Genomic DNA, 48,873 nt, shown 5'->3' on the forward strand with positions numbered 1-48,873 from the left:
CACGACATGTATTTACAGCGTTTTTTTGATGCAAGTGTTGATATGTCATCTTTACAAGAACCTGTGGAGAGTCTGGAATGTTAGTCTCTCTTGCGTGGAGTAGTTTAGGCAACCGCCGCAAATCGGTTGTTTTGACGTTTTTTTCTCTACTGATCAGCATCAGCGTATTACTCAGCGTTGAACACATTCGCCAAAATGCCAAAGAAAGTTTTAATAGAACAATATCTGCTGTAGATATTATTGTAGGCGCCCCTAGCGGCCAGTTAAATTTGCTGTTGTACTCAGTATTTAGAATGGGAAACCCTACTAATAATATTGCCTACGAGAGCTATGAAGCGCTCAGTAAAAATCAACATGTCGCTTGGACAATCCCAATTTTATTAGGTGACTCTCATCGTGGATTCCGAGTGATGGGGACCAATGAAAATTACTTTGTACGTTACAAATATGCGAACAAACAAACACTTGAGTTTGCTGCTGGCGCGCCGTTTTCCAAGCTGTTTCAGACGGTTATAGGTGCGGATGTTGCCAAACAATTAAAGTATCAGGTCGGCGATGAAATAGTCATTGCCCATGGAATAGGGAATACCAGCTTTACCAATCATGACAAAACTCCTTTTGTTATTAGTGGTATTCTCAAAGCAACAGGCACACCGGTTGATAAAACAATTCACGTAAGCCTAAATGCAATAGAAGCCATTCACTTGTCACCATCTCAGCAAAACAAGCTGTTAAATGACGCCAATGCAGTGGACTTAACCCCCAACGGCATGACAGCGGTAATGTTAGGTTTGAAGTCTCGAATGGCGACGTTCAAATTGCAACGGGAAATTAACAATAATAAAAAAGATCAGTTAATGGCTATTCTGCCTGGTGTTGCTATGGCTGAGTTATGGCAAATGATGGCAACAGTTGAAAACTTGTTACTGGTGATCAGCATCTTGGTGTTGATCTCTTCATTATTTGGCCTGTCTACTATGTTGCTGGCGTCCATGGGGCAACGCAAAAATGAAATCGCTGTGTTGCGAGTGTTAGGTGCAAGCCCAAGTGTTATTTTTGCTTTGGTACTGATCGAAGCGTTGCTGTTAGTTGTCTTAGTCATAGTGGCTGCCCTTGGACTTATCAGTTTCTTGTTAACGCTATCGAGTGATTGGTTGGCGACGGAATATGGCTTGTTTTTGAGTGGCAATCTGCTGTCAGCAGACTCTCTCAAGGTAGTAGCGGTTATTGTGGTTACGTCTGTTATCACGTCGTTGCTACCGGCTATTGAAGCTTATAGAAACGCCTTAGATGTAGGTTTGTCAAAAAAGCACTAATGATCAACAGATTATAAACAATGGTGCCAGTGTTATAGCGGTGTAAAACTTTAAACATTAGAAAGAGGAAAACTATGATTACTCGTCGGAATTTTAATTTAGGTGTGGTTTCCCTCGCTTTTTCAGGACTAGCGAAAAGTGCCTTGGGTAACAATCTGAGCGTCGAAAAAACAACCTTGGGCTATGGACCTTTGGTTGTTGACCCTAAAGGTTTATTGGATCTACCTTCAGGTTTTAGCTATAGGGTTATTTCGACCTTAGGTGAAAAAATGTCGGATGGGTTGAACGTGCCAGACAGGGCAGATGGCATGGGTTGCTTGCCGCTCGATGAGCAGCGTGTGGCATTGATCCGTAATCATGAATTACACCCAGGCCATATTACAAAGTTGCCGCAATCTCTGCAAAACCATAAAAGCAAGTTTTCCTATGATACTTATGCCAATGGGGTCGCTTTACCTGGGGGAACCAGCACTATTGTTTACAATCTTGTTACGGGTAAAAAAGAACAAGAATTTCTCAGCCTGATTGGCACAATTCGTAATTGTGCTGGTGGTGTCACGCCTTGGGGGACTTGGCTAAGCTGTGAAGAATCGGTCGACAAACCCAATGATATTATTAGTCAGGAACACGGATATATTTTTGAAGTACCGGCAACAGCCAAAGGACCGGTTGAACCTATCCCACTTAAAAAAATGGGTCGCTTTAATCATGAAGCCGCTGCTGTGGATCCAGCCTCTGGTATTGTTTATTTAACTGAAGATCGCGGAGACAGTCTTTTTTATCGTTTTATTCCCAATGTTTATGGAGAGCTGGCGAAAGGGGGGAAATTACAAGCTTTAGTAATAAAAAACAAAGCCCAATACGATACTCGCAATTGGACCGGCACCACCATGAACAAAGGTCAATGGTTAGATACCGAGTGGATTACCCTCACCAATCCTGAAAGCCCCGAAGATGATTTGCGTTTGCAGGGTTATTCTAAAGGGGCGGCGTTGTTTGCACGTGGTGAAGGGATCCATTGGGGAGAAAAGGAGTTGTATTTTTGTTGTACTAATGGTGGTGCAGGGCAATTAGGTCAAATCATGCAATATCGTCCATCACCCTTCGAAGGAACAAATAAAGAGGAGCTTGAGCCTGGAAAAATACAGTTATTTGTAGAGAGTGAAGATAAATCTTTATATAACTTCGGTGACAATTTGACAGTGATGCCAAATGGGCATTTATTAGTTTGCGAAGACCAATACACAGATGTGGTAGACAACCACCTTCGTGGTGTAAGCGAAAAGGGCGAATTATATACCTTTGCCAAATTACATGAACAAACCGAACTCGCTGGCGCGTGTTTTTCACCAGATGGTAAAACCTTGTTCGTTAATGTCTATTCCCCAACTAAAACCCTTGCAATACAAGGTGCTTGGTTGGGGTAATTCAGTATTCGAACACTTAGCGTTTTTGTATAGGGCTCTGAGTTACATTGTTACATCAACCTGCCGCTGCCGACCGTCGTGTTGCCTGCGGCGGGAATGCCAGGGGCAACCATAACCAAACTTGCCATCTGTTCGAGGGCAAAAAACAACACTTTGAATACAAGTTGGGTGAAATCAGATGGTAATTCGCTGACCGATGACACCACAGGCGCTCCTGGGATCTTCATCTGTGTCTGCATTGCGAATTGAGCTTTTATTGGTTGCAGCGGCACGAGCAATTTGGCGGGACTCACAGTCACACCATTGGCAATAGTAGTGCCGGGCAAGACTTGGGCATTTTGCATAAAACTTGCTAGCCCCATTGCAGTTTGCTTGGAAATTGTTTCCGCAAACATGTTCTGGCTGGGTCTCGACAGCCCACTTCCAGCTATAGCAGACATGGCTTTCATTTTAATTTCTATCTCGGTAGGGGGCACGCCAATCAGCTTTCCTATGCCAATTACATTACCCACCATTGCTGGTGGTGGCATGATGCTGCAGGGTACACCTGGACTCATGGATACCCGAGTCAGAAAATCCGCACAGGCATCTGCAATTACATTGCTTATCGCTTTGGCTAACTTCTGAACGGCTTGAGGGTTTTGGTTCATCATTTCAGATGAATGGGCAATACTAAACAGCATTGCTGCGTTGGGTGCTGGCATGGTTTTCTCCTTATTAGTTTATATGCCTATTGCTGTGCTTGTGTCCTCACGTCCTCACAAGCTGCTGTGTACAGTGTTTACAATTATTGGCAAGCATTTCGCACAAAAACTGAAGCTGATTCTATTCAGAGGATGTTCAAATAGAATTCTTACCAATTACAATGAAATATACGCTAATTCATCTTTACTGCAATTAATACATTGTGGATACAAATTAACCAAATTTGTATCGGTAATAATTAATAATTCCACAGATTGCACCCTAATGAAATGAAAGATTTTACGCTATGAATTCAAGCGGCTGTACCCAGAAGAGCAAGTCGGCTGGGGCAACAAAATCCTTAAGGGCCAAAATCAAGTCACAGTGTTGATCAAGGCTAGCGCCGCCATAAAAAGACGTGCTAAGTAACTTCCACACATAGCCGAAGTTGTTATGGTAATGCTTTTCAGTTACCCCTAGTTGGGTAATACAACTAGGGGTGAGTTTTTTGTTAGTCGCGGTTTCGCCCTAACTTATCGTGGCTACTTACCCAGTGGCCACCAATTACAGCGCAGCCCAAGGAAATATCGCCAGCTAACACTGTGGCCGCAACAATTTCGGCCAGTTTGTTCGCTTTGCCTTGTCCATAACATCCCAGTAATTCTAGACATTCTTTTTGAGTGGGAAGGCCGGTACCGCCTCCGTAGGTTGCTACTATCAAAGAGGGTAGAGTGACAGACATATAGATGTCGCCGTTATCTAATAATTCATGGGCTAAAATGCCGGCATGAGATTCCACTACGTTTGCTTCGTCTTGGCCTGTGGCAATAAACAATGAGGCAATGCCATTTGCAGAATGCGGGCCATTATAAGCCGCGCCCGCCATCATGGCTCCAGTATTGGCTAATACAGTGGCTCGCGCCAGTGTTTTAGTATCCACCTTCATTATTTTTTTAAGTACCGCTTTTTTAAGCACCACTTCTGCGATCACGCGCTTACCGCGAGAGTGCAGCATGTTCAGGTGAGAATGTTTTTTGTCGGTGTCCATATTACCCGACAGTAAATATTCGCAGTCATGGGGATAGTTCGCGGTGATCCACTCACACGCCGCCAGAGTCGCTTTCCCTACCATGTTCTGCCCTGCAGCATCGCCGGTGGTATAGTTGAATCTTAGGTATTTAGTTTTTGATACTGACCACTGCTGAATATGTTCTAACTGACCTATGCTGGTAGTGGTTTCGGCAGCGGTTTTGATTTCGTCGAAGTGTGCAGTGATCCAATGACCAAACTCTCTGGCCTCTCGGGCGTCAGCAAATATGAAAGCAGGGGCCCTTTGCATAAATTGCTCAACAACTGTGGTTTTTACGCCGCCACACTCGTTAATCACTCGCATTCCTCGGCTGTAACTGGCAACCAAAGTCCCTTCGGTTGTCGCAAGTGGCACATAAAATAATCCCTGTGCAAACTCGCCGTTTATTTGAATTGGCCCAGCTATGCCCACTGGCAACTGGACTACGCCAATGAAGTTCTCTACATTACCAGGTAGTTGACTTGGATCTACCGAATAATGACCTGTGTTATCGAGAGTAGCGCCGGTTTTTTCAGTTAAAAACTGCCTCCTTTTTTCGGCCCATTCATGGCTATGGTCATTCATAGTGTTACGCGGAATACGGGTAGGGTCGCTCATTGTTTTATTTCCTTAAGTAAATAACGCTTCCTTCATACAGGTATAAGCTCCTTAGGTTTGTTTGTCAGTCGTAAAGCTAGGCTGACAAACAATCTAACTACGCATTTGAGTATGTAAGGCATGGGGATATATGCAGGAGTGAGGCCAAGCTGTAAGCCTATATTATTACTGATTTTTCTTTGCACAGCTGGCTGAAATGTTAATCAATAGCTGCACCAGAAAACATCCTCCTTGCACTATCATGGAACCTATCTCAACTTGTATTAATAGTCGCTTGTTATAAATTATGAGACAACCATATTAAACTAAAATGACAGGATATACGGAAAAATATTATCCGAAATTTTATACCAATCAGTATGGAAAATAATTCCTCTCAGTCAGCCCAAAGTGGTTTTGAGCAAAGTAATGTTATCTCTTTTTATTTAATAAACATCACTGATTGACGTTGGTCTATTTTGAAGTCAAATTCTCGTAAAAAATTCATGCCCAGCAGACCATCGGCGTTTTCAATGCCTTGCATGGGCAATACCACTACAGGCAGGTTTTCCACTGTGACATGATTAATGGTTAATTCTCGAAATTGATACATACGCGCCATTATGCTGCCACCGGCTGTGCCAATGTTAAAGCTGCCAAGGTAATTGATTTTGTATCTGTTGCTTAAATTATCAAAATATTGTTTTGAAATTGCGGTGACCGAAGCCCCCGTATCTATTAATAATGCCACTTGATTGTTACTCAGTTGTGCGTCAACCACATACTGATCACCAAATTGTTTCAGAGGGATGGGGCGACCCAAATTTATAGCTTGGCTGTCGGTATCGAAATTGGTCGTTTCGTCATTGCTTTGAGCCAATTGCTGCGCCGTTAGGATTTGCCTTACTCTTTGAGCGTCAGGATCGTCAAAGTCTAATGACGCCAGCGCGTTTTCCATTAATCCTTCTTGAAAAAGTTCAGCGTAGGCGATAGCCAGGCTTAGAATGTATTGTCTGTTGTCAGGCTCTAGTTGCAATAGCGGCTCTACAAACATCGCCAAAATATCCCAAGAGTAGTTGCGTGTTAACTGTTCTATGGTGTGAGTGCTTAAGTGTTGTATTTGATTTTCAATTTCATTTCTCTGAGCTTCTGTCATCGGCTGTCTTAATAAGTCGTAATAGTGGGCAATAGCGTCACTTAACAGAGTGGTTTCAACATTCACTTTTGCTTCTAACAATAAAAAGTCCATGTCTTGTGGAGACTGTTTTAAATAGTCTTGTAAAAATGGCACCAGCTTTAAGAAGTTTCTGTCTTTTAACCATTGCTCCCCTTGAGCCAATAATTCGAGACGATTAGGACTGGCTGAATTTAGCTGTGTCTTATCACTAAGCACATCTGAATATTGCTTTGTTTGAACTAAAGGTGGTTCACTAATATCACCAGTTTTGACTAACTCAGTTGCGGCGTTTTGTGGTTGCTGATTGGTAGTATCTTTAGCAATGTCGAAAAGAGTAGGAGTGGCATGTTTAGATAACAAATAGAGGTTTAGCGTTAACGAAACACCGAGTAATACCAGTAATAAAGCTATCCACTTGTTCATATTTATTCAGGTTTGAATAGTGGGCTGAATGTTAGCGCCATAAACGTTTGCAAACTCTTTTGGCATACGTTTAGGTTTACCTGAAGATAACGCTATACATACAAACTCTGTTCGTGCGGTCAATAAGGTCAGTTGATCGCTTCGGCGAATAAACTGAAATTGCCGGGTTAACTTGAGCCTGTTGTCACATTCTACTATCCAAGTGGCACAATCAATCAGGTCATTTACGTGGGCGGCGGCTAAATAATTGATCTCATGGCGACTAATGGCCATTCCTCTGTCTAACGCCATATATTGTTCGATAGTTAAGCCTAAATGATTGGAGTGTTTCCATGAAGTCACTTCTAACTGACTAACATAAGCCACATTATTGGCATGTTGATAATGATCAATTTGCTCAGGCATTACCTGCCATTGGCATAAAAACGGATTAGGAAGTAGCCAAGACATTTAAAATTTACACATCTGGTAAGGGGTTAGGCATGTTGGGATTAATTAATTGCTGCATAATCTGATGTTCTTTGTCCATAACAGGTGAAATAAAGTCTTCTACATTGCCAATATTTTTAAAGGATTTGAAACCCTTTTCAAGAAACTCATGCAAGGCCAAAACCCCTGCCATTTTTGCCGGTTTTCGAGAAATAAATAATAAACTAGAAATGCCTTTCATTTTGACTACATCAGCCAAATCGTTTCCTAAGGTACGGATATAGTCTATTTGTTGTTGTCTGGTTGCACTGTTGTTGCAACTTACATAAGCCGTAGCATAGGTATCACGATTAATCTCAGTATCCACTAACTTTTTAGCAAGTTCGAAATCTAACTCAAAAGATAAGGTATTTAAGTGTAATGCTGAGGCTAAGGATTGCAGCGCACTTTCAGGGAGAAATTTCGACATTTTAGGTACAATTCGAGCAATGTCTTGATCTCGCTGACTAAAATCATTGGGTCCGTAAAGCTCATTAATAAAAAACTCCACGGCCGGTTTAAAACGTTTTTGTTGATACATTTGTTGATGACTGGCCAATAAACGTTTGCATTGCCAAGCCTGTACGGCTCTTATTGTCGGCATCAATCCTGCTTTTTCAGCAATTTCTTGCATAGTGCTTATGCCATGTAAATGGCGAATAATTTGTTTGGTGCTGTCGGTCATTTTTTTAGCTTATTGTGCCAATATACTTTGGCATTGATCCATCCAGGGGTAATGTTTCCATTTTTGAGCTGTGACACATACATTTGTTCGCAAAATAGAAACCTTCGAAACAAAAGACTCACATCCAACTATAGGCAAAGTGAGCTTTTGCTAGCTTGGCGTAATTTGTGAGCGAAAACAATAGGTAATACTCCATAGACAAAATATTGGGCTATTTTAGGACGAAAGCTGCACCTGAAGCAGTTTTATGTATAAAATGCGCCCCAATATGAATGTATACCCTGTGTTATCTCCTGAGCAATCATTTTCGTCGCTATCTTTAGCAGAGAAAAGTGTGCACCACTATCAAGATCTTATTACATTGTTCAACGCTACTTTTAGCGAAACTGAAAATACAGTTTTGGTAAAAGGAGGCCATGAACCTATCTATATTCCCGCTAACAATAACCATACGAATCATCGGATTATTTTTGCCCATGGCTACTTTGCTAGTGCGTTACATGAAATTGCTCATTGGTGTATTGCAGGGAAACAAAGACGCTTATTAGAAGATTATGGTTATTGGTATAGCCCTGATGGCAGAGATGTGAAACAACAAGCTGAATTTGAAAAGGTAGAGGTTAAACCTCAAGCTATCGAATGGGCTTTTTCATGTGCCGCAGGCAAATCCTTCAGGGTAAGTACTGATAATTTAAATGGTGCACCAGTGAATGTTCAAGGGTTTCAAGAGGCAGTGAAGCAACAAGTATTATTGTACCTTGAACAGGGCTTTCCACCTCGCGCCGCTGAGTTTATTTATGTGTTACAAGGGTTTTATCAAACCAGCAAGTTAAATAAGAGAATGTTCGATTATGAATCAGCCTAAGACTGGCCGTTTGTTTAAGTTAGGTTTATTAGTTAATCCCTATGCGGGCATTGGCGGCGCCTTGGCATTAAAGGGCAGTGATGGCGCTGAAATTCGAGAAAAAGCCTTAGCCATGGGAGCCGAACAAAAAGCCATAGAGAAAACTCGCTTAGCGCTTGAACATATTGTGTCCATAAAAGACCAAGTGCAGCTGTATGTTGCCACAGGGGATATGGGCGAAACCTTGGCTAAGGCGCTGGGGTTTAATTATCATCTGGTGTATCAACCAGAAAATAAACAAACGGAAAGCCAAGACTCAGAAGCCACGGCTCAAGCGCTACTTGAGCAGCAAGTCGATCTTATACTTTTTGCTGGTGGCGATGGCACGGCCCGTAACCTGTGTCATATCATAGGCAGCTCAGTGCCTGTATTAGGTGTGCCTGCTGGCTGTAAAATTCATTCTGCCGTATACGCTATTACCCCTGCCGCGGCCGGTAGGGTGTTAAAACAAGTTATAAAGGGTGAAATAGTCAGTGTCAGTGACGCAGAGGTTATGGACATTGATGAGGCTCTGTTTAGGCAAGGCAAAGTCAATGCAAGGCAATTTGGCGAAATGCAGGTACCTACAGAGCTGAGGTATATTCAAGCCGTTAAAATGGGCGGCAAAGAGTCCGATGAATTAGTCTTGGCAGACATAGCTGCGCATATTATTGAAATCATTGAAGACAATCCTGAACAACTATTTGTAATGGGGTCAGGCTCTACTGTTGATTTTATCATGCAAGAGATGGGCATCAAAAATACCTTGTTAGGTGTAGATGTGATTAAAAATAAACAACTGATTGCCAGCGATCTGACTGCAACAGAGTTGTTGGATCTGACAGCAACACAAAGCCACAAACTGGTACTGACTTTAATTGGTGGTCAGGGGCACATTATAGGCCGTGGAAACCAGCAGTTAAGTGCCCCTTTTCTAAAGAAATTAGGCAAAGACAATATATTATTGGTCGCCACTAAAGGTAAAATAAATAGCTTGTGTGGCCGTGCTTTAGTCGTTGATTCTGGTGATCTTGCTGTAGACCAGCAGTTGTCAGGATTAATCAGCATCATCACCGGCTACCATGATCAAGTTTTATACCCCATAGACAATTTACATTCCGAGGAACCAGTTTGACATTATCTAAGCAAGCAGCAAATGAACTCACACTTTTTATCCAAAAAACCGAGAATTATTTAGATCAAGTGGTTGAAAATGGAAATGATCAAGAGTTATTTATCGCCAGTTATTTGCAGGGGCATTTTGCTGTTGCTGCTGGACAAAGCCAAGTTAGAAATATGACCCAAATAACACAGTTAAATGAGTTAATGGAAACTAGCCTAGATACGGCGTTTGATAATAATGAGTTAGCGGCTGATGATCAGCAGCAAGTGCTAAATTTATGGCAGGTTCTACTCGCAAACTAACCGTTAGACTAAGGTCTTATTCACAAAGTACAAAAAAAACACTACTATTTTGAGCACTTGATGCACCTTAGTATCATCAAAAATAGGAGCCTTGGAAATTGAATATTGGTGCCATAATAATTAAACACGGCAATGAGATCTTTAAAGTTGATGCAGAAGATGATCTAGGCGTGTTTATGCATGTAGAGGGATTTAAAATCCATGTGCGTCAAGATGATGTCAATCTGGCTAGGGGCATGCCTCTTAAAGAATTTCATCCTCTTATCGATAGTTTGCAAGAAGCCTAAAACAAGTATTAGTCAGTACATCTATCTAGGTGGTTTTATTGTCTATATAAAGTAATCAGTACTGTATTACCCTCAGCATACATATTTCCGCTTAACATCTTGCCTTGCGCGCTAATTGTTAATTCGGCTTCAACTTCTAAACTCATGACAAATAAATAGGGTTCTACCCAATTTAGCAATACATCGTTGCCTTGTATAATACCTGTGCCACTGCCAACATTGTTACCATAGCTGTCGTATTCTTGTAAAAAGATCTCATTGCCGTTTTGTTCTAGCACAAACACAAATGTACCCATGGCATTCGTATAATTCCACCGACCAGCAATATTACTAACGGCATTAAACTGTGAATAGTTTTCTGGCAGTCTGGTTTCGGAAAAATTGTCAGGTTGATTAGTGACACCTTGATTTAGTTCAGCGTTTTTAGCTCGAAGGGCTGCTAATTCTTGTTCGGCTATCAGTTTTTGTTTTTCTTGATAAATACGTAAATCATCCAGCTCTTTTTGCCTTTTTAAAGCCTGAAGTTTGTTTAAGTGCTGTTGATCGGTCTCATTAACCACCGACTTTAGGTCAGGGGTAGAGCCAGAATTAAAGCTGAAACCTCCCGTTGCCGCATATAAACCGGTAATGGCAATGATCAATGAGGTAATGGCCGTAACTACGCCAGTAAAGGTTTGAAAAAACGACTTTTTGGGTTCGCTCATAACAATTCAGTCCATTATCAGAGGTGGCTTTTCTGTAACTGTTGGTTAAAAAGTATACACCCAAGTTAGAAAACTGAAAATATCTTCATGTCTGGCGGCGGATAAGTCCTCTCACTAAAAATCGATTGGGGTTTAAGGCGTCTAACAAGTGATTGGGTAACGGCAAAGGTTCGTCTACTATCTGACTCGCTAAAATTTCGGCACAAAGTGGCGCAGTGGTTAATCCCCTTGAACCTAAACCACAAAGCATAAACAAGTTGCTGTGATTAATAGGTTGCGGGTAATTTGGGGCACGTAAGGCTTTATACAAATCATGATACTGCTGGGTTTGTGCACTGATATTAGGTACTGCCCCCACCATAGGCAAGTGGTCAGGGGTACTGCATCTTATAGATGCTCGGCCATTTGTGGTGGGCTCAATAGCCTCTAACCAGTCACATTTGCTAAGCGCTTGTTGATGCATTGCCAGATTAACTTGTTGTTCTGAACCTCGATAATCGCAGTTTTTATCATCCTTAATATAAGTTGATCCCAACGCATGAGACCCTTGCCACGCTGGGGTTAAATAGCCTTTATGGCACAATACTGTGGATAGTTTTGCTAGCTCATTTTGACTGCGTATGGCTTCTACTTGGCCTCTAATTAATCGGAAGGGTAACTGCGACATTTGCTGACAATCGGCGCTATCGCTGCCGGTTGCCATGATCACAATATCAGCACGCGTTTGGCTGCCATCTTGCCAGCTCAATTGCCAAGTATCATTGCTCTGCACTAGGGACTTGAGATGTTTATTGGGGACCACTGTAGCGTCAGCTGCTTTGGCCAGTTGCGCAACTAACTCAGGTAAATTAATCCATCCGCCTTGAGGAATAAATAAACCCGGATAGGGTAAATCTAGGTTGGCTAGTTGTGTGGCTTGTTGAGGATCAACCCAATGTAACATAGCCTCTGGCCATGTTTGGTTTTCCACTAATTTACGATAACGACTGACTACCTTATCGTTAAAACCCAGTTGTAAGGTACCGCACCACTGATGGCTGTAGTCAAAGCCTTGGCTTATTAATTGTTGATACAGGGTGCTCGCAAAATTAAAAGCCAAGGCCTGAATTTGACTACCATGCCCTGCTTGTGCGTTTAATAACGGATAAAAACCACCTTGGGCATTACCCGATGCCCCTTGGGCCAAAGTATTTTCTTTACAATAAAGTGTGGCTGACAATCCTCTTTTACTCAGGGCGTACGCGCAGTTTGCCCCAGCCAAACCACCACCAATAATCGCAATTTTTGGTATTGCGCTTATCGTTGCGGGTAGTCGAGTGAAATAGGGGAGGCGACTTAGGTTGTCTGCAGACTTATCTATTAAGCCCGCCAACATATCTCGCTTGCGGCCATGTCCCGGTTGTTTTGTTACGGTAAACCCCGCTTCTCGTAAACCTCGTTTAACATGGCCTGCGGCGGTAAAAGTCGCGAAGTGGCAGTTGTTTTTGGCTAATAACGCCATGTTTTCAAACAATCCTTGGGTCCACATATCTGGATTTTTACTAGGCGCAAATCCATCTAAAAACCAGCTGTCTACTAGCCCCAGAGGTTTGTTTTCAATTTGTGGTAACACGTCATGCACATCGCCTAACCACAAGTCCAAAGTCACTTTGCCTCCGAGAAAGCATAGGCGATGGCATCCGGCTACAGGTATAGGGTATTGTGCAAGTAAAGCATCGGCATATTGTTTTAGCTGAGGATAGAGAGCGAGGGCTTGAGTTAAGTCAGCATGACTGATAGGAAATTTTTCGATAGAAATAAAATGTAATCTAAAGGCCGGACTATCGACTTGTTGAACAAATTTATGGAAGTATAAGATAGTCACCAAAACATTAAGACCTGTACCAAAACCTGTTTCTGCAATGGTAAATAGTGGTGCTGAGTAATCTTTCCAGCGCTCTAATAATTTATTATTCTTAACAAACACGTGGGTAGTTTCATCAATGCCTTGGGCATCAGAAAAATAGAGATCTTCAAATTCAGTGGCATAAGGGGTGCCATTTTCATTAAAACGAATGTTTGCATTAGTAATAGTCAAATTAATTACACTCTATAATTGTCACAAGTAAAAAACACAGGGTATTATACATGTGCTTTTTCACAACAATCGCAGTTATAATTTGCAAGGATAAGATTTTATATTTAAGCTAACACGTGTACGCTGAAAGCAGACCAGTTGGCTGAGTAAATTCATTAGAATATGGCAAATTTTTCCTGAAGGGTTAAACATGAGAAGAGCGGTAATTACTGGGCTAGGTATAGTATCCAGTATTGGAAACAATAAAGATGAAGTCACAACCTCTCTAAGAGAAGGTCGTTCGGGTATTACTTTTTCCGAAGAATTTGCGGAATCGGGTATGCGTAGCCAAATTTGGGGTAAAGTTGATTTAGATATCAAAGACCATATTGACCGTAAAATATTACGTTTTATGGGCGAAGCGGCAGGGTATGCTTATATTGCTATGGAGCAAGCTATTGCAGATTCTGGCTTAACCGAAGATATGGTCTCTAACGTAAGAACTGGAATTATTGCCGGTTCTGGCGGTGCATCTTCAAAAAACCAAGTTGAAGCCATAGATATTTTGCGCGAGAAAGGCGTAAAACGTATTGGGCCATACATGGTGACCCGTTGTATGGGCAGCACTGTATCAGCTTGTTTAGCCACTCCCTTTAAAATCAAAGGTGTGAATTACTCTATTAGTTCAGCCTGTTCAACCAGTGCCCACTGTATTGGCAATGCGTTAGAGCAAATCCAATTAGGCAAACAAGACATTATTTTTGCCGGTGGCGGTGAAGAATTACATTACACCTTATCTGCTGAGTTTGATGCTATGGGTGCCATGTCTACTAAGTACAACGACGATCCAACTAAAGCATCTCGTACCTATGATACAGAGCGTGATGGATTTGTTGGTGCTGGCGGTGGCGGTATGGTGGTAGTTGAAGAGCTTGAACATGCCTTAGCGCGCGGTGCCAAAATTTATGCTGAAGTTATTGGTTATGGCGCTACCTCAGACGGCGCAGATATGGTGGCGCCTTCTGGTGAAGGTGCAGTACGTTGTATGCAACAAGCCATGCAGGGTTTAGATAAACCTATCGATTATATCAATACTCACGGTACGTCTACGCCAGTAGGTGATGTGAAGGAGTTATGGGCTATTCGTGAAGTGTTTGGTGATACCACGCCACCACTAAGTGCCACTAAAGCCATGACAGGTCATGCGCTTGGAGCCGCTGGAGTTAATGAAGCGATTTACAGTATTTTGATGATGGAAAACGACTTTATTGCTCCGTCTATTAATATTGAGAATCTAGACGAACAAGCTAAAGGCATGGATGTAGTGACTGAAACTCGTGAGAGTAAATTAACCACTGTCATGTCAAACAGTTTTGGTTTTGGTGGCACCAACGCCACTTTGGTGATGCAGAAGTATCAAGGGTAAAAACTCACCCTTACCTTCGTATTGACGAAACCACTGTTTTATAAAAATGCCGCTCACTAAAATGAGCGGCATTTTTGATTAATTGAACAAATAAAAAACAACCGTGCTGGTTTTATAAGCAGTCAGATAAGTTTTAGCAAACTTAGCTTGCGTACTGGCGTTATTGTCGCTATCTTGCGGCTCGAATCGGACGCGGGATGGAGCAGTCTGGTAGCTCGTCGGGCTCATAACCCGAAGGTCGTAGGTTCAAATCCTGCTCCCGCAACCAAATTCCGATTTTTCAAAAACTCTTAAATACAATCGCCCTCGGGCTCCTTTTTATAGCCACGAAAGGTCGTAGGTTCAAATCCTGCTCCCGCAACCAGCCGATTTTTCTAAAGTATTTTATCAAAAGCATAGTTGCCCACGGGCTCGCTCGTATTATCCACGTAAGGTCGAAGGTTCAAATCCTGTTCCCGCAACCAGCCGATTATTCTGAAATATCAATCATAAAGTCGCCCTCGGGCTCGCTCTTATTATCCACGAAAGGTCGTAGGTTCAAATCCTGCTCCCGCAACCAGCCGATTTTTCTGAAATATCAATCATAAAGTCGCCCTCGGGCTCGCTCTTATTACCCGAAAAGGTCGTAGGTTCAAATCTTGTTTTTGCAAGCAATCGATTTATCTCCAGTTTCACAAGCTAAATCTTAATCGTCATCAGACACTCTTTTGATACCTCGCAAAGATCCTAGTGTCATATCCAGCACTTGCATTCAAATTAAATTCAATTCAAGCATTTTGTTCCTGGGCACTTCATCAATTATGGCTTAAAAATTGCCCTAAGGGGTCGACCTTAATGTCTCTGCTCTGAATAAATACATGTCTATTGGTCTTTGTTTATTAATGGACTTAACAGCAAGGCTGCCCTTTGAAACGAGTGATAGTGGCCAAGACTTTTGTCTGCTTTTTAGAACTTAGGGCTGTGTCTTTCCGTGGAGTAGGGTAAAGCGGCAACAAAGTGCCACCATTTATTCGAGGACCAATGATGATCAACAGCATTCAATTTAGCGAAAAGTCACTTAATTTACTCAGCCTTAGGCAACTTAATAACGATGAGATCCAACAGTTCTCTAACATCCTAAACCAAGCTAAAGATTCTCAAGGCTCAGCAAAAGACAGGTTACTTGCTATGTCTGCAAGTGAACTCGCACTAGTACAAAAAGCGAATTCATTAGCCGCGCCTATCAATGTCTCGAGTTTGTCTGAAGAAGGTGCCATAAACTTATTAAGTCAACCCGACCACTCAGACAAAGTTGATTTAAATAATGATGGTATTGTTGAAGTTGGCGCGGCAAACAATCTTATTTTCCCTCCTGTTAATGCCCCTGCCTTTGTTAAAACCGCTTGGGAAAGTGCCACCGCTGACATGAGTGAATCAGATAAAATGATGCTTGAGTTAAGAATGCATATTGCGGTGTTTGGGGTCAAGATCGAAGGTGTGCAACCTAAACAAGCCCTCAACCCAGAGCAGCAGTGGAGCCAACAAGGTATAGATGCATTATTTACAGATCTCAGAAGTAACCTTGAATTTAGAGTTAACCTAGAAGGATGGACCGACCACAATCTAATGTTGAAAGGATTTTATGAAGATTTTGAATCTGCTCTGAATGAAACGTCAGCCTTTGTTATGCCTAACGCTCAAACCGTGGCTAACACCGCAAATAACATCACTGAAGAAAAACAGCCTACCGTAGATGAAACCGATTCAAACTATTCCAATATGATGCAACTTTTACTCGACGCCCGTATGGGCATTGATCGAGAAAAGCTCCAGGAAATCGAAGAGAAAATCCAAAACATTGAAAATAACCCAGACCTTAGTGGCAAACAAAAAAAGCAACTGATTAAGGCATTACAACAGCAAAAAGAAGTCATATTTGAAGAGGCCCAAAGGCGCACAGTAGAAAACGAGAAACGCAAGTCGTTGTTGCCTAACAATGTTAATTTGCTTGAACGTTTAGAAGAGCAGCAACTGAAAGAGGTGGGTTAGCTACTTTTTGAACGTAAAATTAAGGGCTTTCTGAGCAACATTGTGCCGCGCTCACTAAAATAATGAACAGGCAAACAATATTAATTTTGCGTTCAATCGGGTAAGGGAATCGTCTAAGTGTCAGAGCCGTTGTATTCAACTAAATTGATTACAACCCTTTTTATCCCACTTTTACTCGCAATAGTTTTTATTGCAATTGTAGTGGGTGACTCGATAAGCATCTTAATCCCCAGGATACTAATAAACTGGTTGTAAGACTTTTCTTCATTGGTTCGTCCATAAATTTTCTTATGATGAGTTCAACTCATCACTGATTAAATAGTGAGAGAGTGATTTTTGAACAATTTATTTATAATTATCAGTCTCTTGGGTGATGCTTGATAATTATATGAGAAATTTAATGAGGACAGGACGGGGTTTATACCTAGGTATGTGTACTGATACTTTTATACCCTGCAAGTCAGTTATAAGGTGCTGCTTGATAAAAGCAAGGGGCACAGGATATTGAAGTACACAGGCGTTTTATTTAGCACATTATTAAGTACCGCTGCGGTAGCAGAGAATTTAAGCAAGTTCGAGATAACCTACATAGATGAACCAGGCAAAGGGGCATTTAGCACAGAGCCTTTTACTACTAGTGATGGCACAGAAACCACCTTAGGCGAGCATCGCCAAGCGCTACTTGCGCATGTTACTCGGGCTGTTTCGCTACAATTTAACCACGGCCCTATTGCACATAAATTACATGTGGAATTTGATGTGTGGGAAGGGTATGCAGCGACTACTTTAGGGCCCGCATACTCGGAAGTCATGGAAGGTACTATGACTGATGAATTTGGTGTAATGCAAATAGGTAGTTCTTACCCAGGTACCTTAGTCAGTGCGTTACTTTCACAAGACTACCAGTCAGATGAAGACGCCTTAGTATCCTTTATGCCAAACATTGCAACATTCACGGCATCGGGTGATGACAAACATCCTAGTTTTGTTTACGCCGCATACCATGAAATGATGCATGTATTAGGATTTGGCAGAACAGATTGTTTGGGCAATTGTCTTCCCGAGCCTGTTAGCCGCGATGGTCATTTGTCACCCTATTTATTCTATAACGATGATGGGATCATCAAAGAGTTTGAGTCTTTAAGCATGGAAAAAAAGACCGATGCTTACCTTTCTACAGACAATTTTTGGTTTGGTGGTTCGCCAGCTTCACGTGATGCAGCCAGAGCTGAACTGACTTCTGGCCATCAAGATGGTTACGTTTATATGTACGCCACGCCTAATCCAGACACTGGTAGTGTGGACGGACAAGCGGGCAGTCATTTTTCTTTCGACGTGCAGCCTGCACAATTAATGTATTCTACTAACGCCAGAACCGAAGACATCAGTATGGCAGCGTATTTGTTATGTGATGTGGGCTGGTGTCGCAATCAGGGCAAGGTCATCGAACAGTCGGTTGTCGCGAGCTTAAATGAAAACGCCAGTAGTGATACCGAAACCGTCATCGACATAGTGGTGCAAGAAAACCTCAACATTGGGGTTGATGAATTTGTACTTAATATACGCCCCGATGCAGCTATCCAAGTGTTATCTCTAGAGGATCCCGATAGCCTTTGTGTGGCAGTGTCAGAAGGCTATCAATGTAAAGGCCAATTGTTACCTTTGGCCCAAATCGATCTTAGGTTGATTGTCACGCCGGCCGAGCAGTATGTAATAGATGGTGAAATTTACTCAACGGGCTTTGACGTAGACAGAAACGGCTTTAACAATATCCTGGATACAAAATTGGTGAAGGCAAAAGAGGCCGAACCCAATCAGCCTGAAACACCAACGTCTACTGCACCCACACCTGCAGTTCAAAGCAATGAATCAGGGGGCGGCGCGTTTACCTTTTTGTTAATGCCATTGTTATTCATTGCATTTTTACGTAGAGCGAAACTGAAATTTTACTAGATTCAACTAAATTCAAATAACACCAAAGTCAATTTTGATGCGGTTGGCTCATTCAAAGTGAGTCGACTGCTTTATCCGCAACTATGGTGGATAATTGAAATTATCCCAGCGCGGTGACGAGTTCACCATCAAACTACCACAATCACTATCAATGGCCTGACTGTCCTGTTAAAAGCTCACCAAAGATCAACAACTCTTGATCGCGTAACGGGTTATAAGTAAATTCTGTCCAATTTGGATATTGCCAGATATACATACATCAACCTTTATGTGTCCGCTTTTTGATTTTTCAAAGAATGAGCCGAATACCATTTATTATTCGGCTCAAATGCGAGGTGTTAGTTGTGCTTTGCACTTAGGGCAAGTGCTGCGGACGCTAAAGTATTCGCTGCGTGAACAATCCATGGCTTTGCCGCCAAAGGAAGTTTGTTGTGCTACTTCTTTAATTCTAAGAGCCACTTTCAAGGTGTCCTGATAAAACTCGGCGTCGAAGTTTTTTATTGTTAAAGTTTGTGTGTATAGTTTAGTGTGTATATAACGTAAGTATGAGAAGTGTCTAATGCAAGCTACCCAAGATAAATCCAGAGTGAATTTGTACATTTCCAAATCATTGTCTGATGATGCTAAAAAGCTCGGTATTAATATGAGTCAGACCCTTGAACGGACGTTGCGCGCCGATATTGCTAAAAAGTGGCAAGAGGTCAACAAAAGTAAAATAGAGCGTTATAACCAGCATATTGCCGATAACGGCTTACCTTTTGATGATGAAGATATGGCAATTTAATCTGTTATGAAACAGTTCGATGTTTATCTCAACCCAATTGTCAAAGGGCGAGCGCTATATCCTTATGTATGCTGTCTACAAAGTGAATTGTTGGATGGGTTATTTACTCGTGTTGTGTGCTTTGTTACTGACGATGCAACTGTTGCTTTTGATAAAGTCAGTGTGCCTATATCCATAAATGACACTGAGTTTCACCTTTGCATGAATGTTATGGCGACCATTGAAAGTAATAGACTAAGTGATCTTGTTGGTAACGTTATGGATTCACGAGATGCTATTGTCAATGCTTATGACGCGTTGTTGATGGGGATCTAGAAGTACGTTAGTAACAAACAGCGGCTTTGCCGCCAAAGCATGAGCTGTGCTCACTAAGATAGTTTGAGGGCAAAAAATATTTACTTTACTTTAGCAGGTAAAAACAGTCTTCTCGGTTGCATGAAATAAATAATAAAAACAACAGTTTACGTTCGATGGATATGAATATTCTTGCGTCAATGGAATTCCACGTGTAATTTCAATGTAAGTACAAAACTTACATGAGGTTTTTATGGCTCGTACTATTACATTTCAGCCCAGCAGTGAGCTTGGCACTTTTATCGAGGACTTGGTTGCGGCGGGTGAATATAACAACCAAAGTGAAGTTGTGCGTGAAGCTTTGCGCTTGCTTCAAGAGCAGAAAGCACAATCTAGCCTAGCGGTTTTACGTGGGTTGTTAGATGAGGGGTTTAACAGCGGTATAAGCCCCCGAAGTGCTGAGGATATTATGCAAGACGTTTTGAGCAAGAAAAACATACAGTAATGTACGTTTTTACAGAAAAAGCAGATGAAGATCTTAGCGCAATATCAGGGCCTGTTGAGCTTTCATATGTCAATCGAGACTGAGGTCATTTATTTGGATAACGAGGCGTTCGTCTTGAAGTTTAGTCACTCTAAACGATAGATGAACAACGAAGGTAGCCGGATAAATGGCCCAGCCCTTTAGGGTTTTCCTCAAAACGCACTTACTCGGCGTTGAAGCCTGTTTATTTGGATGGCCAAACTTCACATGCTTCGCCTTGATTAAGAACATTTTGAGGAAAATCTCGGTGATATATGAAAGCTCAACAGGCCCTACTCTGGAATTGAAGAATATGGCCTTAACGCGGCCATAATTTATTATGAATCTATCATTGAAAAGTGCCAAAAGGCGGCTGAAAATCCTTTTCAGTATGCCGCCATTGATGGCATTTACCCCAATTGCCGCCGTGTGATTTCTGGCGCTCATTCCATTTATTATCGAATCGAAACATCCGACATTGTTATAGGCCGCGTGCTTCGTACTGAAATGGATTTCACCAGACATATCTAATTTAATGTTTGATGGTTGTTTTGTTTATTGTCCTACGATGTGTGTCCTAGTAATTCAATTGAGTGGCTTTTTTTACTGTCGTTAAGTGCCTTGTGGCTGAAGTTTTGGTAGTGTTGTTTTGTTTTTGGTAACTACAAAGCACGCTTGGCGCCATCGTCCCGCGCGGCGCCCGCTGATGGTTTTTGACTTGAGAGTAACGGCTTTGCCGCCAAAGCATGCGCTGCGCTTACCGCAATCCATTGCGTTTTTGACTTGAATCCCTTCAAGCCAGTCACTTTTTCTTCTGCAGCTAAGAATAAAGTAACCAAAAAGAAGCCGCTCGAGGGCAAAACTCTTCATCCACTTTTCTACTCATTTTTGCAGGTCGTAATAATTCGTTCCAGACGAGCTATTACTCAATCGCCTATCCATGGCGATTGCCCTACAAAAAAGAGTAGAAAAATGGCGAGCTTTGAGTCGAGGGTAAGTCAAAAGCAGCGGCCGCGCGGCGACCGCTTTGCCGCCAAGGCATGAGCTGCGCTCACTAAGATAGTTTGAGGGCTAAAAATATTTACTTTGCTTTAACAGGTAAAAATAGTAGTCTCGGTAGTTCAATAAAAATACTAAAAACAACAGTTTACGTTCGATGGATATGAATTTTTATGGCAACTAAATTGGCTATGTCTTCTTTTATTCGAATTTACAAAGGCTTCGCATCATCTAAATGAAATCATTTTAAATGGTATCAGTTTTTACTTAACAGCGTTCAAATGGCATTTCTTGCAGGGTGATATTTTTACCATGTAGGGCTCAAATCTTCGTACAGTTCTAAGTTACCTTGAATCTCACCCCAATGGGAAATCTCTGGTAAACGTTCAGCCTTTATTAGTTTGAAGTTGAAATGTTCTTCATAGGGCTTTTTAATTACATTACTTAAAAGAACAGGCGCTCCGGAAAACTCAAACACCCAGTATTTTTCAGTCGCGTCGCTCTCTTTTCCTGTTATTTCTTTATCAATATCGCGCCTCGGTAAAAGCTTCACACTAGCGACTGAATACAAGTATTTTCCTAATTGTTCCCTATCTTGATCACTGTCACGGACTGTGAGTACAAGATAACGTATTTCACGTACAATGTTTCTGTGTACATTTTGACGATTAGTCGCGATAAGTCTTGTATGGTACCCCTTTAAACTACCTCTTTTAGCTTTTTCCAAATACTCTTGGTCACGATCAAGTTCATTCACTGGCGCCACGAATGTTAAACCGTAGTGCCTAGACACATTGACGCCATAAGGAGCAATCCGGGCAGAATCTTCAACAAAATGATAATCATATGACGAAGATTTGTTGTATCCCAAAGCCTCTCGAGTTTTACCAAGCTTCTGAGCTAAATATTCTTTTATCCAATAATTATTAGACTCTTGATTACACTCACTTGGCAATAGTGGAAATGCACCAATACCAATCTCCTTGATAGCTTCAGCGTAAGGGTTTGGTTCAGATTTTTGAATTGGAAAAAAGCCTGGATATAAAGCAAACGCGCCAAGAACAGGTCGACTTTTCATTGGTGACTCGTACTCAAAAAGTCGTTGGTGAATAATCGCATCGCGGTATCTATGCATCTGGTTAATCGCATCTTCAGGCACGGCATCTTTATCACCCAACTGCGTAGTGTCTATACGATATTTTGCATCAAACAAAATAAAGAATGCTTCGCCATTTTTCAGTGTGACACGAAGCACAATATCAGGTCGATGGTTTGCAAGCCAAGTTCGATTGGCAGTGCCCTTAGGCGTAAATGAAGGTTCATGAGCAAGCTCTATCAGCATTTGATCACTTTCATGGTGATATATAAAAGCAGCAGCCATTTCGTCTTTTGAAAATTGTTTCTCAAACTGCACTTGTTTAAGATTGCTAAGGGTTTTAGTTTGTTCTTTAAAGCCCAAAGACTCAATAATTGACTTTACTTCTAAGAAACACCAAATCTCATAAATATCCGCAACAGACTTCATGGATAAACGGCTTTCTCCAAGACTCTCATTTAAGTAGTATTTCAATTGTTGCCAAACTTTATAAACCTTTGAATAACCAGCAGCTTCTTGTAGCACTTTAGATTCGGTATATTGGCCTTTAAAATCACCAACCTCTTGCCATAACGGGTGCTTTGCATACCGCCCAACTTGATCACGCCATGCTTCTAAAGAAGCAAGAAAGGAACTGGATACTTTTGAATCTTTCTCTGTACGAATAGCCAAAAGTATTTGAGATAAGTTCATTTTGGTTTTCACAAGAACCATTTTAATAAAGCGATTTTCTGGGGTATCTAGGTTCAAGCGCTGTTTTTTGATAACAAGCCGAGATGAGCGTTTTGACGCTATCAACTCTTTTGCTTTCTGCTCCAGTTTCGCTCCTAGTCTTTTGTTTACTCTCTCTAGTTTTTGCTGAAAACTATAAGACTGTAAGCGATTATGAGGAGCATTTAATACTCTTTTAACACCTTGATTAAACTCGGCAACTAAACGCTCAAATTGCGCTAACCAAAAGAGTTCAAATTTCTCGGGTTGTTTAGTTGATCTGCCTTGAGTATGCGTTGTTTTACCGCTAATGGCATATCGCCACAGCGGATAAACACGATCTATTTCTTGGTTCATAATGCTCAGATCTTGAGCTTGTATCATTTTCGTTGCAAAAACGGTAAAAGCTACAGGTACAGATTGCTGAATCCCATCAATACTGTATTGGATTTCAAAACGACATAACCCAACATCGTTACCAAAATTAATCGCTGCATTTAATGACTTACGTTTTGGGTGAGCAGAAAAGCTTTGATCAAGCAAAGCATACTTATGATTGACGGAAAAAGAGTCTTTATCAACATGGTCATTAAACTCAATTTCAAACCAATACTGGCGGTTTTCGAAAAAGAACGGTTGAATATGTGGTGGCCCCACAATATTAAGGCTAGGTAGCATTGGCTGAGAACCAACCAACACAAGCATTTCTTTATATTTTGGTAGCTCAACAGGCCGTGACAAATAAGTCCTTTTTAGTTTGTTACGAGGGGAATCTAAGCTATCTGTAGATACATGAATATCAAAGTCATCATGTTCATAGCTCAACAATTCAGTATTTTTAGCCATGTTCCATTACCGCCAAAGTATAAAAATCCGTTGATTTAAGGCCAAAAAGATGTAAAACCACAAACAAGTTGGTCATTCATCCAACTTAATTTTTTCTTAGAACGACACTCGACTGTAATGGTTTCACCTTCTGATTCTACTTTTTCACGGTACAAATCCGGTCGCCCGTTTTCCCAAGCCCCTGCCAACTGCTCTTCTAAAACGTTTAGCAACGCTTCTAAAATATTCTTATCGCTATGCCCAACTAATTTATCTTCATCACCTTCAATACGCGGCAGCACTTTACACATCATAAAGTCATCCCAAACAGCTTTTAGGGTAAGGTCATCTTGTGGTTGGGTGCTAGCAACGGCAAGTAGTAATTCATTGAGGGCGCGGAACGCCAATTCAAATGGTGTGTTTTTTAGCACTGCGTTTACCGCCGTTAAAAACTTAACGGTTTCTTTACCATCGGGATCCATGGTATTAGCTAACTCCGCTTTGCTGGCGTGCGACCTAACTGGGTAACTGAGGCGTTTGTTACAACTTTTTTGGGTTCCAAAATCGGAAAACTCATCAAAGTGATTAGGGAAAAATTCACCAAAATCAAAGCTCAGCGCACGGTCAATTACCTTGCGAGAAAAGCCGTGGGTGGTTTCATCCATATTTACCGTACCCGCGACCAGCAGGTTAAACGGAATACCTAAACCATATTGGCAAATCAGATCCCAAAGTTCGTTATACTTACCATCGTCAGCGCTACCAAAACCTAACGCCTCGCGTAGTGTTGCTTTATCAGCCACGGCTTTAATGGTGGCAGATTTCAATAAAGCATCACAGCTATAGGTAAAACTACTGTCTTCTTTCCAATCCCATTCACGGGTTTCGAGCACTGACAAATAATCGGCAAAATACTGCTCAACGGGTGCAAGGTTCATTTCATCCAAACACAACCAATAAGGCAATACCTGATCTAGCGCATCACGTTCACCTGTTACAACTAATCGCTCACCTTGGTCGTCATTATCTTCAACTTCAACGGTTAAGCCGCTATCAGCAATAGCACGCCAAGCTTTAGCGATAAACTGCAATACATCCGTGGTGATGTATTCAGCTGCGCCGTTTAAACGGGAGATATAACCAAGCAAATCACTCGGCTCATGCCAGTCGGGTCTTACTGAGGTTAAACAATAAGTTTCAGTAAACTGCTTTGATGTTTTTGCTTGCTCACGCACAAAACGGGTTTTACCTGTGCCTGAGATACCCGCGAGAAGGAGGAAGGGTTTGGGTAATTCGATGCAAGAGCCTGTAACGATTGCAGGGGGAGTGGTACTAGTCATTTTGTCAAAGTAAATGCGTATTTCATCGAACAAATCTTTGTTCTGGACTAATGAATAAACCAAGTCACCAAAAATACTAGATGATGAATTTGGTAGATTAACCATTGTTAATACGATTGACCCAAAACAATCCTCATTCGAACGAACAGTTATCTTGCCAGTGTCACTTTTGTTGAAAATTGATTTAGCACCAAGTCTAAATTCATTTTTCTCACCTTTTTTCTTTGGAAAAGATATAAACTGAGCGAGCAATTCAGCATCCACTTTTTCCAGTATGCCTACCTCTAGTATTTGGGCCTCTATTTCTTCTACATTTTCAGAAAATAACTCTATTATATTTATTTCTTTTTTTAGATTATCTAAAGCTTCAAAGTATGCAAATACTTCGAATGCAGCATCATAAATTTCACATGCAAATCTAAAAATCTGATTGGGCATGACAGCGTAGTTTGTCGCGCTAGTATTAGAAAATGCTGTATAAGGGTTAACAGAAAGCTTACCTGTTAAAACATTCCCTTCAATTTTTTCCCTAAGACTAAGTGGCAACTTAATTTCTTTTAGTGTGTTAGTATTAACTACAGCATCGGAATTTTTCGCACCGTATTTCCTTAAATCTACTAGCATTATTAATCCTTAAAAGTACTTTGAAATCTGATTTGAAATTGCGTTAATTACATTAACAGTAACGCTATTACCAAATTGTTTATAAGCCTGCACTTTTGAAGCGCTTGGTTCAAATTGATCTGGAAAACCTTGCAAGCGAGCAGCCTCTCTTGGACTAATTTTCCGAGGGTTCTTTCCAACCTGATCGATCAAAACTTCACTACCATCTTTGTAATATCTTGCTGAGATGGTGTTTGTATAAGGCGAATCTTCTGTAACTAAACCAAAACCAAAACCTTTACCATTCTTTTTGTTTTCAATTTTTCTTCGTTGATGCCCCGCCCATAATCTATCCGAAATTGTTAATTTAGGGTCTGGGGTTTTCTCTAATTTGTCACCAACTTTAACTTCAACATCTAGTGGTTTTGGATATTCAAACTTATCAACTTCGCCATCACGCCATAAAACTATATATATGCGCTGTCTATTCTGTGGTATTCCAAAGTCCACTGATTTCAGAACCATTTCCTTAGCTAAGGTTTGAATCTCTTTTGTAGACCCATGCTCAATAACACTTTTCGGAATATTACAGCTATATCCTATTTTGGTTAACGTTTTTAGGATAACCCTCAATGTATAGCCCTTGTCATGACTAATCAGACCTTTAACATTTTCTAGTAACGCAAACTTAGGTTTCTTCGTCTCTAATATGTAGGCTATGTCGTGAAACAGTGTGCCTCTGGTATCTTCAATCCCTAGTTTAAGACCTGCATGCGAAAACGGCTGACAAGGGAAACCAGCTAAAAGAACGTCGTGCTCAGGGATTTCGTTCGCTGGGATCTTTGTTATATCTCCAAATGGTATTTCACCATGGTTATTTTTGTAGGTTTGTTGAGCGTGTTTATCAAATTCAGAAGAAAATACACAAACACCGCCATTTTGTTGAAAACCGAGTCGAACTCCGCCGATTCCCGCAAATAAATCAATAAAGCGAAATTTACTGTCAAAATCTGGTTTTAACTTTAAAGCACCAAAGACATCATTAAAGAACGCTTCTCGTGTTGAATATAAACCATTGTGTTCTAACAGGCTTATTACACTTTTTTTGAGCTGTTCAGGCTTACTAATATCTGGATTACAGTAAAACTGGTTATCGGTTGCAATGGCGTGTAACCATTGATCAATTGTCGCTTTAACGTCACTGTCTTGTGGTACATGAGCAAGTGCTAAGGGCTTAATAAGTTCTTCTGCTTGTAGCAGGACCTTGTTTTTATTTTTCATTATTGACTACTACTAAAAATTCTTGATGAATGACTTTAGGGCGAAGCATAGTTTTTGTACTTTGCATTTCAACTAAATTGTACTTGCCCAATGTCTTAAGTGTTCTCGACACATTACTGACAGCACGCCCCGTAAGTGAGGCTAGTTCAGTGACCGATTGCGGCTGTTGTTTGGCGATTATTTTTAACAATTGCTGGTTTTCTTTCGACAGCACATTAGCCACGGATTTAAGCGAGTCGAACCAAATATCAACAGGGTAATCTGGGTCGGGCGTTTGTCCTTTAATCCCTATTACACAGCGCGATTGTTTTACGTTTTTCATTGTTTACTCGAATCGTTTGTTCGCGACTGGGTAGAAAGCCAGCGAGTGCATAAAGCAACGTTTGGTCAATTAAAAGGCTGTATGCTTATACATAAGTAACGTATCTTATCAACTGCTGATAATAGCACAAGCTATTTTCTCGTTTGAAGTTCTATGAATAAGTAAAAGGGGCAGAGTCAAATTAAGTGACTTCGACCTAAAATCATCAATATTAAATAATAGTTAATCCGTTAAAAAACTGAATCGGCCCAGCCGATGCTCTTATCTTTTGATTTCTCCTCGCATGTATGTTCGCCGATTATTTTTGATATTTTGTAGGGCAATTTATATGGATATAAATTGAGTCGTAGAGTGCTGGGAGCACATTACGACGACCTGCTAAATATCAAAAATAATTGGATGAAGAACATATTTTGGCGAGCGGCTTTCTTTGCTTACTTTCTTGAGCTGTAGCAAGAAAGTAAGTCAGACTGCAGGGATGCTGTTTGAAGTCTGGAAAGGATTCCAGTGTGCACAGCACATGCTTTTAGTTAACAAAAGTAAAAGGAACAGAGTCAAATTAAGTGACTTCGACTTAAAATCATCAATATTAAATAATGGCGAAGCCCTTAAAACTCAGAGTCGGCCTCGCCGATGCTCTTATTTTTACTCTACTCTCGGATGTAAGTACGCAGTCCAATTAATGGCATTAGAGTGATTAACAACTAAACTTAAGTTGTAAAGTACAAAATTTTGTACATAATTAAGTCTAATGTTGTGTTTTTTTTAGGAGAGTATATGCCAGTACAATCGATTTTGGCCGAAAAAACGGTTTCAGTTTCTGAGTTAAGAAAAAAGCCAATGGATTATTTTATAGATGAACCAGTAGCTGTTTTATCTAATAACAAGACAGCTGGGTATATGGTTAGCGCTGCTCTGTATGAACAGATGGTTAGGCTGATAGAGTCTAAGTCTCAAAGCTCTCAATTTCGTCCATCAAGTGCTCGTCTGGCATCGATTGCGTTATTAGGAGCCGAACAATTGCTAAGCGCTTCTGATAAAGAATTAGCTGACTTTGAATAATGATACGGGTATTTAAAAGTCGGCTAATACGAAACTTATTATCAACTGATGAGTTGCAGCACTAACATGACAGGCATGATAGTTGTTAGTTACCAACATTACTTATCGATTATCTATTAGTGGTTTTTCATATATTGGCTTTTACTGTAAACTGAAAAATAGAAGTATTACTTTTAAGGTATTTCCTATGAGTGCACTAACACAACCTATTGATATATTTATTGATGAACAGGTCAAAACGGGTAAAGTTTCATCTGTTATAGAAGCAGAAGAAATGATCTTGTCTGCTGTAACTGAACGAGCTTTAGAGAGAAAACTAGCTCGTGCTCAAGAGCAAGTTAAAAATGGGCAATTTTATGAAGCAAATGATGATTTCATAAACAATCTTTTATTCGATGCAAGAAGCCGTATAACATCAGTTGATTAATGAGAAATTACCAACTCATTTTTTCTCTTGAATCAAGAGAAGACTTAATCAATATTCAAAATTACATTTTTGAAGATAGCCTAAATTTTGCCATTGCCGATCAATTTGTAATTGATCTTTACCAAACACTAACATCATCATTGCCTAGTTTTCCCCACAAACACCCAGTACATAATGTCGATGTACGTAAATTCATTTTCCCAAAGCATACCCATTACACTGCATACTTTAAAATTGATGAAGAAAAAGAGCGTGTTGTTGTGCTTGCCATTACTGACAACAAGCAATTTACAAGGTATATGAAGCTTTAGAGCTGAGAATTAACAGGACCAATAAACAGAACGCCATCATAATTTTCATCCAAGAAAGTCGTTTTTCTCATTCCTTAATTCTAATCTTTGGTGGCTCCGGAACTGCCTTCCCGCATTTAAAGTTTCAGCTAAAAATGGCTTATTCTTGGGGCAAATGGCATGGGTGAAACTGGTTTTTTTAGAAGCACGGCTTCGCCCAGTTGAACAGCTCGACAAGGAAGTCGAGATTGGGTGCTAAACTATCGGGGTCAGAACAAAGTTAAATCCATATTCAGGATAGCAATCATAGTGGTTGTTTATAAAAGAATGGATTCCGGCTAAAAAGCATACCGGAATGACGCTGAATTATCGGGGTCAGAACAAAGTTAAATCCATATTCAGGATAGCCATCATTTTGGTTGTTCATAAAAGAATAGATTCCGGCTAAAAAGCATACCGGAATGACGCTTGAAGAAAAGGAACTATCGGGGGCAGAACAAAGTTAAATCCATATTCAGGATAGCAATCATAGTGGTTGTTTATAAAAGAATGGATTCCGGCTAAAAAGCATACCGGAATGACGGGCTAGAAAGCATACCGGAATGACGCTGAATTATCGGGGTCAGAACAAAGTTAAATCCATATTCAGGATAGCCATCATTTTGGTTGTTCATAAAAGAATAGATTCCGGCTAAAAAGCATACCGGAATGACGCTTGAAGAAAAGTAATTAACAGGACATATATGGTCACTCCCGTTTGAACAACTAAATTGTCTACGATCCCTTTTATTTACGTTCAATAAGGCGAAAAAGAGGTGAAATTTAAGATATAAGTTAAAGTAAAAGTTGAATTTTATAAACAATGACGTTTATTCGACTAATAGTATTGTTGTTTTGTATAAGCGTTTGATGTTGCCTGCTGGTAAAAGCATGGAGTGCCCGTTTTAGGTTTAACGCGCCGATGGCAAAATGCTTATCAAGCAAACATCTTTCATTTACTGATGAAATATAAAGGGAGCAATACGTTGGCGAAATCTGCAGAGGAAACTGAGGCTATTCTGGCCCAAATTAAGGCAAATCGCGACAATTCACTGGGCACTTTTAACGACGACTGCGATTTTCCCTTGAGCCAAGGGTACAGCCTAATAGGAACACCTAACTCAGTTAACAAAGGGGTTTGCTGGGCCATGTCCTACGACTGGGCTAGATTCCAGATCTACGACTACCCTGTTCAAGGCAGTCGCTTTTACAATATCAGGAGAGAAACCAGGCTACTGCAATTGTCGCTCAACAAAGCGCAGCAGAAACAACGAGTGCTCGAGCTGTTTGCAAGGCGGGAGGGATTCACGCTGCAGTTGGTCGGAGAGGGCAATAAGCCTCAGTATTCTGCCCACCAGACTCTGCCGGCTGAGTACTCCGTTGCAAAAAATTTAATCGAATGCTGCTTCGAACCAGTGCTGGGTGATAAGACTGGGGTAAGGATGATCGGTATGCTGAGTAAAGATGGGGGGCATGAAATTGCGATACGAGTAAATGAACCGTATCGCGTGTTTGATCCCAATTTTGGTCAGTACACCTTGGCATCTCGCGAACGAATGGAGTCCTTTTTGCGTACACTTCTGCTGCGCGAATATTCGGATTTAATGGTGTCTTGGGATATTTACGCGGTAATGAGGACATTTCCGGGCCGACAGGGTGCTACAGTGCCAGCTCATGTCGCTGGTCCCCCCGCAGCGGTATATGTACCTGTTGATGCTGAGGCAACGGCCGAATCGATGATCGAGGACATTTTTGGCGCTGATTTCGACATCTAGCTTCTAGTATTTGCTTGAACTATCGGGGTCAGAACAAAGTTAACTCCATATGCAGGACAGCAATCATAGTGGTTGATTATAAAAGAATGGATTCCGGCTAAAAAGCATACCGGAATGACGGGCTAAACAGCACATCGGAATGACGCTTAAGCCCGTATCCTTGGCGCTTAACTATCGGGGTAAGAATACCTAGAATACCTATCGAGGTCAGAACAAAGTTAACTCCATATTCAGGACAGCCATCATAGTGGTTGATTATAAAAGAATGGTTCCGGCTAAAAAGCATACCGGAATGACGCTTGAAGAAAAGTAATTATCAGGACAGTCATCGTCGCTACGATTATCTTCTACTCCCCAGATTCAATGCCAAAGTGCACTACTTTTTATGTTCTTTTTAAAGTCAGACAATCACGATGAGCAACTAAGATGCGACACCCCTCCTACCTCAAAGTACTCCGCTGGCTTTAACCGATAGTATTTGTCTTCAACAAGCTTGGATTGCTCTTCGTAGGGTTGTGTCATCACTGCTTGCAGTTCTTGAACTAGCGTATAGTCCCCCGAACTTGCTTGCTGATAAGCTGGTGCAACAAACCACTCGCGCAAGATGTATTTTGGGTTAACCTTCTTCATCTGCTTTGAAATTTCATCACTTGAACGGGGCAAAGTGGCATTGTTGTTACTCGCGCTAAAGAGCAGTGTTTTCCAGTTTTCTAGCCATTGTGTCCAGTGTTTGTCCCACAGTGCAGGGTCTGCATCATTGGCAGTATTTTGAGGGATGTTTTGGTAGAAGCTTTTCTGCAACGGGCTAATGTCCTTGGGTATTGACGAGAGTTCTCGGAAAAAAATTGTGTAATCAACAGGCGTTTGTTGCATCAGCGTGAGTAATTCGCTGAGCAGTGTGTTGAAAGCTGCTTCGTCGGCTTCGGTATTGTCAACATCCTCAGCCAAGATGCTAAGACCTAGCTTGGCAGCCCAGATTGTTTTCATTTGTTTGTTCATGACCTTAGGAAATTCATTTTGAACTTGGTCGAGCGCTCGTAAATGGTCTTGATGGGCGGCCAGTAAAGGCCGTAACGCTGAACAAAACATCTCGAAGTTTTTTTGCGCTGCATTGGGTTGGTTCATGAACGAGAAGTGACGGCCGCCGCCTGTCCAAGGCTGATAATAGGGTTGAAACATATCGCAAAAACCAAAAGGGCCATAATCAAGGGTAAAGCCGCCAACAGCGCAGTTGTCGCTGTTGAAGTTACCTTGGCAGAAACCCACACGGATCCAATTGGCCACCAGTGAGGCAAGGCGGCCTTGAAACTCACGTGCCAGCAATACCACTTTATCAGGGGTAGGCAGCAGGGTGTCGATAACGTCAGGGTACTCACGGTCAATCGCGTGGAGCACTATTTTTTCGAGCTCTTCTAGTGCTTTAGGATGTTGGTTTACGCGGGCACGACGGGCAAACAGTTCAAGTTGGCCAACGCGCAAAAACGATGGCGCAACACGTGTGGATATGGCTGTTGGTTCATATATATACCTATCGGGGTTGTGCGAAAGCGAACCAGGCGAATACCACGGACGTTGCACTGTTTCGGTTTTTGAAACATACAAACTTAAAGACCGTGATGTGGGTACGCCTAGGGCGTGCATGTGTTCTTGTGCCAAAAACTCGCGAATACTGGAGCGCAACACCGCGCGACCGTCTGCGCCGCGACAATAGGGCGTTTGGCCGCCCCCTTTGAGCTGCATTTCCCAGCGCTTGCCGTTGATCACCGCTTCAAGTACAGAAATGGCGCGCCCGTCGCCATAGCCGTTGCCCGTTTGAAACGGACACTGCTGAATGTATTCGGTACCATAAATTGATAGTGCATAGCCCGTTGCCCAACCCGTCTTGCGCATTGGTGGTGGCACTTGTGAGGTGTCGCCAGAGAACAGTCGCATAAAGTCGGCTGATTGTGCCATATTGTCACTAAAGCCAAGTTCACTGAAGAAAGTTTGGCTGTGTGCTACATATTCTGGATCTTGAATTGGCGTAGGATTAACAGGCACGTAATGACCCGAGAAAACTTGTCGAGGCCCATGGTCAACGCCGTTTTGGGTGGCATCAGGATCACAGTTGAGGGTGTCCACTAGTGAATAATTAGCCAAGGGTGCAAGGTCGTTAAGCGTGGATATAGTAGCTGCGTTTTGTTGAGGCAGTGTGTATGTCATAGTTGTGTATACCAAGGCGCGTAAAGCTAAATGTAAGTATCTTACCCCATTAATAATGCAGATATTTGTGCTTTTAAAGTAGTAGATACAACTCATATAGGTGACTTGTCTTTAATCAATGAGGTGATTACCCGTATAAGCAACAAGAGGGTTTATTAACTTCCCTTCCACGATCGTTAAAATTCACAAAAAATAAAGCCCATGGCAATGAGTATAATTGGACATAATCGCAACTAATGCTTATTCTATAAAAACTAGTTTAACCAAATAAACTCGCTATTTTGTTATAAGAATGTTAACGGCGTTGGGGCTGATACGGCAATTATGGATTCTATTCTTCTTATTATTTTTATCTCTCTGGCTATTGCCTGCGTGCTTAATTTGGTCTTAAAAAAATTCTCAATTTCGCACATTATTGGTTACATCATTACCGGTACTATTATTAGTAACATCTTTGATTTTAATGGCAGCGAAAACTTAAGCTCGTTAGACCTAATTGGTGAATTTGGCATAGTGTTTTTGATGTTTACTATAGGTTTGGAGATGTCCTTTGCTAAGCTTAAAAAAATGCGTGAAGTGGTGTTTATTAACGGTACTTTGCAAGTGGTACTCAGTGCTTTAGTGATATATCCCGTTGCCCATTATATTTTTGCCTTGGATTCAACTTCTTCTATTGTTATTGCGTTGTCTTTTAGCTTGTCGTCTACCGCCATAGTGCTGACATACCTGAAAAAGTCTAAGGATATCATTACGCCTTATGGCGAAAAGTCAGTGGCTATCCTGATATTTCAAGACTTGGCGGTGATCCCCATTTTGTTATTGATTAGCTTTTTAGCCAATAACGAATTGTCTATGCAAGAAATCCTGATTAAAACCCTGTTGTCGGCCGTTGCAGTCATCCTGTTTATGTTCACCTTAGGTAAAAAGTTGATTGAATGGTTATTGCATTTTTCTACTAATGCCAAACTCGAAGAACTGTTTTTAGGATCTGTTTTAACCATAGTGATAGGGGCATCACTGCTAGCCCATGAGATGGGTTTTACTTATTCGCTTGGTGCCTTTATTGCGGGGATGATCATTGCCGAAACCCATTATCATGTAAAAGTTGAATCAGATATTGCGTCTTACAAAGATGTGTTGCTTGGCGCTTTCTTCTTTTCAATTGGTACTAAGATAGATATCCATTATTTTTACAACGAGTTTTTTTGGGTATTAGGTGTATTACTGTTAGCCATGTTAGTGAAAGGGGCGATCATTTTTACTTTGATTAGGCGCAAAGCCAATAAAAGTGACGCCATTAAGTCAGCTATTGCCTTGTGCCAAATTGGTGAGTTTTCATTTGCGATTTTTTCCTTAGCCGCAAACCAGCACATTATTACTGAAGAGCTGGGTAGCTTCCTGATTTTAGTCACAGTGTTGTCGATGATAGTTACCCCCTTTATGGTGAATAATATCTATAAGTTGGCCTCTTATTTTGTGGTGGAGTTTTTTGAATCAGACAAAATCACCCCCATTGCCGCCAAGAACCACATTATTATTTGTGGGTTTAAAATAGTAGGGCGCATTGTTGCTACTGAGCTCAGTAAAGAAGGCAAAAAATTTGTGATTATCTCTGATAACTTGTCTCATGTTTTACTGGCCCGTGACCGTGGTTATATGGCGTATTTTGGTCACTTGGAAAAACTGCCGGTTTTAGAGTCACTTAAGGTTGAGCAGTCAGCCAACATCATTATCACTATGAATACCTTATTAACCAAAAAAATTATCTGTCAGGCGGTGTTGGATTATTACCCTGAGGCCAAACTTATCGTTAAGGTGAATAGCCGCGCCGAACAATCTGCTTTGGCTGGGCTGAATATTCAGTCTTTTGTGCATGCTCGCCGTGAAGCTGCGTTATTACTGGTTAAGAAAAGTGTCGAATCAACCGTTGCTACTGATTAACCTGTTTGCAACGGCCTAGTTGTTGGGAGCGCGATAGAACTTAATTGTCCAATAAAGGCATTAACGCTTGGGTTTGGTCATTCCATCTGCTGTTAAATGTTTTTAGCTGTTGTTTTCTGACTTTGGCGCAAGCAACAAATAGTTTCATGTCGTTTTTGTTGCTTAAACATTCATCTGATTCTTTAAAGTAGTGGCTCCAGGCTAGTTTCTTTTTACCTTTGAAATTGGCGTAATCAGAGACAGTGACATGTTTAGCGCTTTTAATAGGGGCGAATTTATATTCAGGTTTTGAGGGTGCTGGCTTTGAAGGACTTGAGCGAATCGGTGATTGAGTGGGGCTTTCTTTGTTAGGTTGACGTAAGCAATCAAGAAATTCTTTTTTTGCTACGCGGTGTTTCTTTCTAGCCCATTCAGTGACTTTGTTTTTAAGTACCTTATTCCAGTTATCTACTTGTTTTTTTTCTACTTCACATTGGCTGTAGGCTAGCCTGCTAAAAGCGCTTAATAGCAGCAGTATTATGATTATCTTCAACTTAAATATCCTTTTTATAGTCTTAGTGATTAGCTGTAAAACTGATTATATCTAAGGGCTTGTATTCCATTTTGTCAGTTATTGATTGGTTATAATAAACCATTCATCTTGAGATTTGCAGCTTGGGAAGTGAGGTACTGTTGATAAACTTTAAACCCTAAATGAGGTACCTCTAGGATAAGCTCAAAGAGCTAAGAGGGGGACTAATTAGGGGCGCAGGTTTTTGAGATACAAGTTGCGGCGCAATGATTGAACCTCAGTGCCGGCTGTGCCAAGATCAAAAGCGACTCTATGCTACTTCATTAATGGAATACCGTTGCGCCAGTTATATGTTTTTTCGTTTTTATGTACCCTTTTTATCTCCACAGCACATGCCGAATTTAACACTTGGACAGAATACACAAGTCCACATTTTAGGCTCTATTCTGATCTTGATAAGTCACAAGTAGAAAGTGCGTTACTTGATTTTGAGGTGTTTAGAGCCACGCTAATTGAATTATTAAATTTAGACAACAAAGACTTCAATGCCGTTGATATCTATGTGTTTAAAAGCCAAAACGATTACGCCAAAATTCAGCCTAATCGCAAGGTTGCTGGTTTTTTTCTAGATACTGTGCGTGGCCCAATAATGGTGGTTGGCCCAGGAGACTTTAGTAAGCTGAATTTAAGTACCTTGTACCATGAGTATTTACACTACTTGGTGAGGGTGAATTCGAGCTTTAGGTACCCTCGTTGGTTTGATGAAGGCATGGCCGAACTCTATTCTAGTTTGGAGTACGACGAAAACTTTGTAGTCATCGGCAAAATGGCAGAACGCGCTGCGGGTAAATTCGCCAATAGTGGGTTGCTTGATTTAAAAACTTTATTGACCCAAACCCATATTTCATCTGCTTCAAGTAACACAGCGCGTAAGTTCTATTCTACCGCTTGGCTTTTTGTACACTTTTTGCAGTTTAGTAGTGTTAATGGGTTTGATGATTACGGCGCCTCGTTGACGAAGTTTTTAAACCTTTATAATAAAGGTGTTGCTCCCTTAAAGGCCTTCGAACAATCCTTTTCGGTGAGCATTGAAACGTTACAAAAACAACTAGAGCGTTATAACCGAAAACGAATTTTGTATGCCAAGCGATTTACCAAACCCAAAGTGACCTTGAATTATCAAAGTAACCCGCTAGAGCAAGGGCAGCTTTATGCCAATATGTCCCACTTAGCTTTTTCTACTGGACAGCGGAAAAGTTCGGATCGATTCCACGCACAAGCATTAACACTTAATAACTCTAAGGCGCTGTCGGTTGAGTCATTCTTATTGGTACGCAAAGGAAAAACACTAGAGGCCTTAACACTTTTAGAGGGGTTAGCTCGCACTAAAAATCTAAACGCTGAGGTGTACCTAAATATTGGCCAGGCTTATAAAGAGCTTGTGAGGCAGTTACCTGAACGCAAGGATGAAATGCGTAGGTTAGCCATTTATTATTTAGAACAAGCAAAAAAATTGGGGCGTTATAGCCAGACCTCAGTGTTTCTTGCTGATTTGTATTGGCAAACCGGAGAACATCAAAAAGTAGCAGAAGAAATTATTGCTGCGGTTGCCTTAATGCCCTCAAATATTGACCTGAATTTTAGGGCAGGCTCCTATATGGTGAAATTACAAAACAAAGAGTACGCAGATTTTTTTCTTGGGAAGGTACTGAATTGGTCTAAAAATCCGCAACAGATTGCACAAGCACAAGTGTGGTTAGATTCTCTTTAAACACCCTAAAAGGTTGATACCCGTGAGGGTATCAATTTCAAATAAGCCCACCAATGGTGGGCTTATTAGCTTTCTAAACTAAGAGCCATATATCAACACCAAAATAGCAAACACAAAGCCAATTCCGGCTATCTTTAGCCCATTTTTAAATACCTTGGTTTTAGGTAGAAACATAATAAAAGCCGACACCACAAAAAACAGCAGGCTTAGACCAAAGCTGATATTCAGCCAGTAAAGTGGGCTATCGGTGGTGGCTTTGTGCAAATTGACTAACTGCTGCAGTACTTTGGGATAGTCTTTGCGAGAAATCACCGCTACACCCGAGGTTTTGTCATAGTGACCTTGTTTGAAGACAATAGTTGTAGCATTTTGTTCTAGCACAGCAAACCCTTTGAAACGCAGTTCGTCCCCTAAGGCTTTTGCGCTGAGTTGTGGCACCAGTTGCCGTTGTTCTTGTTGTTGAAATTTCAGCACATCGGTATTTCTGAAAATCAATAATATGCCGCTGATTGCGTAGACGGCCATGATGCCTGAGAGGAAAAATCCTAACCAGCGGTGGTATTGACGTAAATTGCTGCGAAGTTTAGGTGATGCCATAAAGTGTTAATAGACCAAGTACATTCAATTAATTGGCCTATAAGGTACGTTATTCAGGCTGTAAGGTTAATAACCTTTACGGATTTTTTACACATTTCTTATGTTTTACCCCCGTCGACATCTAGGCTTTTAAATGTCAAATAGGGTCATATCAAAAGTCAAATTACGTATCCTAACGGTTTCACTATGTTAAAGTCTAAGGGGCGAGTGAATTTGGGGCATCACATGGCAGGTTTATCAACAATAAAAAGGTTTGGCAGGTTTAAAACATTACCTACATTGACTCTGTTATTGATTACCTTGTGTTTTTCAGCCTTCGCCTTTGAAGATAACGTCGCACGATTTGCTTTAGTGATTGGTAACCAAAATTATCAGCAAGCGCCATTAAAAAACCCAATCAATGATGCAGAGTCAATATCGGCTAGCCTTTTGGAGCTTGGTTTTTCTGTTACTACTGTTTTAGACAGTGATTCTACTCGCCTTAAAAGTGCAGTGAGCGCATTCTACGGGAATATCCAGCAGGCCAACACGTCACAGGCATTAGCCGTATTTTATTATGCAGGTCATGCTATTCAGATTGAACACCATAACTATTTAGTGCCTTTAGATATACAATTTGGTGAGAAAGAGAATTTTGACACTGTGTTGTTTGACCTCAATTCACTGTTTGCAGAAATGGCTAAAGTCAATAATGTACAAAACATTGTTATATTAGATGCGTGTCGCAATAACCCCTTTGCTGTGGCAGATACTGCTGGGAGTCGCGCAATTTCGGTGGGGTTAGCACCATTAAAAGCGCCGTTTAGTACCTTAATTGCTTATGCAACCGAACCCGGTGGAGTTGCATCTGATGGTAAGTCTAAGAATGGCATATACACTAAACATTTATTGAGGCATATCGACAAAAAAATCACGATTGAAGAGGTGTTTAAACAAGTCAGAAAAGGGGTGGCAAAAGAAACCCACAATAAACAAATCCCTTGGGAGCATTCGTCGTTATTGCGAGAGGTGTTTATCAATCCCCCCCGTAACAAAAACGTTCCCGATTTAATTGCCTTTTAATTTCATCCAATCAATCTAGGTATTCAATTTAGAACACGTAAGCTAGGCCCACATGTAGGGTTGTGAAATTTTCGTCGATATCTTTAAAGTGAGTTTGTTCGAATTTTATATCTTGTTGATAGTCATTTAGTTTGAGACGAGTCTGAAAGAGTAAATTGCTCGATAAAGGCATGGTCCAAGCAACAGCATAACTGAGTCCAGTAATGTCACCCTCGACTGTACCCGTAAGATCATCGAATTCTAGCTCTTCTTGTTGTTCTTCTTCGTCTTCGTCATCATCGGTATTGGCAGAAAAGTTATTAGTGGCCTTTAAAAAAGCGTAAGCTAGCGAGATACTTAAGCGCCCCGCGTTTTCAAATTGCCAACTATAACTGCCGCCAATAAACGGGCCTTTTTGGGAATAACTTTCGTCAATATAAGCGACTTCGTCTTCATCTTCACTTTCTCTCTCAGTAAAACGCATCTTAGTTTTACCCGATTTATAACCCGTAAAGAATGCCCATTGGCTAGTGGCTTGGTACGCTAAGGTTAGATCAAGGTCGTTTCTTGAGGCTTTTCCGATGTCTTCCTCCTCAGAAATAGTGGCATCTTCTAGAGTAACACCACTATTAACTGCAAGTTGCCAGCGACCTTCTGTGGCGACTATTGCCAGATTAGTGCTAGGGAAGCTAATGTCGTGGTCTAACTTTTCTGGAAACGAAAAGGTGCTATAACCAAAAGACAAGCCAGTGACAATGCGAATGTCTTCAGCGTTTACTTTACCTAAGGGGATAAGTAAGCCCGTTATGATCAGGCTGCAGCGAGTGACACGAAACATTTTTATTCATCCTTTTAATAAAAAAATAATGGAAATTTTGCTGCAGAAGTTTCAATTCTAATAAATAGGCCAACTAGCAAAATGTCAATAATAGAACGGGAATGTGTGCAAAAAATGTTCTAATATAAATATTCGACAAAACAATATGTTAGAGAATCATAGATGATGCTTAAAAATTGCACAAGGGTTGCCTTGTTAGCAGTAACCTGTAGTTTAGTTGTGGCCTGTAACTCTACCCCCGAATACACAGAACCCGATGAATGTGCCCCAAACGGTGAACAAAGCTGTGAAGATTCTGGTGACGATCGTGGTTATAATCCCTGTCTTGTAAATAACAAACTGCCGGCATGTAAACGGAAGTGACAGAACTAGAAGTCAAAATGCAACTAGCCGAAATAATCGGCACATGGGTTGCTGCAGTCGCTGTTGTGGTGGGCGGCATATTTGGCATGTTTCAGTTTCTTGAGCATAAGTCAGCGTTGCGCGTGGATCGCACTATGGCCTTTGTAGAGCGATATCATGCGAATAATTTGTTAGTTGAAGCACGGCTAAAAGTCACAGATGTGATGTCTCGCCGAGTGGAAGACATTAACAATGTTATAAAAAATTCTGATATCGCACCCGATGAGTTGGCTAGAAAGTTTAATGCTGAAGTAGTCAAAATTGTAAAGGAGGAATCTCTATCTGGACCTCTTGAGCAGTTGTTTACGTTTTATGAGCAGATTTTAATGTGCCGTAAGATGGAGTTATGCGAAGCTGAAGTCGCAGAAAATTTTTTTGATTCAGATGGCGAGGCATTTTTGCTCACTTTCTACCCGTACATTTGCCATATACGCAGTGAGTGGAATAATCCCACACAGTATGAAAAAGTAATGAATTATTATATTGGCAAAAATCTAAAAGTTTGTGATGAAAATAGCCAGAGCTAGACATCATAATTATTAATTAACCTCTATGTTATCTATCTTAAAGAGTACTTTATTCAAATGGCAAAAAAAAATTTATGGGATGTTGTTAAAAGTGTCGCAGCCAGCGTGTTGGGGGTGCAAAGTGATGCCAATTACAAAAGTGATTTTGAGCAGACGTCTTTTGTGCCTTATGCCGTAGTAGGCGTGTTATTTGTGCTGGGGCTGATTGGTATATTGGTGTTAATTGTGAATTTGGTGCTTTAATCCCTTTATGGGTTAAATTTGACTTAATGCTTCGAGGGCGTTTCTGTCTAAAATAACAATTTTCCCATATTTAAGGTTAATGACATTTTCATTTTGTAACTGCTGCAGTATTTTATTTACCGTTTGCCTAGAGCTATGGATCAGTTGTGCTAGGGCATCTTGAGAAATCGCCAATTCGTCTGTCATAGTATGCTGTTGTTCTTCTAAACCTTGATGTAACAAGCTTAATCTTTTACACAATTGCCCTTTTAACGATAAACATCCGGTTTCGTCTATTAGATTAAAAGTCGCACGTACTCTTTGACAGAGCAGGCGCATAATATGTTGCGACCAATCGTGGTGATCTTTGAACATTTGCTCAAAAGCCGATTTAGTGACTTTTAACAGTGTGGTGGTATCTTCAGCATGGCCATCGTGGGTCCGAGGTTGACCATCTATCAGTGAAATTTCACCAAACCAATTGCCCGGTTGTATCCAGGTCAATACCAGTTCTTTGCCTTCTACGGTAAAGTTACTGACTCGAATTCGCCCACTCAATACACAATAAAAGCCGTCAGCCAGATCATTTTTTTGATGTAAAATTTGTTGGTTGTGGAGGACTTTTAACTTACCTTTTTCAAGCAACTTATCCGCTAAAGACTCTGGTAGCGAAGCAAACCATGGATTTTGCGAAAGGATTTGACGGATTTGATTTGCTTGCATTTATTCCAACTCCAGTAAAGAAATGTTCACTCAGAAATCCCCAGCCTTTTTGTGCAAGGCGTCGCTGCGCAGCAATGGCAACTCTCTTAAAAGTAGCGAGGTATTAAACCTTGCAATTGTCACATTGGCGACAGTTTAGTTTGTGCTGCATAGCTTATCGTAAGCTGATTATTATTCAACTGAGAATGAGACAAATGACAGCGTCAGTAAAACAACTAGTAAGTGAGCAAGAATGGCAAGCCCGTGTCGATTTAGCTGCGTGTTATCGCGCAGTAGCGATGCATGGCTGGGATGATTTAGTGTTTACCCATATATCCGCCCGAGTGCCTGGACCTGATCATCATTTTTTAATTAATCCCTACGGAATGATGTTTGAAGAAATCACTGCTTCTAGTTTGGTTAAAATTGACCTGCAAGGTAATAAAGTCATGGACTCGGATTACGACATTAATCCAGCGGGTTTTACTATTCACAGTGCGGTGCATGAAGCCCGAGATGATGCCAAGTGTGTCATACATTTACATACCGCAGCGGGTATTGCGGTGTCGGCGAGTAAACAAGGTCTTTTACCTCTTAGTCAACAGTCTTTGTTTCCGTTATCGTCATTGTCTTACCATGATTATGAGGGCGTGGCGCTGAATCCTGATGAAAAATCACGCCTTGTGGCTGATTTAGGTGAAACCAATTTTATGATTTTACGAAATCATGGCTTGTTAACCTGCGCAGAAACCATTGCTGATGCTTTTGTCTATATGTATTTTTTGGAATGTGCTTGCCAAATTCAACTTAAAGCACAAGCCAGTGGCCAAGAGTTAATTCTTATTCCGTCGCCGATTTTAGCCGGTATTCAGGCCCAAGCGAAACAAGTGACCCGCTCTGCTGGCGGAAGCTTGGCATGGCCGGGGATATTGCGAAAATTAGATCGTATCAATCCTGGGTATGAGTTGTAGTTGACAACACTTAATCTAGACGATTACATAAAACAAGCTAAGTTCAGTGAGTTGTGCGGCCATAGTATCGCTCACTGGCACTCGTTAGACTGTCAAAAAACTCATAACCAAGACACTATTGTCTTTATTCACGGCTTTCCAAGTGCAGCGTGGGATTGGCATTTTCAATGGCAACAACTAGACGCGCAATTCCGCTTGGTGAGTTTAGATTTATTGGGTTTTGGTTTATCTGCTAAACCTACAAACCATCAATATAGTTTGCTTGAGCAAGCGGATATTGTGCAGGCGTTATTGGGTCAATTGGAGGTAACAAATTATCATATTCTTGCCCACGACTATGGTGATTCAGTGGCGCAAGAGTTATTAAGTCGCCAAGAAACCCAAGATCAACAAGCTGCAAGTCAGTCTGCCAAGATATTATCGATTTGTTTTTTAAACGGTGGCTTATTTGCTTCGCAGCATAGACCGCTGTTTACCCAAAAATTATTAAAAAGTCAATTTGGCCCTTTGGCGAGCCACTTTATGAATAAAGCGAGTCTAAGGAGAGGGTTTAATAAAATATTCGGCCCAAATAGTCAGCCCAGTGATGTTGAAATAGAGACCTTGTGGCAACTCATTACACATAATAATGGTAAAAGAGTATTGCCTAAGTTACTGAGCTACCTTGACGAACGCAGCCAACAGGGGCAACGTTGGATTGAAAGCATGATTAGCACTGCTGTGCCTTTGTATTTTATCAATGGAGTACATGACCCTATTTCGGGCCAGCATATGCTTGATCACTATATCGACATTATTCCTAACGCCAGAACCACTGCGCTAGATGTGGGTCATTATCCGCAGCTAGAGGCTCCCCAACAAGTTCTGACTTTGTATCAGACCTTTTTGGGTGAGGTAATAGATTGAATTTTCTGCACTAACCCCTATTTCAATCCTTTAATCCTTTACGAAAGTATGAATATGTTTCAATTAGCACAAGTCAATATTGGGATCGCTAAAGGTACGATGGACAGTGAAGTGATGAAGGTATTTGTTGATAATCTTGATCCTATTAATGCAATTGCAGAGTCTTCAGCTGGTTTTGTATGGCGTTTAAAAGATGAAGGTGGCAACGCCACCGATATTGTTTTTTCAGACAATGCTAACGAATTGGTGAATATGTCAGTGTGGGAGTCAGTGGAAGCACTTAAGTACTTTATGTTTAAGACTCATCATATTGATTTTCTGAAGCGTAAAAAAGAATGGTTTGAAACACCATCTGAAGCTACTTACGTGCTTTGGTGGATCCCGGCGGGGCATATCCCTAGTATTGAAGAAGCTAAGCTAAAATTATCTTTGATTAGAAAACATGGAGACACATCCGAAGCTTTTAGTTTTAAAAAAGTGTTTGCTGCACCTAGCGACGGCTCTTAAATAGCGAATAACTAAGTACCAGTTGATTTTATAAAACATCTCATAGCATGGCATAATAGCGGCCTCACAAAATTTGTTATTTTGATCTATGAAAATTTATTACGAAGACAGTATGCCTTATGCCGCTGAGTTTTTTGACGAACTTGGAGAGTGCCAGGTTTTCTCTCATAAAACCGTTAACGCTGATATGTTGGCTGATGCCGATGTTTTATTGGTGCGTTCTACCACTAAAGTTAATGCTAACTTACTTGAAAAAAATACGGCGCTTAAATTTGTGGCTACTGCTACTGCGGGTACGGATCATGTAGACCAAGAATATTTAGCGAGCCGGGGCATTCCTTTTGTTTCAGCTGGGGGGTGTAATGCAGTGGCGGTAGCCGAATACGTGTTGAGTGCGATGGTGGTGACAGCCAATAAACTTAACTGGCAGTTAGCAGACAAAACTGTGGGTATTGTAGGGGCAGGGCATGTGGGCACTGCTTTATCTAAGTTATTGAGTGTGCTTGGCATTCAACATAAATTATGTGATCCACCCTTGGCTGACTCCGGTGATGCGCGCGCTTTTGTGACTATGGACGAAATTATGCAGTGTGATGTGATCACCTTGCATGTGCCCTGGGTTAAAGGGGGCAAGTATCAAACACAAGGCATGTTTGATAAACAAAGGTTAATGCAATTGTCTGAACAACAATTGTTGATTAACGCCTGTCGCGGTGAAGTATTAGATAATCAAGCTGCTCTAGCGTTATTTGAACAGGGCAAAAAACTGAATCTAGTTTTAGATGTATGGGACAACGAACCTGATATTGAACTGGATCTGATCCCCCATATTGCTCTGGCTACTGCACATATTGCTGGCCATACTATTGAAGGCAAGGCCAGAGGTACTGAAATGTTATATGTGGCCTTGTGTGAGTTATTGGGTAAACCAGCCCAAAAGAAACTCAGCGATTATTTGCCCGAATCGACCATTGGGCCTTTACAGGTGAATGCAGAACAAGATCTACTTCAGGTGGCGAGCCGTTTGATTCTTAAGGTGTACGATATTTCTGAAGATGACCAAGTATTTAAAAAACAAGCCCTAGGTCCTGAGCAATTTAGATATATCCGAAAACACTATCCTATAAGAAGAGAGTTTTCTGCAATTGCGGTAAATGCTGGAAATTTTGTTGATTCAAAGGCAATCTACGCTCTTGGATTTTTGCCCGCTAATGAGTGTGCATAAATTTCATGTTAATCCCATTTTATTTAAATTTTTAGGAGTAATAAAACCATGTCTCGGGCCTTTGATGTCGCCGTGTTGGGCGCTACTGGATTAGTAGGACAACACATGATTGAAATTCTTGAACAAAGAGATTTTCCGATCAACAAACTTTATCCATTAGCCAGCGCACGTTCAGCAGGCGGAAAGGTGACCTTCAAGGGAAAAGAGATTACCGTTTTAGATGCAGATAAATTTGATTGGAGTCAGGTGCAACTTGGCTTTTTCTCCGCCGGTGGCAGTGTGTCTGAGAAATTTGCACCTATTGCAGCCGAAGCCGGTTGTGTGGTTATCGATAATACCTCTCACTATCGCTACGATGCAGATATTCCACTGGTTGTGCCAGAAGTGAACCCTCAGGCATTAGCTGATTTCCGTAATCGTAATATTATTGCTAACCCAAATTGTTCTACCATCCAAATGATGGTGGCGTTAAAGCCTATTCATGATGCTGTTGGTATAGAGCGTATTAACGTATGCACTTATCAGTCTGTTTCAGGCGGCGGTAAGTCAGCCATAGATGAATTGGCACATCAAACTGCTGCATTATTAAGTGGTAAAGAGGCAAAGCCTGACGTATTTAGTCGCCAAATTGCTTTTAATGTAATCCCACAAATTGATGCTTTTATGGATAATGATTACACCAAAGAAGAAATGAAAATGGTGTGGGAAACCAAAAAAATCATGGGCGATGACACTATTTTAGTGAATGCAACGGCTGTTCGTGTACCGGTATTTTATGGTCACGGTGAAGCCATTCATCTTGAAACACGTGCACCCATAGATGCGGAAGAAGTGAAAGAATTATTAGCCAATGCGCCTGGCGTAGTGCTGCATAGAAACAGAGAGGATTTTCCTACTCAAGTTAGCAGTGCCAGTGGGAACGATGATACTCACGTTGGTCGAGTCAGAAATGATATCTCGCATCCAAATGGGATTAATATGTGGGTTGTTTCGGACAACGTACGTAAAGGTGCGGCCACTAACAGTGTGCAGATAGCTGAAGTACTTATTAGGGATTATATGTAGGTCACTGTCCTTCGAGAGTCACAGCTCATATGTGACTCTCATTAATTCCCTTCTATTGCCGATAATAACCATAGTTAATTCATTCAATCCGTCATTGTGAAGTAACATAGAAAGATTGTGGTTTGGGTATAGATATCTTGCCAAACTAGCCCGTGATTCTAGATCAAAGTGACCTTCTGGTTTATAGTTGTGTAAATATTTGCTGGCAACTTCCAAACTTGGAATACGAATTGCTAAAGATTTAAGTCTAGGAATGTATTGGTCAATAAAATGACAGCAGTAGCAACGACTTAGTCAGTTATTCATTACGATAAAAAATACTTTTTAAAACGAATTTATTCTAGATTAGCACCGCAGCGAACGGCCACATTAATTGTGATAAAAGTTGATGTTTTGGGGAAAAGGAAACATATGAATTTGCGAAAGATAGCATTACAGCTTTTTATTATGCTGAATTTCGTTACTGCTGTTTATGCTGCTGATTTTCAACAAGTTCAGCTTAAAGGCCCTAAAAACGCAAGTGATCAATATTCTGGCACCATTTACGGACCAATAGAATCTTCTGATACTTTATGGCAAATTTCTAAACGTTATAGACAAAATAGTGGCCTTTCAATTTATCAGGTTATGCAGGCTATCTATGAGCTAAATCCTGACGCCTTTGAACAACAAAATATTAATTTATTAAAAGACGGCTCAATTTTAAAATTACCCTCCGAGCGCTACATCGCCAGAGTCAGTACTCAACAAGCACGACAAAAAGCTGAACTCGATTCGCAAAATTTACAAGGTAACTCATCAACTACTGGTACTTTAAATAGCCAACAGCAAGCTGCGAGCAATGCCGCGACTCTTGATGAAACCAAAGAGTTAATAGAGCAAAAACTAGGTGCCATTGACGAGGCACAAAATCGCCAGTTTATGGCAATTCGGAAGCAGTTTGCCGAATCGATCAGTAGCGTACAAAGTATCCTAGATGAAAATAAAAGGTTATTTGAAAGACTAGATAAAGTGAACACCGACATTGATGAAATGCGCGGTCAAGAGCAACAAAAATCTCTGCAAATGGAGCAAATGGGTGAAAGCATTGAGGAGCTGTTAGAGAAGTCTCGTCTTGAGGATGCTAAAAAAGCCGCACAAATGGCTGATCAAGGCACGTCTTGGCTAAATAACCCCATTACACTTATATTGTTGTTCACCTTACCTGTTTTATTGGTACTTGCGGCTTTCGCTTATTGGATGATTAAGCGTAAAGAATCTGTCGCTGTGATAGATGAAGAAGATGATATAGATGATCTTTCTTTGGATCCTCTCACTGCAGAAATGGATGATTTGTCAGATGCACTCAGTGCCGAGTTATCGGCCGATGATAGTGATGAATTAGACAATGATAACTTGTTTGGTGATGACGATATTCTCGATGATGTGTTAGCTGAGGAACTTGAAGAATCTTTAGATGATGCACTTGGCGACAGTATAGAAGAGCCCCTGATTGATGACTCTGAAATCTTTGATGAACTAGGTGATGATGACCTTGATGGTTTACTCGATGAAGAATTCGAGGTTGGCGCTGAAGTGGTTGAACAAGATGACTTAGACAGTTTATTTGATGAAGATGATGATGATGAACTGTTATCTGAAGTCGATGAAGCAATGCCTACTGATCCCAACGACGACTTGTTAGCTAAAGTACCAGACAATGATGACAATTCTGATCCTGAAAATATGTTGGTCGAAGAAGATGAACAACAAGTCGACGCTGAAGTTGATGACATAGAGTATGAAGAAGACACAGAAAGTACAGAAGAGACAGAAGATGAATCTTTGCTGGCACCCGTTGATGTCGATGAAGAACCGCCTGAGATCAGTATTGATGAATTACTTGACGAGCCAGAAGAGAAAAATACCACCACACCTTTATTAGATGACTCTGATGATATTAATGAAGAAGTATTACAGAACCTTGATAAAGAGATCGTTTCTCAGAATGAGGAATTAGACAATGTGACAGGTAGTCTAATTGAAGAGTTAGAACAAGTTGAACAAATGCGTTCAATGATGCCTGATGAAGATGAAGAGTTAGCTGATTCAGTTGATGAGCCACAACTTGATATCCAGAAGTTTGATGGCTTAGAAGAAGAAATTGACGACCATATATTAGCTGATGATTTTGACGCGGAAGATGAGTCTAACGCGGTAGATGATTTTGGTACCGTAGATGATATCGATGCGGACGAGGATGTTGAAATTGATATCTCTGAAGTTCTCGATGATGCAGTACATAGTGAAGTAGACGAGCCCGTTGATACTGGGTTACAAGCTGAAGCAGAGGTTTTAGATGAGCCAGAGTCAGCAGAGATCACGGAAGAAGTAGTAGAGCCTGAACTAGCAGGTACAGCTGAAGATGATACAGCTGAAGAACCTGTTGAGATTGAACCAGCAGATGTAGCTGAAGAACCTGTTGAG

General features: G+C 41.0%; 45 protein-coding genes and 1 tRNA gene (1 of these 46 cut by a window edge). 29 read left to right on the top strand and 17 right to left on the bottom strand.

What is annotated here, in order from left to right; translation table 11 throughout:
• From AAC000_RS17850 to AAC000_RS17860, 3 genes are all read left to right on the top strand, one after another.
• On the top strand, positions 1-84 hold the final stretch of the coding sequence (locus AAC000_RS17850; protein WP_339724593.1) for an ATP-binding cassette domain-containing protein. The gene continues 639 nt to the left of window position 1, outside the view; 84 of the gene's 723 nt are visible here — the last part of the coding sequence; its start codon lies beyond the left edge, outside the window; the stop codon is at positions 82-84.
• Positions 78-1,316, top strand: a complete 1,239-nt coding sequence (locus AAC000_RS17855; protein WP_339724594.1) for an ABC transporter permease — start codon at positions 78-80, stop codon at positions 1,314-1,316. The genes AAC000_RS17850 and AAC000_RS17855 overlap by 7 nt, the downstream gene beginning before the upstream one ends.
• 74 nt (positions 1,317-1,390) lie before the next feature.
• Positions 1,391-2,743 carry an alkaline phosphatase PhoX gene (locus AAC000_RS17860; RefSeq protein WP_339724596.1) on the top strand — a complete coding sequence of 451 codons (1,353 nt, stop codon included), beginning with the start codon at positions 1,391-1,393 and terminating at the stop codon, positions 2,741-2,743.
• A 50-nt stretch (positions 2,744-2,793) separates the two neighbouring features.
• Here the strand turns inward: AAC000_RS17860 and AAC000_RS17865 are convergent, their stop codons facing one another.
• The 5 genes from AAC000_RS17865 to AAC000_RS17885 form a co-directional block, all read right to left on the bottom strand.
• Entirely contained in the window at positions 2,794-3,447 is a 654-nt protein-coding gene (locus AAC000_RS17865) for a hypothetical protein (protein ID WP_339724598.1), read from the bottom strand.
• 491 nt (positions 3,448-3,938) lie between these two features.
• A complete protein-coding gene (locus tag AAC000_RS17870; protein ID WP_339724600.1) occupies positions 3,939-5,114 on the bottom strand; it encodes a hydroxymethylglutaryl-CoA reductase in 1,176 nt (391 codons plus the stop codon).
• 421 nt (positions 5,115-5,535) lie between these two features.
• Positions 5,536-6,693 (bottom strand): retropepsin-like aspartic protease, encoded by a 1,158-nt coding sequence (locus AAC000_RS17875; protein WP_339724602.1) that lies wholly within the window; start codon positions 6,691-6,693, stop codon positions 5,536-5,538.
• 6 nt (positions 6,694-6,699) lie between these two features.
• Positions 6,700-7,143: an acyl-CoA thioesterase gene (locus tag AAC000_RS17880; RefSeq protein ID WP_339724604.1), complete on the bottom strand. Its 444-nt coding sequence runs from the start codon at positions 7,141-7,143 to the stop codon at positions 6,700-6,702.
• Between the two features lie 7 nt (positions 7,144-7,150).
• Positions 7,151-7,846, bottom strand: coding sequence for a hypothetical protein (locus tag AAC000_RS17885; protein ID WP_339724606.1), 696 nt, complete (start codon positions 7,844-7,846; stop codon positions 7,151-7,153).
• Positions 7,847-8,180: 334 nt separating this feature from the next.
• Between AAC000_RS17885 and AAC000_RS17890 the strand changes: the two genes are divergently transcribed.
• From AAC000_RS17890 to AAC000_RS17905, 4 genes are all read left to right on the top strand, one after another.
• Positions 8,181-8,711: an elongation factor P hydroxylase gene (locus AAC000_RS17890; protein ID WP_339724674.1), complete on the top strand. Its 531-nt coding sequence runs from the start codon at positions 8,181-8,183 to the stop codon at positions 8,709-8,711.
• Positions 8,698-9,864 (top strand): ATP-NAD kinase family protein, encoded by a 1,167-nt coding sequence (locus AAC000_RS17895; protein ID WP_339724608.1) that lies wholly within the window; start codon positions 8,698-8,700, stop codon positions 9,862-9,864. The genes AAC000_RS17890 and AAC000_RS17895 overlap by 14 nt, the downstream gene beginning before the upstream one ends.
• Positions 9,861-10,154: a YfcL family protein gene (locus tag AAC000_RS17900; protein WP_339724610.1), complete on the top strand. Its 294-nt coding sequence runs from the start codon at positions 9,861-9,863 to the stop codon at positions 10,152-10,154. The genes AAC000_RS17895 and AAC000_RS17900 overlap by 4 nt, the downstream gene beginning before the upstream one ends.
• Positions 10,155-10,252: 98 nt before the next feature.
• Positions 10,253-10,441: a hypothetical protein gene (locus AAC000_RS17905; protein ID WP_339724612.1), complete on the top strand. Its 189-nt coding sequence runs from the start codon at positions 10,253-10,255 to the stop codon at positions 10,439-10,441.
• Between the two features lie 35 nt (positions 10,442-10,476).
• On the opposite strand, the gene AAC000_RS17910 is transcribed toward AAC000_RS17905, so the two are convergent.
• Together AAC000_RS17910 and mnmC are read right to left on the bottom strand one after the other, a co-directional pair.
• Positions 10,477-11,145 (bottom strand): hypothetical protein, encoded by a 669-nt coding sequence (locus AAC000_RS17910; RefSeq protein ID WP_339724614.1) that lies wholly within the window; start codon positions 11,143-11,145, stop codon positions 10,477-10,479.
• 85 nt (positions 11,146-11,230) lie between these two features.
• Positions 11,231-13,222 (bottom strand): bifunctional tRNA (5-methylaminomethyl-2-thiouridine)(34)-methyltransferase MnmD/FAD-dependent 5-carboxymethylaminomethyl-2-thiouridine(34) oxidoreductase MnmC, encoded by a 1,992-nt coding sequence (gene mnmC, locus AAC000_RS17915; protein ID WP_339724616.1) that lies wholly within the window; start codon positions 13,220-13,222, stop codon positions 11,231-11,233.
• 190 nt (positions 13,223-13,412) lie between these two features.
• Here mnmC and fabB point away from each other — a divergent pair, with 190 nt between their 5' ends.
• The 7 genes from fabB (at position 13,413) to AAC000_RS17950 (ending at position 20,191) form a co-directional block, all read left to right on the top strand.
• Positions 13,413-14,627: a beta-ketoacyl-ACP synthase I gene (fabB, locus tag AAC000_RS17920; RefSeq protein ID WP_339724618.1), complete on the top strand. Its 1,215-nt coding sequence runs from the start codon at positions 13,413-13,415 to the stop codon at positions 14,625-14,627.
• Positions 14,628-14,818: 191 nt separating this feature from the next.
• Positions 14,819-14,895 (top strand) — tRNA-Met (locus tag AAC000_RS17925).
• Between the two features lie 755 nt (positions 14,896-15,650).
• Entirely contained in the window at positions 15,651-16,655 is a 1,005-nt protein-coding gene (locus tag AAC000_RS17930) for a hypothetical protein (RefSeq protein ID WP_339724620.1), read from the top strand.
• 504 nt (positions 16,656-17,159) lie between these two features.
• Positions 17,160-18,608: a hypothetical protein gene (locus tag AAC000_RS17935; RefSeq protein ID WP_339724622.1), complete on the top strand. Its 1,449-nt coding sequence runs from the start codon at positions 17,160-17,162 to the stop codon at positions 18,606-18,608.
• 559 nt (positions 18,609-19,167) lie between these two features.
• Complete coding sequence (locus AAC000_RS17940; protein WP_339724624.1) at positions 19,168-19,392, top strand: type II toxin-antitoxin system CcdA family antitoxin; 225 nt, start codon at positions 19,168-19,170, stop codon at positions 19,390-19,392.
• A gap of 6 nt (positions 19,393-19,398) precedes the next feature.
• Complete coding sequence (locus AAC000_RS17945) at positions 19,399-19,707, top strand: CcdB family protein (RefSeq protein ID WP_339724626.1); 309 nt, start codon at positions 19,399-19,401, stop codon at positions 19,705-19,707.
• Between the two features lie 232 nt (positions 19,708-19,939).
• Positions 19,940-20,191 carry a type II toxin-antitoxin system ParD family antitoxin gene (locus AAC000_RS17950; protein ID WP_339724628.1) on the top strand — a complete coding sequence of 84 codons (252 nt, stop codon included), beginning with the start codon at positions 19,940-19,942 and terminating at the stop codon, positions 20,189-20,191.
• 630 nt (positions 20,192-20,821) lie between these two features.
• On the opposite strand, the gene AAC000_RS17955 is transcribed toward AAC000_RS17950, so the two are convergent.
• The 5 genes from AAC000_RS17955 to AAC000_RS17975 form a co-directional block, all read right to left on the bottom strand.
• Complete coding sequence (locus AAC000_RS17955; protein ID WP_339724630.1) at positions 20,822-21,079, bottom strand: hypothetical protein; 258 nt, start codon at positions 21,077-21,079, stop codon at positions 20,822-20,824.
• Between the two features lie 436 nt (positions 21,080-21,515).
• Positions 21,516-23,861 (bottom strand): DUF2357 domain-containing protein, encoded by a 2,346-nt coding sequence (locus AAC000_RS17960; RefSeq protein WP_339724632.1) that lies wholly within the window; start codon positions 23,859-23,861, stop codon positions 21,516-21,518.
• Between the two features lie 35 nt (positions 23,862-23,896).
• Positions 23,897-25,804: a restriction endonuclease gene (locus AAC000_RS17965; RefSeq protein WP_339724634.1), complete on the bottom strand. Its 1,908-nt coding sequence runs from the start codon at positions 25,802-25,804 to the stop codon at positions 23,897-23,899.
• 9 nt (positions 25,805-25,813) lie between these two features.
• Complete coding sequence (locus AAC000_RS17970) at positions 25,814-27,064, bottom strand: DNA cytosine methyltransferase (RefSeq protein ID WP_339724635.1); 1,251 nt, start codon at positions 27,062-27,064, stop codon at positions 25,814-25,816.
• Positions 27,054-27,386, bottom strand: a complete 333-nt coding sequence (locus AAC000_RS17975) for a MarR family transcriptional regulator (RefSeq protein WP_339724636.1) — start codon at positions 27,384-27,386, stop codon at positions 27,054-27,056. Before AAC000_RS17975 ends, AAC000_RS17970 begins: the two co-directional genes overlap by 11 nt.
• 777 nt (positions 27,387-28,163) lie before the next feature.
• On the opposite strand from AAC000_RS17975, the gene yafN reads away from it, so the two are divergent.
• From yafN to AAC000_RS17995, 4 genes are all read left to right on the top strand, one after another.
• Positions 28,164-28,448 carry a type I toxin-antitoxin system antitoxin YafN gene (gene yafN / locus AAC000_RS17980; RefSeq protein WP_339724638.1) on the top strand — a complete coding sequence of 95 codons (285 nt, stop codon included), beginning with the start codon at positions 28,164-28,166 and terminating at the stop codon, positions 28,446-28,448.
• A gap of 187 nt (positions 28,449-28,635) precedes the next feature.
• Positions 28,636-28,875 carry a hypothetical protein gene (locus AAC000_RS17985; protein ID WP_339724640.1) on the top strand — a complete coding sequence of 80 codons (240 nt, stop codon included), beginning with the start codon at positions 28,636-28,638 and terminating at the stop codon, positions 28,873-28,875.
• Positions 28,875-29,186: a type II toxin-antitoxin system RelE/ParE family toxin gene (locus AAC000_RS17990; RefSeq protein WP_215933578.1), complete on the top strand. Its 312-nt coding sequence runs from the start codon at positions 28,875-28,877 to the stop codon at positions 29,184-29,186. The genes AAC000_RS17985 and AAC000_RS17990 overlap by 1 nt, the downstream gene beginning before the upstream one ends.
• A 914-nt stretch (positions 29,187-30,100) precedes the next feature.
• Positions 30,101-30,979 (top strand): YopT-type cysteine protease domain-containing protein, encoded by an 879-nt coding sequence (locus AAC000_RS17995; protein WP_339724643.1) that lies wholly within the window; start codon positions 30,101-30,103, stop codon positions 30,977-30,979.
• A gap of 408 nt (positions 30,980-31,387) precedes the next feature.
• Here the strand turns inward: AAC000_RS17995 and AAC000_RS18000 are convergent, their stop codons facing one another.
• Positions 31,388-33,181, bottom strand: coding sequence for a protein adenylyltransferase SelO family protein (locus tag AAC000_RS18000; protein ID WP_339724645.1), 1,794 nt, complete (start codon positions 33,179-33,181; stop codon positions 31,388-31,390).
• Positions 33,182-33,505: 324 nt separating this feature from the next.
• Here AAC000_RS18000 and AAC000_RS18005 point away from each other — a divergent pair, with 324 nt between their 5' ends.
• Complete coding sequence (locus tag AAC000_RS18005) at positions 33,506-35,122, top strand: cation:proton antiporter (RefSeq protein WP_339724647.1); 1,617 nt, start codon at positions 33,506-33,508, stop codon at positions 35,120-35,122.
• A 40-nt stretch (positions 35,123-35,162) separates the two neighbouring features.
• Here the strand turns inward: AAC000_RS18005 and AAC000_RS18010 are convergent, their stop codons facing one another.
• On the bottom strand, positions 35,163-35,654 hold the full coding sequence (locus AAC000_RS18010; protein WP_339724649.1) for a hypothetical protein: 492 nt from the start codon (positions 35,652-35,654) through the stop codon (positions 35,163-35,165).
• Positions 35,655-35,970: 316 nt separating this feature from the next.
• On the opposite strand from AAC000_RS18010, the gene AAC000_RS18015 reads away from it, so the two are divergent.
• The gene (locus AAC000_RS18015) at positions 35,971-37,404 is read left to right on the top strand and encodes a hypothetical protein (protein WP_339724651.1); all 1,434 of its coding nucleotides are present in this window, start codon (positions 35,971-35,973) and stop codon (positions 37,402-37,404) included.
• A gap of 78 nt (positions 37,405-37,482) precedes the next feature.
• Here the strand turns inward: AAC000_RS18015 and AAC000_RS18020 are convergent, their stop codons facing one another.
• On the bottom strand, positions 37,483-38,001 hold the full coding sequence (locus tag AAC000_RS18020; protein ID WP_339724653.1) for a PepSY domain-containing protein: 519 nt from the start codon (positions 37,999-38,001) through the stop codon (positions 37,483-37,485).
• A gap of 186 nt (positions 38,002-38,187) precedes the next feature.
• On the opposite strand from AAC000_RS18020, the gene AAC000_RS18025 reads away from it, so the two are divergent.
• On the top strand, positions 38,188-39,063 hold the full coding sequence (locus AAC000_RS18025; RefSeq protein ID WP_339724655.1) for a caspase family protein: 876 nt from the start codon (positions 38,188-38,190) through the stop codon (positions 39,061-39,063).
• A 28-nt stretch (positions 39,064-39,091) separates the two neighbouring features.
• Here the strand turns inward: AAC000_RS18025 and AAC000_RS18030 are convergent, their stop codons facing one another.
• Positions 39,092-39,880: a hypothetical protein gene (locus AAC000_RS18030; protein ID WP_339724657.1), complete on the bottom strand. Its 789-nt coding sequence runs from the start codon at positions 39,878-39,880 to the stop codon at positions 39,092-39,094.
• 380 nt (positions 39,881-40,260) lie between these two features.
• Here AAC000_RS18030 and AAC000_RS18035 point away from each other — a divergent pair, with 380 nt between their 5' ends.
• Positions 40,261-40,809 carry a hypothetical protein gene (locus AAC000_RS18035; protein ID WP_339724659.1) on the top strand — a complete coding sequence of 183 codons (549 nt, stop codon included), beginning with the start codon at positions 40,261-40,263 and terminating at the stop codon, positions 40,807-40,809.
• Positions 40,810-40,866: 57 nt separating this feature from the next.
• Positions 40,867-41,052, top strand: coding sequence for a DUF2970 domain-containing protein (locus tag AAC000_RS18040; RefSeq protein ID WP_339724661.1), 186 nt, complete (start codon positions 40,867-40,869; stop codon positions 41,050-41,052).
• Positions 41,053-41,064: 12 nt separating this feature from the next.
• On the opposite strand, the gene AAC000_RS18045 is transcribed toward AAC000_RS18040, so the two are convergent.
• Positions 41,065-41,754: a Crp/Fnr family transcriptional regulator gene (locus tag AAC000_RS18045; protein ID WP_339724663.1), complete on the bottom strand. Its 690-nt coding sequence runs from the start codon at positions 41,752-41,754 to the stop codon at positions 41,065-41,067.
• A 194-nt stretch (positions 41,755-41,948) separates the two neighbouring features.
• Between AAC000_RS18045 and AAC000_RS18050 the strand changes: the two genes are divergently transcribed.
• The 6 genes from AAC000_RS18050 to AAC000_RS18075 form a co-directional block, all read left to right on the top strand.
• Positions 41,949-42,704, top strand: coding sequence for a class II aldolase/adducin family protein (locus AAC000_RS18050; protein WP_339724665.1), 756 nt, complete (start codon positions 41,949-41,951; stop codon positions 42,702-42,704).
• Positions 42,705-43,610 (top strand): alpha/beta hydrolase, encoded by a 906-nt coding sequence (locus AAC000_RS18055; RefSeq protein WP_339724667.1) that lies wholly within the window; start codon positions 42,705-42,707, stop codon positions 43,608-43,610.
• Between the two features lie 54 nt (positions 43,611-43,664).
• Positions 43,665-44,117 (top strand): DUF3291 domain-containing protein, encoded by a 453-nt coding sequence (locus tag AAC000_RS18060; RefSeq protein ID WP_339724669.1) that lies wholly within the window; start codon positions 43,665-43,667, stop codon positions 44,115-44,117.
• An 88-nt stretch (positions 44,118-44,205) separates the two neighbouring features.
• Positions 44,206-45,342 carry a 4-phosphoerythronate dehydrogenase gene (locus AAC000_RS18065; protein ID WP_339724670.1) on the top strand — a complete coding sequence of 379 codons (1,137 nt, stop codon included), beginning with the start codon at positions 44,206-44,208 and terminating at the stop codon, positions 45,340-45,342.
• A gap of 48 nt (positions 45,343-45,390) precedes the next feature.
• The gene (locus AAC000_RS18070; protein ID WP_339724671.1) at positions 45,391-46,407 is read left to right on the top strand and encodes an aspartate-semialdehyde dehydrogenase; all 1,017 of its coding nucleotides are present in this window, start codon (positions 45,391-45,393) and stop codon (positions 46,405-46,407) included.
• 411 nt (positions 46,408-46,818) lie between these two features.
• Positions 46,819-48,873, top strand: a 2,055-nt coding sequence (locus AAC000_RS18075) for a FimV/HubP family polar landmark protein (protein WP_339724672.1), incomplete at its 3' end; no start/stop codon positions are given.

The sequence above is a fragment of the uncultured Paraglaciecola sp. genome (assembly GCF_963977085.1).
Lineage (GTDB): Bacteria > Pseudomonadota > Gammaproteobacteria > Enterobacterales > Alteromonadaceae > Paraglaciecola.

Coding starts and splice junctions, on each gene's coding strand:
- AAC000_RS17855 (WP_339724594.1), top strand. CDS start 78: ATGTTAGTCTCTCTTGCGTGGAGTAGTTTAGGCAACCGCCGCAAATCG.
- AAC000_RS17860 (WP_339724596.1), top strand. CDS start 1,391: ATGATTACTCGTCGGAATTTTAATTTAGGTGTGGTTTCCCTCGCTTTT.
- AAC000_RS17865 (WP_339724598.1), bottom strand. CDS start 3,447: ATGCCAGCACCCAACGCAGCAATGCTGTTTAGTATTGCCCATTCATCT.
- AAC000_RS17870 (WP_339724600.1), bottom strand. CDS start 5,114: ATGAGCGACCCTACCCGTATTCCGCGTAACACTATGAATGACCATAGC.
- AAC000_RS17875 (WP_339724602.1), bottom strand. CDS start 6,693: ATGAACAAGTGGATAGCTTTATTACTGGTATTACTCGGTGTTTCGTTA.
- AAC000_RS17880 (WP_339724604.1), bottom strand. CDS start 7,143: ATGTCTTGGCTACTTCCTAATCCGTTTTTATGCCAATGGCAGGTAATG.
- AAC000_RS17885 (WP_339724606.1), bottom strand. CDS start 7,846: ATGACCGACAGCACCAAACAAATTATTCGCCATTTACATGGCATAAGC.
- AAC000_RS17895 (WP_339724608.1), top strand. CDS start 8,698: ATGAATCAGCCTAAGACTGGCCGTTTGTTTAAGTTAGGTTTATTAGTT.
- AAC000_RS17910 (WP_339724614.1), bottom strand. CDS start 11,145: ATGAGCGAACCCAAAAAGTCGTTTTTTCAAACCTTTACTGGCGTAGTT.
- fabB (WP_339724618.1), top strand. CDS start 13,413: ATGAGAAGAGCGGTAATTACTGGGCTAGGTATAGTATCCAGTATTGGA.
- AAC000_RS17930 (WP_339724620.1), top strand. CDS start 15,651: ATGATCAACAGCATTCAATTTAGCGAAAAGTCACTTAATTTACTCAGC.
- AAC000_RS17940 (WP_339724624.1), top strand. CDS start 19,168: ATGCAAGCTACCCAAGATAAATCCAGAGTGAATTTGTACATTTCCAAA.
- AAC000_RS17945 (WP_339724626.1), top strand. CDS start 19,399: ATGAAACAGTTCGATGTTTATCTCAACCCAATTGTCAAAGGGCGAGCG.
- AAC000_RS17950 (WP_339724628.1), top strand. CDS start 19,940: ATGGCTCGTACTATTACATTTCAGCCCAGCAGTGAGCTTGGCACTTTT.
- AAC000_RS17955 (WP_339724630.1), bottom strand. CDS start 21,079: ATGAAGAGTTTTGCCCTCGAGCGGCTTCTTTTTGGTTACTTTATTCTT.
- AAC000_RS17960 (WP_339724632.1), bottom strand. CDS start 23,861: ATGGCTAAAAATACTGAATTGTTGAGCTATGAACATGATGACTTTGAT.
- AAC000_RS17965 (WP_339724634.1), bottom strand. CDS start 25,804: ATGCTAGTAGATTTAAGGAAATACGGTGCGAAAAATTCCGATGCTGTA.
- AAC000_RS17970 (WP_339724635.1), bottom strand. CDS start 27,064: ATGAAAAATAAAAACAAGGTCCTGCTACAAGCAGAAGAACTTATTAAG.
- AAC000_RS17975 (WP_339724636.1), bottom strand. CDS start 27,386: ATGAAAAACGTAAAACAATCGCGCTGTGTAATAGGGATTAAAGGACAA.
- yafN (WP_339724638.1), top strand. CDS start 28,164: ATGCCAGTACAATCGATTTTGGCCGAAAAAACGGTTTCAGTTTCTGAG.
- AAC000_RS17985 (WP_339724640.1), top strand. CDS start 28,636: ATGAGTGCACTAACACAACCTATTGATATATTTATTGATGAACAGGTC.
- AAC000_RS17990 (WP_215933578.1), top strand. CDS start 28,875: ATGAGAAATTACCAACTCATTTTTTCTCTTGAATCAAGAGAAGACTTA.
- AAC000_RS18000 (WP_339724645.1), bottom strand. CDS start 33,181: ATGACATACACACTGCCTCAACAAAACGCAGCTACTATATCCACGCTT.
- AAC000_RS18005 (WP_339724647.1), top strand. CDS start 33,506: ATGGATTCTATTCTTCTTATTATTTTTATCTCTCTGGCTATTGCCTGC.
- AAC000_RS18020 (WP_339724653.1), bottom strand. CDS start 38,001: ATGGCATCACCTAAACTTCGCAGCAATTTACGTCAATACCACCGCTGG.
- AAC000_RS18025 (WP_339724655.1), top strand. CDS start 38,188: ATGTTAAAGTCTAAGGGGCGAGTGAATTTGGGGCATCACATGGCAGGT.
- AAC000_RS18030 (WP_339724657.1), bottom strand. CDS start 39,880: ATGTTTCGTGTCACTCGCTGCAGCCTGATCATAACGGGCTTACTTATC.
- AAC000_RS18035 (WP_339724659.1), top strand. CDS start 40,261: ATGCAACTAGCCGAAATAATCGGCACATGGGTTGCTGCAGTCGCTGTT.
- AAC000_RS18040 (WP_339724661.1), top strand. CDS start 40,867: ATGGCAAAAAAAAATTTATGGGATGTTGTTAAAAGTGTCGCAGCCAGC.
- AAC000_RS18045 (WP_339724663.1), bottom strand. CDS start 41,754: ATGCAAGCAAATCAAATCCGTCAAATCCTTTCGCAAAATCCATGGTTT.
- AAC000_RS18050 (WP_339724665.1), top strand. CDS start 41,949: ATGACAGCGTCAGTAAAACAACTAGTAAGTGAGCAAGAATGGCAAGCC.
- AAC000_RS18060 (WP_339724669.1), top strand. CDS start 43,665: ATGTTTCAATTAGCACAAGTCAATATTGGGATCGCTAAAGGTACGATG.
- AAC000_RS18065 (WP_339724670.1), top strand. CDS start 44,206: ATGAAAATTTATTACGAAGACAGTATGCCTTATGCCGCTGAGTTTTTT.
- AAC000_RS18070 (WP_339724671.1), top strand. CDS start 45,391: ATGTCTCGGGCCTTTGATGTCGCCGTGTTGGGCGCTACTGGATTAGTA.